Below are 52,574 nucleotides of genomic sequence, written 5' to 3'. Positions count from 1 at the left end.
GTGCAGATACGATGGCTCAAGGCCGTGCGGGCCCCTCTTGACGTCACAATCATGATCGTCTCGCACGGCCGTTTGCATGCTCAGACCGGGGTCTCAGCTACCGCGCACGACGTCGTTAGGGGGGAGCGCCGCGCGAGACCGCCGGTGCGGACGCGATACGTGAAGGAACCGATATGCGAAAGTGGCAATACGTCCCACTTGCCGGAGCGGCCGCGGTGATGCTTCTGGCCACAGCGTGCGGGGCGCAGAACACCCAGGCGAACGGCACCAACCTGGTCCAGCCGGCGGCCGGTACCGCTGCGGCGACCGCGCCGAGTGTGGTCGCGAGCACGGCAGGCACCACCACGCAGGCCGAGACCGCGGGCGAGCTGGCCGTCAAGGCGGACGCCAAGCTGGGGTCGATCGTCACTGACAGCGCGGGGCGGACCCTCTACCGTTTCGACAAGGACACCCCGAGCCCGTCGGCGTCCAACTGCAACGGTGACTGCGCTGTCACCTGGCCGCCCGTCCCGGCCAACGACGCCACGGCGTCCGCCAGCCTCAACCCGGACCTGGTGGGCTCGGTCACCCGCGCCGACGGCACCAAGCAGCTGACGTTGGACGGCTGGCCGATGTACCGCTTCGCCAAGGACACCGCGCCCGGTGACACCAACGGCCAGGGCGTGGGCGGCACCTGGTTCGCTTCGGCACCCGACGGCAAGAAGGCGGGTGTCTCGCGTCCCGAGCTCGGTGTCCTCAACAGCCCGACGCTGGGCAAGGTCCTGCAGGACAAGAACGGCAAGACGATCTACCTCTTCACCAAGGACACCCCTTGGCCCATGAAGACCGCCTGTGATGCCACCTGCCTGCAGAAGTGGACGCCCGTCGCACCGGTCGACGTGGCGGCGGCGGTCAAGTCGGCCGGCATTTCGCCGACGGCCCTCTTCACCTTCAACAACCCGAACGGCGTCAAGCAGGAGGCCTTCAACTGCTGGCCCGGGTACACCTTCAAGGGTGACACCGAAGCCGGCCAGACCAACGGCCAGGGCGTCGGCGGTGTCTGGTTCGCCATCACGCAGAAGATCACGGTCGACAAGGGCAAGACCAAGCCTGCCGCCACGGGGACGGCCGGCAGCTCGACGTCTACCACGACCACCGCTACCTCTTCCGCCTCGACCAGCAGCTCCGGCACCGGCGGGTACTGAACAGACCGCAGGGCTCCGCGCCCCCGGTACCGGTCGGCGGACCGGTACCGGGGGCGCGGTTTGTACTCTTCGTCCGTGGCACCGATTCCCCCCGCTGACAGCGTGCCAGACTACTCACGGCAGAGGCGGTAGGAGGAGGCGGGCAGGTGGTGGATGCCAGGCGCGGCGGCTCTCCGACCGTTCTGCGCATCGTGGTCGGCAAACAACTCGAAGAGCTGCGTAAGAAAGCCGGATTCTCGTACGAGCAGGCCGCCGAGGCGATCGGTATGAGCCACGCGACCGTCCGCAGAATGGAAGCGGCGAAGGTCGCCAGGCTGAGGCCGCCGGATGTCGAAATGCTGCTGCGGACCTACGGGATCACCGACCAGGGCGAGATAGACGCGTTCGTGGGCGTGGTGCGCGAGGCCAACCGGCCCGGTTGGTGGCACACCTACCGCGATGTCATGCCCAGCTGGTTCAGCGCCTTCCTCAGCCTGGAAGAGACAGCTCACTACATTCGTGCCTACGAGGCTCAGTTCGTCCACGAACTGCTCCAGACCGAGGACTACGCCCGCGCCCAGCTGACCGCCGAGGCGCCGCACGCCCCCGCGGATGTCACCGAGCGCAGGGTCGCCCTCCGTATGCAGCGTCAGGAACTCCTCACCCGCGGGCATGGGCCACGCCTGTGGGTGGTGATGGATGAAACGGTACTGCGGTGGGCGGTCGGCGGCCCGGACGTCATGCGCGACCAGATCGACCATCTCATCCAGGTCTCGGCACTCCCGAACGTCATCCTCCAGCTCATGCCGTTCTCCGAAGGCCCGCACCCGGCGACCCGGGCAGGGTCGTTCCACTTCTTCCGCTTCAAGGTCCCGGAGCTTCCGGACGTCGTCTACAGCGACAACCTGGCACGTGCCGTCTACCTCGACAAGCGGGAGGACGTCACCGCTTACCAGGAAGCCCTGGACCGGCTGTGCGCACAGGCCGCGCCGCAGGACAGGACCCAGGTCCTGCTCGGTGGCATCCGCAACAAGCTCTGACCCGGAATCGCACTGATGAAATGGAGGGTCGCATGTCCGAGAACGGATGGTCGGCCAGCGAGATCCACACCAACGTGGCCCACTCCGCACGCATATATGACTATGTTCTGGGCGGCAAGGACAACTATCCACCCGACCAAGAAGCGGCCGAAGCGATGTCCCGGGAATGGCCCGCCCTGCCCATCCACATGCGCGCCAACCGGGACTTCATGCACCGGGTCGCGGCCTACCTCGCGCAGGAGAAGGGCATCCGGCAGTTCCTGGACATCGGCACCGGCCTGCCGACCACGCCCAACCTCCATGAGGTCGCCCAGTCGGCCGCCCCGGAGTCCCGGGTCGTCTACGTCGACAATGATCCCATCGTCCTCACCCATGCCCGGGCCCTGCTGGCCAGTGCCTCCGAGGGCAGGACGGCCTATATCGATGCCGACATGCTCGACCCCGAGACGATCCTCAACTCCCCGCAGTTCCGCGACACCCTCGACCTCGACCGCCCCATCGCGCTGACGGTGATCGCCATCGTCCACTTCGTCCTGGACAAGGACGATGCCTACGGGATCGTCAAGCGCCTGCTGGAACCACTGCCTTCGGGCAGCTACCTGGCGATGTCCATCGGGACGGCGGACTTCGCCCCCGACGAGGTCAACCGGGTCGGCCGCGAGTACGCCGCCCGCGGCATGCCCATGCGGCTGCGCACCCTGGCTGAGGCCGAGCGGTTCTTCGACGGCCTGGAGCTGGTCGAACCCGGCATCGCCCAGGTCCACCGCTGGCACAACGACCCCAAGGAGATCGCCAAGATCAACGACGCTGACATCGCCATGTACGGAGGCGTCGCCCTCAAGCCCTGACCCGCGCCGGACGGGAGGCCGGTGCCGCGCGCGTCGGGCACCGGCACCCGCCAAACGTGTGTGCGACTGCTCTCATTCTCCCGGCTGTTTACACCGCCGGAACAGACGGACCCATGGGTTCGGTCAGTCTGAGCAACAGAAGCGGACCATGGGGTGCCGGCGATCGGCCAGCTGGCGAAAGACCTCAACACGAGCGCGCAGAAAGTGACCTGGACGCTGACGGCGTACCTCGTCTCGGCGGCCGTGCTGACGCCGGTGCTGGGCCGGCTGGGCGACATGTTCGGCAAGCGCCGGATGCTGGTGATATCGCTTCCGGTGTTCGCGGCCGGTGGCGCGCTGGCCGCGTTGGGCGGGAATCTGGGCCAGGTGGTCACCGGCCGGGTGCTGCAGGGCGCCGGGGGCGGAATCTTCCCGCTCTGCTTCGGCATTGTCCGGGACGAGTTCCCGGCGAAGCGGCGGCCCGGCGCGGTGGGACTGGTGCCGGCGATCGCGGGCATCGGCGGCGGCCTCGGAGTGCTGATGGGCGGGCTGCTTGTCGACCACGCCTCGTACCACTGGATCTTCTGGTCGGGTGCGTTCGACGACCGCGTCCTGGTCGACGCGCTCGCGCAGGGACGGTGCTGCGCGGCGGCTGCGCCAGGCAGCTGGCCCGGCTGGGCGAGCACGATCCGGCCGCGTGGCGCCGGTACGGCGGCATCGTCATGAATGCCCTGCGCCCCTGAGGCCGCGCAGCCGTACGGCGGTCAAAAGCGCCCGGTAACCGGAGTTCATGCTTCGGATGGCGCTGTCCGGGGCTGCGAGCCGCTCCCGGCACCGGGAGGAGCCGTCATCCTGCGGGACCGGGACCGGGACCTCAGGCCGCGACGCTGTGCAGGTGGCCGGCGAGCCAGCGGTCGGCGCTCTCGCGGCCGAGCCGGATGTACTCCGCGGCGCGCCGGAAGTCGAGCGGATTGGGTCCGGGCAAGCTGGGTGACGGGAGCATGTGCACCTTGCCATGGGCGGCCGCGAGGTCGCGCACCGTCGAGCGCTCCAGCATTCGCCCCAGGGTGCGGATCAGGACCGGGACGGCGCCCGTGGCCGGGGCGGCCGGGGCGGGGGTGAACGTCGCGGGCAGTACATAGCTCGTGGTGGCCCCCAGCGCCTCGGCCTGGAGAACCGGAACGTCCGCCGACACCCCGCCGTCGACCAGCAGCCTGCCGTCCCGCCGGACCGGGGGCAGGATGCCCGGTAGTGACGAACTGGCGAGCAGGGCCTGGAGGGCGGAACCCTCGGAGAGCACGACGGGGGCGCTGGTCGTGGCGTCGGTGGCGACCACATAGACGGGGATCACGGCTTCCCCCAGGTCGTGGATGTGAAGGCCGCGCTCGATCAGCGCCCGCAGGCGGTCGGGGACCGCCAGACTGTTCGAACGGCCTGTCAGGCCGGTGATCAGTGACCGGGCGCTCAGGTGGAACACATCGCCGCGCCGGATGCTCGTCCACAGCCGCTCCAGCTCGTCCAGGCCTTCCGGGGTGGGGTTCTGGGCGAAGGCGACGGCATTGAGCGCGCCCGCGGATGTGCCTACGACGAGGTCCGGGCGGATGCCTGCGGCGGTCAGCGCCCGCAGCATTCCCACCTGTGCTGCGGCGAGGCTGGCGCCTCCCTGGAGTACAAAGGCGACCGTCACAGGGTGCCCCCTTCGTCTTCCGGGCCGAGTACCCGGGATTAATCGGAGGGTAACCTCCGTTCACTGCGGAAGGCAACCCGGTTTTGATGAGGTATGTGTCTCACCTACCCCGGAAATAAACGGAGGATGCCATCCGATGATGATGTGGAACGGCAACTTTGCTCGAAGGCGCGGGTCCTTCGGGGTGAATCAGGAGGCGGGTATGGGACCGCAATCCCCAAGCGAGGACAGCGGCACCGCAACGGTCACGGCCGACGGCCCGACCACCGGAACGGCCCCTGACCGCCCCCCGCGCGCCTCGCGGCCGCGTCCGGCGGGACGGACACAGTGATTCCCGCTCATCTCGTCGAGACCGCCGGCGTGTGGTCCTACGTCCTGGTCTTCGCCCTCACCGCGGGGGAGACCAGCGCTTTCATCGGGATCGTCCTTCCCGGTGAGACCCTCATCCTGCTGGCGGCCGCCCTCGCCGGGCGGGGACTCCTCGACCCCGTGGCGCTGACCGCCGCCGTAGTCGTCGGAGGCATCGCGGGGGACAGCCTCGGCTACGCCCTCGGGCACTGGTACGAGCACCGGCCGGGTGCCCAGTGGCTGCGCCGCCGGGCCCGCCCCGGCAGCCGGACGGGGCGGGCCCGGGACTTCCTGGTCCGCCGTGGGGGAGCGGCCGTGTTCACGGGACGGTTCGTGGGCTTCGTCCGCTCCTTTCTGCCTTTCGCCGCGGGCGCCCTCGGTATGCCGTACCGGCAATTCCTGCCCTACAGCGCGTCGGCCTCGCTCGTATGGGGCACTGGGAGCGTCCTGGCCGGTTACTTCCTCGGCTCCTCCGCCGAGCGCCTGCTGAGCACCGTCGGCGTCGCGGGTGCGACGGGCGTCGCCGCGGCCGCTGCCATTGCGGCCGGGCTCCTGATCGTCCGCCGGATACGCCGCCGGACGCGCCGCCGGAGCCAGGCGGCGACGCGTCCGGCGGTGGCGCGGCCCTTCGACCGGGCCGCCTGACCCCGCCAGTAAACCCCGAGCGGTGCGCTTCAGGCGGCCAGGGTGTCGAGGATCTGCTGGCCGTACTTGGCCAGCTTGTTCTCGCCGACGCCGGTCACGGTGCCGAGTTCGTCGAGGGTCGACGGAGGGGCGGCCGCGATCTCGCGCAGGGTCGCGTCGTGGAAGATCACATACGCGGGCACGCCCTGCTCCTTCGCGGTGGCCGCGCGCCAGGCGCGGAGCGACTCGAAGACCGGCATGGCCGCCTCGGGCAGATCCACGACCGCGGCGCGCCCGGGCTTCCCGGTCTTGGAGGCCTTCGCGGCCTTCGCGGGCTTCGCTGCCGCCGCTGCGTCTCGCCGCAGCGGTACCTCTCGCCGCCCGCCCAGCACCTCCGCACTGGCGTCGGTGAGCACCAGCGTGCCGTAGTCGCCCTCGACGGCCAGCAGGCCCTGGGCGAGCAGCTGGCGGGCGACGCCGCGCCATTCCGCCTCGCGCAGATCGGCACCGATCCCGAAGACGCTGAGGCCGTCGTGGTCGAACTGGATGACCTTCGCGGTCTTCTTGCCGAGCAGGATGTCGATGATCTGGCCCGCCCCGAACTTCTGGTTCCGCTCGCGCTTGAGCCGGACCACGGTGGACAGGAACTTCTGGGCGGCGATCGTGCCGTCCCACGACTCGGGGGGCGTCAGGCAGGTGTCGCAGTTGCCGCACGCGTTGCTCTCCTGGCCGAAGTACTCCAGCAGCCGCACCCGGCGGCATTCCACCGTCTCGCAGAGGGCCAGCATGGCTTCGAGGTGAGCGGCGAGGCGGCGGCGGTGGGCGTCGTCGCCCTCGGAGGTGTCGATCATCTTGCGCTGCTGCACGACGTCCTGGAGACCGTAGGCCAGCCAGGCGGTGGAAGGGAGGCCGTCGCGGCCGGCCCGGCCGGTCTCCTGGTAGTAGCCCTCGACGGACTTGGGCAGGTCGAGGTGGGCGACAAAGCGCACATCGGGCTTGTCGATGCCCATGCCGAAGGCGATGGTGGCGACGACCACCACGCCGTCCTCGCGAAGGAAGCGGGACTGGTTCGCGGCCCGGACGCGGGCGTCGAGCCCCGCGTGGTACGGAACGGCGTCGATACCTTCTCGCACCAGGAACTCGGTGGTCTTCTCGACCGAGGCGCGGGACAGGCAGTAGACGACGCCCGCGTCACCGGGGTGCTCGGCACGCAGCAGCTCCAGCAGTTGCCGCTTGGGTTCGTTCTTCGGCGCGATGCGGTATTGGATGTTCGGGCGGTCGAAGCTCGCCACGAAGTGCCGGGCGTCCTGGAGCTTCAGCCGGGAGGCGATCTCGGTATGCGTAGCCTCGGTGGCCGTCGCGGTCAGGGCGATCCGGGGCACGCCGGGCCAGCGTTCGTGCAGTGTGGACAGCTGGAGGTAGTCGGGCCGGAAGTCGTGACCCCACTGGGCCACGCAGTGCGCCTCGTCGATGGCGAACAGTGAGACCGTGCCCCGCTCCAGCAGCCGCAGTGTCGCCTCGACCCGCAGCCGTTCCGGCGCGAGGTAGAGCAGGTCCAGCTCACCGGCGAGGAATTCGGCCTCGACCAGCCGCCGCTCGTCCATGTCCTGCGTGGAGTTGAGGAACCCGGCCCGGACCCCCAGCGCCCGCATCGCGTCGACCTGGTCCTGCATGAGCGCGATCAGTGGCGAGACGACGACACCGACGCCCTTCCGTACGAGCGCGGGGATCTGGTAGCACAGCGACTTGCCGCCACCGGTCGGCATCAGGACGAGCGCGTCGCCGCCGTCGACCACATGATCGATGATCTCCTGTTGGTCCCCCCGGAAGGAGTCGTAGCCGAAGACGCGGTGCAGCACTCGCAGCGCGTCGCTTACCTCGGGGGCGCTTCCGGGTGCGGTCACCCGGCGATTCTACGAGAAGCCGGGGCCCGGCCGTACGGGTTGTCCACAGGGCCCCGGCGACCCGGCTCAGGCCTGGGTGACCTTCAGGATGATCTTGCCGCTGACGTGGCCGCCCTCGCTCCGCTCATGCGCCTTCGCCGCCTCGGCGAGAGGGAACACCGAGTCGACGGCGATGCGGAGCTCCCCCTGCTCGAAGAGCCGGGCCGCCTTGGGGAGGGCATGCCACGCCCTGGGCTCACCGCCCATACCGGCGGTCACCCGGACGCCGTACTTCGCGGCCTCGAAGTCGGCGATGGTGACCACCTTCCCGGGGGACCCGGTGATCTCGACGAGGTCCGGGAGGGAGCCCTTGCCCGCCGTGTCGAGTGCGGCATCGACACCTTCCGGGGCCAGCTCCGCCACCCGCTCCTTCAGCCCCGGTCCGTAGGTGGTGGGGATGACGCCCAGGGAGCGCAGGTAGTCGTGGTTCGACTCGCTCGCCGTGCCGATGACCCTCACGCCGTCCGCGATGGCGAACTGGGCGGCGACGCTGCCGACGCCTCCCGCCGCACCCTCGATCAGCAAGGTCTGTCCGGCGGACGGCTTCAGGATGTCCAGGGCCCGCTGTGCGGTCTCGGCCGCCACCGGCAGCCCCGCCGCCTCCTCCCAGCTCATCGCCGCGGGCTTCGCGGTGAAGTGGTCGAGGACCGCGAACTCGGCGGACACCCCCTGGCCGGAACCGAACACCTCGTCCCCGACGCCGACACCCTCGACGCCTTCCCCGACCTCGTCCACCACCCCGGCGGCATCGCTGCCGGGAATGGCGGGGAACTCAACCGGCATCATGTCCTTCAAATACCCGGACCGGATTTTCCAGTCGACCGGATTCACCCCGGCCGCGCGGACCGCGATCCGCACCTCCCCGGGACCGGCATCCGGCTCGGGCACCGTGGTCACCCTGAGAACGGACGGGTCACCGTATTCGTCATACGTCAACGCAAACATTTCTGCCCCTTCCACGCGGCCGGCCAGCGCTGGTGCACGCCGCCCGCGGGATTGCTGAGAACGCGTCCTGTGCCTGGGCAACCGGGTCGGATGGTGTCTGATTCCCCGTACGACACGGTCCCGGGTGGGGCCGACCGGGTGAGTCAGCCGTCAGCGCGGGGTCGGCGGCTCACCGTCCCGCGCCGGGGTCGAAGAGCTGCGGCAGGTCGTCCAGGGTGGCCGAGGGGCCGGTCAGCACCGATCGGGACGGGGCCAGCAGGCCGTCGAGGAACAGATCCAGGTGGCGGTGGACGAAGCGGTCGAGATCGGTGCCGCGCATCCCCGGCAGCGGTCGGCCGAGTTGGGCCAGCGCCAGCATCAGGTCGCCGATGCCGGCATCTGGACGCAGCCGGCCGCACTGCTGTGCGGCGTCCAGCAATTCCTGCGCGGCCCGCAGGAGCGTGTCGCGAGCCGTCCGGACCGTGGGATCGTCGTCCAGACATCCGGACAGTACGGAGAAGAAGGCGCCGCCACGCCGGTCGGCTGCCCGGTGGACCACGCGTCGCAGTGCGGCGAAGGCGTCCGGCTCCTCGGCGAGTGCTCCCCTGGTCTCCGCCGTCAGTTCGGCGGCGGCGGCGATCATGACCTCGCGGATCAGCTGACGGCGGTCGCTGAAATGCCGGTAGAGGGTCGCGTTGCCCACCCCGGCCCGCCGGGCGATCTCGTCCAACGGCGCATCAGCACCGTAGGCGATGAAGGCGTCGCGGGCGGCCGCGACAATCCGCTCCCTATTGCGCAGGGCGTCGGCCCTGAGGCGGTGCTCCCCGTCCGGAGCTGCGGTGCTGAGGACTTCCGCGTCTTTCACAGTGCTCGATGTAACCGGAACGGAACACTTAGCACAAGGGCCGGTCACCCGTCGGCTCATCCCGCGTGTGCGCGCTGCGCGAAGATCTTGTGCGGGTCACGCGCCGCCTGTGGGACGGGGCCGGACCGGCGGCGCCGGATCACCAGGAGGACCGTCTCTGCCGCGCCGCCAGAGGGCTGTCGGCCGTATACGGACCACGGCCTGTCCGCGCAGGAGCCCGGTGGTCCGCAAACCGGGTGGAAGCCATCGCCGGTGACACCGTTTCAGTCACGCTCCGCGCGATGCGGCCCGTGCCCCGGCTACAAGTTGCGGGGATCGACCGGCACTCCCGCCGAGGCGCCGTCCACGCCCGTCCTGCTCTGGGCGACGATCTCCTGGACGTGCCGCTCGATCGCCTCCGGATCCAGGCCGAGGACCTTGCCTATGTGCACCGACCACACCTCCGAGCGCAGGTTCGTCTCGAAGTCGAGGTCCGCCCGAACGTTCTCCCGGGCGGCCTGCCGGTTCTGGCTCACCATGACGAACGTGGACAGGAAGATCGCCTCCAGGCTCACGATCATGGTGAGCAGCCCGAACGGATACGGATCGAAGATCCCCGAGTTGCCCAACAGGCCCTCGTTCAGCGCGATCCAGACGACGAACCACACGGCATGCAGATAGACGAACCGCATGGTCCCCGCGAAAGCGGTGATCGCGTCCGCGACCCGGTCCTGAGAAGTACGCATCCGGGCGAAGACATACCGCTCGTGCGCGGGACGGACGAGCGGGTGTGCGGGGACGTTGCGACTGTCGGAGTCCGAATTCATGCGCTCATATTGCCGGATCGCCTACGGCGGCCCCGCCCGCAGCCGCCGGACCACTGTTCTTCCGGCGTCCGTGTGCGCTCGGTGACCGGGGATCTGGGATCGGATGTATGCTCACTCGGCGTCGTGCGGACATTTTCCCGTACCCGGGAGCCTGTGACAGACGAACCTCCAACGCTGAGCCGGACACAGGCCGGGGCACTTCGCGCATTCAGAGGTAGTGCTCTTCGGCCGATCCGGGCGAGGGGCTCACACACCGATTTTCTCCGCGGCGTCCGCTCGTCTTCCGAGGGCGCCGCCGCAGCTGTCCCGGCGCCCGGAACGAGCCGCCGCAGCCGGCACGACAGCGAGATCCCCGACAGCCGGGTACCGGACGGACCAGGTACCCGGCGAGTCAGTCATGGTCACCACCGTGGTGCCCGGCGGTACACGGCCGGAGCCGCATTCGAGGGGATAGCTGTGCAACTGAGCGAACTGCTGGACGGACACGATCACCAGGTACTCCAGGGCGATCCGGCAACGAGGATCACCGGGGGAATGAGTTTCGACGCCCACCGGATGGCACCCGGCTCGCTGTATATCGCGGTACCGGGCCACCGCGAGGGCGGCCCGGAGCGCATCGGGCAGGCCGTGCGGCGCGGCGCTGCCGCGGTACTGCTCGAAGGCGGGCTTCCCGGGCCCGCCGGCCTGCAGGAGGTGCCGGAGGACGTGTGCGTGGTGCGGGTGGCGGACACCCGTGTGGCGTCCCCCGTCGTCACCTCCCGCTACTACGGCGAACCGGGCCGGGGGATGGACATGGTGGCGGTCACCGGCACCAACGGGAAGACGTCGGTGTCGTCCATGGTCGAGTCGGTGCTGAGAATCGTCGAGGGCGCCAGGGTGGGAGTCATCGGGACGTCCGGCAGCCGGGTCGGCAGTGAGCCGGTCCCGATGCCGTGGTCGGTGCTGTCCACCCCGGAGTCACCGGACCTTCAGTACCTGCTCGGGTACATGCGCGACCGCGGTGCCGGCAGCGTGGTGCTGGAGGCCACCTCGATGGCGCTGCTGACCCACCGGGTGGACCGGACGTTCCTCGACGTCGGGGTCTTCACCAACCTGACCCAGGATCATCTTGACGACCACGGAACGATGGAGAACTACAAGAACGCCAAGCTGCGTCTGTTCCAGGGGCTTTGCCGCCATGCGGTGGTCAACGCCGACGATCCGGTGGGTGCCGAGATCCAGGCGCTGATGCCGGGGGCCGTGACCACGTACGGGCTTGACGCCGAAGCGGACTACCGGGCCACCGATCTCGTCGTGGACGCCTTCGGCACCCGCTTCACGCTGCACCACGGCGGCAGCAAGTACCCCGCGGCGATCCCCGTCCCGGGCCGGTTCTGGGTGGCGAACGCGCTGGCCACCGTGGCGGCCTGCCACACCCTGGGCCATGACCTGGAAGCACTCGTGGGCGCGCTGGAGCGGGTGGCGGCCGTCCCGGGCCGGTTCGAACGCTACGAGACCCCCGGCGGCACTGCCGTGATCGTGGACTACGCCCATTCACCGGACTCACTGGAGAAGGTCCTGTCCGTGATCCGTGAGTTCGCCCCCGCGCGGATCATCACCGTCTTCGGCTGTGGCGGCGACCGGGACATCACCAAGCGCGCCATCATGGGGAAGATCGCCGGGGACCTCTCGGACCTGTGCGTCCTCACCTCGGACAACCCGCGCACCGAATACCCGGAGACGATCCTGGACCAGGTCGCCACCGGGCTCACCGCGACGGGCACTCCCTTCGAGCGGCAGGCCGACCGCCGTCTGGCGATCAGCTTCGCACTGGCCGCCGCCGAGGCGGGCGACATCGTCCTCATCGCCGGAAAGGGCAGCGAGCCGCACCAGATCGTCGGCGAGGAACTGATCCCCTTCAACGACCTCCAGGTCGTCCGCGAACTCGCCCAGGCATAGCCGGGACGGGCGCGCCCAGCGCGCGCCCGGAACGGGTCAGGAGCGGTCGGTGCCGTGCCTGCGCATGCGCTCGGCCAGCGGAAGTGGCGTCTCGTCGAGACCGGCGGCGGATCCGCTGGCCATCCGTGCGCACACTCCCCGGCAGGCGAGCATCTGATGGTCGTTGTGGTGCGCGACAACGATCGCGTCCGAGTCCGGCGCATTGCGGTAGTCGGCGCGGCAGACGATGCAGACCAGCCCGGAAATCATCTCTTCGGTCGGTTCAGCACGGCCGCGACTGCGGCTTGAGATTGCGTTCTGCGAGTACATACGCCCGAATCCCTCTGCTCATGACTTGGAGGAGGATGGGCCGGACCGATCCGGGTGAGCGCCCTGGAGCGTTCCGGGTGGTTCTGCCTGGATTTTGGAGGGAGCGGTGCCGATCACCGAGGGGCCGGGGCGCGAGGCGCGCCCGTATCGCCACGTTACTCCTGTCCGTGTCGGACGGTGCGCCACCAGATGCCCGGGGCAGGCCGTATGCGCGATGGGATCCGGCCAAGTTCAGCGCGTCGCGGCCGGCGGCGGTACGGACAGGGAGCAGGAAACACAGACCGCGTCCGAGTTCTCCGGCGCTCCGACGCCCGCGCGAATGCCGAACCAGGCGAGCAGCCCCGCAGCCGCCAACAGTCCGGCACAGGTCCACATGGCGCCGTAGAACGCGGCGTCGACCGCGGTCCGCGACTGGTATTCGGACCCGGAGAGGCCCACCAGCGACGGCAGGGCGGCGATGGCGAGCAGACTTCCGGTGCGGGCCGCGGCGTTGTTGACGCCGCTCGCGGTTCCGGCTCTGCGGTTGTCCACGGAGTCCAGGACCGTGGCGGTGAGGGGCGCCACCAGGAGGGTCATCCCGGCTCCCAGGACGGTCGCGGCCGGGAGCACCTCCGTCAAGTACGAGGCTCCGGGCCCGACGCGCAGCATCAGGAGGACGCCGATCCCGGCGACCACCGGCCCGGCGGTGAGCGGAATGTGGGGGCCGATGCGTTTCCCGAGGTCGGCGGCGCGGGCCGAGAAGGCCAGCATGAGCAGGGTCAGCGGCAGCAGGGCCAGGCCTGCCAGCAGCGGGGAGAAGCCCGCTGTCACCTGCAGTTGCAGGACGAGGAAGAAGATGACCCCGCCCAGCGCCCCGTAGATCAGCACCGTCACGGTGTTCACCACCGAGAACAGCCGGGAGGAGAACAACCCGAGCGGAACCATGGGAGCGGGCGAGCGGCGCTCCACCATGATGAATACCGTCCCGAGGACAATCGCGATCCCCGCCGCCCACGCCGCCGACGCCGGCTGCGTCGAGGCCACGGTGAGCGCGAAGGTGAGCGACCCGAGGGCCAGCGCGGCCAGCGCGGCGCCGGGCACGTCGAAACGGCCCGTGGCGGTGTCGTCCCTGCTCTCCGGGATGTGCCGGAGAGCAGGGACGACGACCACCGCGGCCAGCGGCAGGTTGATGAAGAACACCCAGCGCCAGCCGGGTCCGCCGACCAGCCAGCCGCCGAGCACGGGTCCCACCGCCCCGGCGACCCCGCCCAGACCCGCCCAGGCCCCGACGGCAGACGCCCGGTCGTCGGGGCGGAAGGCTGACTGGATGATCGCGAGCGACCCCGGGGCGAGGAGAGCCCCGCCCACGCCCTGCAGTGCGCGGGCCGCGATCAGCAACTCGGCGTTGGGCGCGATCCCGCACAGCGCCGACGAGAGCGCGAACCACACGACACCCGTGAGGAAGACCTTGCGTCTGCCATAGCGGTCGCCGAGCGACCCTCCCAGGAGGATGAGTCCGGCGAGCGTGAGCATGTACGCGTTGACCGCCCATTGCAGGGCGGAGAGCTTGGCATCGAGGTCGATCCCGATCCGCGGCAGCGCGACATTCACCGCGGTGCCGTCGATCATGGCCATGCCCGAGCCCAGCACTGTGCTCAACAGCACCCACCGCCCGGTGGCGCTGCCGAGCCTTACCCGACCGGTGCGTGGATCGGCCATGCCCCATCTTCCCCAATCCGTCCGCCGGACGCCACCGGTCAGAACACCGACCAGCCCGTCGCCGTGACGAAGGCGTCGAGCGCCCCCACCGCGGCGAGGGAGTTGCCCGCCTGGTCCAGGGCAGGGCTCCACGCGCACAGAGCCCCCCGGCCCGGCAGAGCGCCGGTATGTAATCGGCCACCTTGCCGGTGCCGAGCACCGGCCGGGCGGCCTCCATCGCCTCGCACAGCATCTTCTGGTGGTCCACGGGCGCCATTGTGCGGGACTTCCGCGAGGTCTGCCGCACCTGCCCGCCTGCCGCACACTGGGAACCGTGACGGGAAAGCGCAGCGCGGGCATCCTGCTGTTCCGCGGCGACGGCGCGGGCACCGAGGTGCTCCTCGGCCATATGGGCGGTCCGTTCTGGGCCGGGCGGGACGCGGGCGCGTGGTCCGTGCCCAAGGGCGAGTACGAGCCGGACGAGGATCCGTGCGCCGCCGCGCGCAGGGAGTTCGAGGAGGAGCTCGGCATGCCGCCGCCGACCGGCGAATTCCTGGCGCTCGGTTCCGTCCGGCAGTCCGGGGGCAAAGTGGTGACGGTCTGGGCCGTCGAGAGCGACCTCGACCCGGGACTCGTCGTCCCCGGCACGTTCGAGATGGAGTGGCCGAAGGGCTCCGGCCGGATCCATGCCTTCCCGGAGATCGACCGGGTCGAGTGGTTCGTGCTCGGACGGGCCCGCTCGAAGATAGTGGTCAAGCAGCGCGACTTCCTGGACCGCCTCGGCGGACTGCGTTCCTGACTCAGCGTGCCGCGCCATCCGCCGCGAGGCCGCCCGGGAGACCGCTGAGCTGTGCCAGCAGGAGTGCTACGTCGTCCCGCTCGGTCCCGGGCTCAAGGATGCCGAGGACGCCGTCGCAGGTGGCCTGCAGGGAGTCGTACGGCTGGGCCAGCCGCGCGCGGAGCCGGTCCAGACCCTCACTGATGTCCTCGCCGCGGGTCTCGATGAGACCGTCGGTGTAGAGCACGAGCACCGACTCGTCCGGCACGTCGAACTCCACCGCCTCGAACTTCACACCGCCGACGCCGAGCGGAACCCCGGGGGGCAACTCCAGCAGCCGCACTCTGCGTCCGCCCTCCGAGGCGGGGTCGGGCTCGACGATCAGCGGTGGTACATGCCCTGCTCTCGCGATGGTGCAGCGACTGAGGGAGGCGTCGTACACCGCGTACACGCAGGTCGCCATCAGGGCCTCGTCCGGGTCATGGGCCAGTTCGACGGCGATGTCGTCGATGCGCTGGAGCAGCTCGGCCGGTGGCAGGTCGAGTCCGGAGAGGGTTCGAACCGCGGTACGGAGCAGGCCCATGGTGGCGGCGGCGCGCAGCCCGTGGCCGGTGACGTCGCCGATGACCAGGGCGACGCGGCCCCCGGTGAGCTGGGTGACGTCGAACCAGTCGCCGCCGGCCTCGGTGCCGGTGCTGCCCGGGACGTAGCGGAAGGCGATGCGGACTCCGGGCGGCTCGGGGATGTGGTGCGGCAGCAGGGCACGCTGCAGCATCAGCGCTCCCGCGCGCTCGCGGGCGTACAGGCGGGCGTTGTCCAGCGATGTGCTGGCCCGGCCGGCCAGCTTCATGGCGAAGGCCATATCGTCGTCGTTGAAGGGCGCGCTGCTCTCCGCCCGGTAGACCACCAGCAGCCCCAGCACGATGCCGCCGACGCGCAACGGCAGCGCCATCATCGAGTGGACGCCCAGCTCCAGGGCGGCCTTGGTCCTGGGATCGCCGGGGTACGTGGCGGCCAGCAGCCGCTCCGCCGTATTGGCCAGCTGTGGGAGTCCGGTGTGCAGCGCGGTGCCGGTGACCGAGCGCTCCGAGACCGTGAACGACTGGCCGGCCCGCAGCAAGCGCTCCACCGGCGGACTGTGCTGCTTGTAGGCGGCGCCCAGCTGGACCAGCGGTGTGCGGTGGGTGGGCGGCTGTCTGGGCAGTTCGCCGGCGGCGGCGATCTCCTCCAGCACGATGACTCCCGCGTAGTCGCTGAATCTGGGCACGACGGTGTCGGCCAGCCGCTCGGCGATCCTCGGGATGTCGAGCAGGTCGGCGACGCGTGTGCCGACGTCATTGAGGAGGGAGAGGCGCTCGCGGACGATCTCCTTCTGGGCGGCGACCTCGTAGCGTTCCGAGACATCCATCACGGTGCAGCCGACACCGAGCACCCGGTGGTCCTCGTCCTCCAGCCGGCTGCACGAGACGGAGCGGAAGCCCTCCCCGTCCGGCCCCGGCATGATCACGTCCACCACGGGCCGGCCGGTCCTGAGCACATTCCGCTGCAGTTCGGCCAGTGCTTCGCCCACCCGGCCGCCGACCACCTCGTCCACGGTGCGGCCCAGATGCTTCTCGACCGGATGATGGTCGAGAAGGGCCAGGGTCTTGTTGACCTTGATGTGCCTGAGGTCGCTGCCGAGGATCGCGACGCCCAGCGGGGAGGAGTCGAAGAGCGACTCCAGGGTGGCCAGGTCGCGCCACTCGGTGTGCTGGCGGCTGACGTCGCTGAGGGACGCGTGGACGTACGGTCTGCCGTCGCCGTCGGCGAGCAGCGACACCTCTGCCCGGACCTGGACGGGGTAGCCGTCCCGGTGGTGCAGTGACAGGTGTCCGGTCCAGGACTCGGTGTCCAGCAGTTCGGCGAGGAGGTCCGCGTCGCCGCGGACATGCATGAGCCGGTCGAAGCCGAGGCCCACCGCGTGATCGCCCGTCCATCCCAGCATGTCCTCGGCCTGATGGCTCCACAGCCTCACCTGGCCGGTGGTGTCCAGAATGATGACGGCGGCGTTCACCCGTTCACCTCCGTCCGCGCGGGCCCCCGATTCGTATGTCGATTATCCACCCACATATCCGGCGATAAGGAAGATCCCGGTCCGGGACAGGGGAGCCCTGCCCCGGCTGTCCGGTGCCCCGGACCGCGTCGTCAACGGCAAGTCCCGCCGGGCGCCGGTGTGTCCGGTAAGCCTGGCCGGGGCGCCTCGCGACGACGCCTGTGCGGTCGTCAGGTGCGGCCGGAGTGCTCCGGGTGGGTGAGGCTGATTCCGGTGGCGGGGTCGAAGACGTGGGCCTTGGAGACGTCGATCCACAGTTCGGCGGCCTGGCCTCGCAGGCCCCGGTGGCCGCGTCCAGTGCGCTGTCATGCCCGGTCAGCCTCCGCACCAGCTGCTGCCGCCGGCTGTCCGCCGCCCTGGGTAGCTTGTTGTCATGGATGACATAGCGGCCGCCCGGGGCTTATCGTCGCCCGGAAGCCTCCGGGCCGAGGAGGCCCGGGGTCAGCCGCCGTTACCGGCTGCGAAGGCGCCCAGCGAGGGGACCGAAGCCTTTCCGGTGTTGGACACCGGGCCGCCGGTCCAGGGCACCTTCAGCGCGGCGGTCTCGTCGGGAGGCGTGATGAGCAATGCGGCGGGCGTCGTGGTGGTGGCACCCGTAATCGCCGGGTTGCCGAAGGACAGCCCCGCCCAGGCGCTCTTGCCCGGGGCCAGTGAGATGACCTTCCGCTCCGATCCGCTCGCCCGCTCCGGGTCCGGCGCCACGGCCTGGCCCTTGCTGTTGACGAACTCCGCGCCCGGGAAGCCGTACACGGTGCAGGTACGGCCGGACCGGTTGGTCAGCACGATCGGGAAGTTCTCCTGCCCGGCACCGGGGTTGTTGGCACCGACGGACGCCTTCAGCTCCGAGGTGTGGCAGCGCGTGCTCGAGGCCGCGCCGCTGTTCTGGGGGGTCGACGAGCCCTGCGCTACCGTTGGCGCCGATCCCGCGGGGGCGGTGGCGGTCGCCGACGCGGACGTCATGGTGGTGGCGGCGATGGTGGCAGGGCTGGTCGTGTCGCCGCCCACCGGATTCGCTGTTCCGGCCAGGCTGGACGGGGCCGCGCTGCCCGACCCGCTGGTGCTTCCGCAGCCGGCCAGCACGGTCAGCAGTACGGCGCCGCCCGCCATCGCCCGGCCATTGCGGAGGGCAGCGGCCGTACGGTGACGGAAAGCCCTGCCGTGCTCGTCCTGTCCCGCGCGGTCACTGCGATTGCTCGACATGTCTTCATCACTCTCTGGTCGCCCGTCCGTGCCGTCATATACGTCGATGACGCGCCGGTGGGAAAAGTTCACGTCGATTTCGGGCGTCACTTCGTGACCTTCAGGCTGTCGAGGACCCGGTCGGTCGCATCGCCGCCGCCCGTCTGGCGGACCTCCACGTAAAGCTGGGAGGCACCACCGCCGGTCGAGGCGAGAGCGATCTCCTCGATCGACGTCCCGCCACTCCCGCACGCGACCCAGCGACGCACCTGACCGTGCCATGACGGGTCTGAGAAATCCCGGGTCTTCCCATACTCGCAGTCGCTGTGGCCGATGGCCCGGACCTTGGCCGCCACGTCCCCGTGTTCGCTGAGCCCGACGAAAACTCCGCTGACCTTGGCGTCCAGGTCCTCCCAGCGTGCCAGGTCACTGGCGACGACGAGACCGGGCTCATGGGTGCCGGAAAGCCCCAGCGCGCCAGGCGCCCACCCGGCGCCACGCAGCTGGCCGCTCCACTGGGCGGGCACCTCGACGGCGATACGTCCTGTGGTGTCGCCGACCCCCACCATGGAGGCAGAGGCGTGCCGATCGCCCAGCGTGACGGTAATGCCCGCGCCTGCGCCCGCCGCCACTGTCAGCGCGATCCCGGCGGCGACCGCCACCCGCCGGGTCCGGCGGCGTCCGGGCCGTACGCCCGGACGCGGCCCGGCCTGCTCGGCCTGCTGCGCCAGACCCTCCAGTACGGCGGCGAACTGCGATGCCGACGGCCAGCGCCGCTCACGGTCCGGCTCCAGGGCGCGCATGACGGCCCGCTGGACACCGTCGGGAAGCTCCGGGCACAGCCGGTCGGGCCGGACGACCTTCCCCGGGGACCCGGGTACGGTTCCGGTGATCAGGTGATAGCTCAGGGCGCCCAGGCCGTAGATGTCGGCCCGCTCGTCGATTCCGTCGACGCCGGGCTCGGCCTGCTCGGGGGACATGTATCCGGCCGAGCCCGCGACGAGGGTGAGCCCCGACGCGTGGGCAAGGCTCTTGGCCAGCCCCAGGTCCGCCACCAGCAGCCGGTCGCCGCCGCCCGGAGCGGCTCGGACCAGCACGTTGGAGGGTTTGATATCCCGGTGCACGATGCCCGCCTCGTGGAGCGCGGCCACCCCGAGAGCGGCCTCGGCCGCCAGCCGCAGGGCCTCCGGCAGGGGCAGCGGGCCGTCCGCCAGCCGGTCGGCCAGGGTCCCGCCGTCCGCGTACTCCATCACGAAGTACGGCCGGTCGTCCGGCAGCTCGCCGATATCGAAGACCTGTACCACGCGGTTCGATGACGCACGCCGCAGCAGGCGCGCCTCGGCCAGGAAGCGTTCCCGGAGATCCAGCCGGTACGCCCAGTTCTCGGCCATCACCTTGACCGCGACCGGCGCTTCGAGAGTGTCGTCGTGAGCCAGCCAGACCACACCGAACGCGCCGGATCCCAGGGGTCGCTCCAAGCGGTAGCGGCCTATCCGATCAGGGGAAGACATTGATGCGCCCCGAGTTCTGTGAAAATGAATCTTGCACTCGCAGGCTACCGACGCGCGGGTCACTGTCCGAGTTCCACCAGCGTCGCACCAGCTAAGGAGACATTGTGGGGCTGCCCCCCGAGATCGAGGACCTGGCCGTCAGCGCGGCAGCCGGTGACGAGACCGCGCTCGACTCTCTTCTGCGGCAGATCCGGCCGGAGGTCCTGCGGCGCAGCGGCCGGTTCCTGCCGCACCGGGAGGACGCCGAGGAAGCCGCCCAGGACGCGCTGCTCCAGGTGGCCCGCAAGATCACTACATTCGAGGGCCGCAGCCTGTTCAGCACCTGGCTCCACACCGTGGTCGCCAACTGCGCGCGCCAGAAGTACCGGGAGCTGAAGAGACGGGCCCAGGAGCAGCCCATCACGGTGGACGAGGCCCAGCGGGCGGACCCGCGCACCACGAGCGTGATCGCCGGCTCGCGCCTCGATCTGCTCGAAGCGCTGGAACGGCTTGAGCAGACCCAGCCGCACCTGGTGGCTCCACTGGTGTTCCGGGACATCTGCCAGCTGGAGTACGCCGAGATCGAGGAGCGCCTCGGCATACCGCTGGGCACGGTGAAGTCCCGTCTGCACCAGGCACGGAAGCAGGTCCGTCAGTGGCTGATCGTCGTGCCCTGACGATCCGGCGGAGCGGCAGATGGGCGTGCCGGGCGCCGGGAGCCCGGCACAGATCTTCAGCGCGCTCCTACCTGCCGCTCCACCTCGCCGCTGTCCCAGTAGTCGGTGCGGTGCGTGATCAGCCCGTCCGCACCGACCCGGAATCTGAACACTCCGCGGATGCTCACCGCTCTGCCCCCGGCGGAGAGCAGGGTGAACGACATCCGGTAGGCCAGCATCGCCCGGCCGGCCTCGGCCACGAGATCCTCGACCTCGTAGCGGAGACCGGCGAAATCGGACAGGAAACCGGTGAGGGCCGCCCGGTAGGCGGCCCGGCCGGCCAGGCTCCGCCCGAGGGCGGAGGTGTGCTCGTTCACGAAGTCCTCGCTGACGCAGGCCGCTATCGCGTCCGCGCTGTGACCGTTGAGCGCGGATATGTACCGCAGCACCGCGTTCCGGGTGGCCTCGTCATTCACCGGGTACGGCCCAGAGGCGGCGCACCGTGTCGAACACCTTCTGGTTGTGCGAGATCTCGACGACATTGCCGTCGGGGTCCTTGAGCGCGCAGATGTAGCCGACGGGGTCGGGCATGTCCCGCGGCTCCCAGTGCAGGCTGTCCAGCTCCCGCGCGCGGTCGGCGAGCGCGTCGACGTCCTCGCGGCGCGGTACCTCGATGCCGATGTGCGCGAACGGGGTGAGCAGTCCGAGCGGGGCGCCCTTGTCCTTGTTGAACGAGACGAGGACAAGCACCATCGGCGTCTCCGCCTGCTTGTCGTTGGAGAGCCAGGCGCTCTCGCCGTCGGCGTCCCGGAACCGCTCGACGACCACAAGCGGTGTGAGGGAGGTGTAGAACGCGATGGCTTTGTCCAGGTCGCCGGTGGGCAGCGCGACATGGGTCCAGCGGGCCTGGGGCAGAGAGGTGGTCATGGATTCCTCCGGAGTGCTTTGCTGTACGGGGTGCGAGGTGCGGGGGTGCGGCGGGTCAGGTCGAGCCTCTTTCGAAGGGCTGGCCGAGCGCTTTCGGCTCGCGGTGCTTGGCCGAGAAGAGCAGCATCGCCAGGAGCGCCAGCAGGTAGGGCGCCACGATGAGGAGCTGGGAGTTCGCCGTCATTCCGAGGGCGGGCAGCGCCAGCCGCATCGCGTCGGCGAGCCCGAAGAGCAGGCAGCCGACGAGCGTGCGGCCCAGCCGCCAGGCACCGAAGATCACTGCCGCGATGACGATATAGCCGCGTCCTGCCGTCATGTTCTGATTGAACGACCCGACCTCGCCCACCGCCAGATACGCGCCGCCGAGGCCGGCCAGCGCGCCGCACCACAGCAGCGCCTGGCGGCGGCGGACATTGACCCGGATGCCGGTGACATCGGCGGCCTGCGGGGCCTCGCCGACCGCGCGCAGTTCCAGGCCCCAGCGGCTCCGCTCGACCAGCCACCAAGTCAGCGGGACGATGAGGAGCAGCAGATAGACGGGCCATCGTTCGACGAACAACGGCCGGCCGATCGCCGGGATGTCACGCAGCACCGGCACGCTGAGCTGGGTCACCTGGTGGCTGTCGAAGGTGCTGGTCGTGATCAGGTAACTGGTCAGGCCCAGCACCAGAGCGTTGAGCACCAGGCCGACCACAAAGGTGTTGATCTCGGCGCGATGCGAGAGGGCGGCGTGGACGACGCCGATCAGCAGTCCGGTGACCACGCCGGCCAGCAGGCCCGCGGTGGCACTGCCGGTGCCGCTCGCCACGGCGACGGAGCTGAAGGCGGCGCCCAGCATCATCGCCTCGACCGAGATGTTCAGGGTGCCGGCCCGCTCGGCGAGGTACTCCCCGCAGGCGGCGAACGCCAGCGGCGCGGTGAGCCGTACCCCGCTGGACAGGACGGTGGCGATGTCGTCCAGAGCGCTCATACCGTGGCCTCCTGGGGAACGCGTAGGGGGTCGCTCGCGGCCGGAGCCGTCAGTGCGCCCGCGCGGCGGCGGCGTACCATGCCGACGATCACCGGGGGCGCGACAAAGGCCAGGACCAGCAGCGACTTCACGACGTCCACCAGGAACGACGGGACACCGGTCGCGGCCAGGAAGCTGCCGCCGGACCGCAGCACGCCGAAGAGCAAGGCCACCGGGATGGCGAGCAGCGGCTGGTTGCGGGCGACCAGTGCGACCAGCAGACCGTCCCAGCCGATGTTGTCGGAGATACCGGGCTCCAGCCGGTTGGTGCCGACCGGGCTGGTCAGCAGGACCGCCCCGGCCAGTCCGGCGAAGGCCCCGGACACGGCGAGCGCCGCTCCGCCGAGCGCGCCGGTGCGGACGCCCGCGTGTTGCGCGGTGCGCGGGTTGAGCCCCAGCATCTTCAGCCGGAATCCCCACCGGCTCCGGGCCAGCGCCAGCGCGAGCACCACCGCCGCGATCACTGCGACGAACACACCGCCGTTGACCTGCAGCCCGGGATAGCTTCCGGCCGAGCCCAGCAGCGCGCCGGCCGGAATCTGGTTGGACGCCGAGGAGACGGTGGCGTTTCCCACCCTGGACTCCTGGAGCAGCCACGGGGTGTTCACCGCGTACGCGACCAGCTGCGCGGCGATGAAGGTCATCAGCAGGGTGCTGACGACGACGTTGACGTCGCGCCACCGGTGCATCAGCGAGCTCAGCGCCGCCCAGGCACCACCGGCCAGCCCGGCCGTCACCAAGGTGAGCACCAGCAGCACCGGACCGGGGACCGCCAGTCGCAGCGCGACCCAGGCCCCGGCGAGCGCGCCGACCAGGACCTGGCCCTCCTGGCCGATATTGAACACTCCGGCGCGGGAACTCACGCACGACCCGACGGCCACCAGCAGCAGCGGGGCAGCGTAGAGCAAAGTGGTGGTCCAGGCCGTCTGGCCGGCCATGCTGCCCTGGTACAGGGCCCGCACCGATGCGGTGGGGGAGCCACCGGTAACCGCGATCAGCAGCGAGGACAGGCCCAGCGCGGCGACGACGGCGGCCGTGGTGGCCGCGACGGCCGGCCAGCCGGACCGTACGGATCCGGACCATACGGATACGGAGGAGAGCGCGGCTCGTACGTTCATGCGACCCTGCTTTCCTTCGCCATCGCGCTTTCCTTCGCCATCCCGCCCACCAGCATGCCCAGGCGCTCCGCCGTGGCCTCCGCGACGGAGAGCACCCCGTTGACCCGGCCGGAGGAGATCACCGCGATCCGTGACGCCAATGCCATGACCTCTTCCAGCTCGGTGGATATCAGCAGCACCGCCACCCCGTTCGCCGCCACATCGCGCAGCCGTTGGTACATGTCCTCGATGGCTCCCACGTCGAGCCCGTGCGTCGGCTGTGCGGCGACGAGGACGGCGGGACCGGCCGAGAGCTCCCGGGCGAGGACGACCCGCTGCTGGTTGCCGCCGGAGAGGCTGCGCAGCGGTGCGTCCAGGGACGGTGTGACGATGTTGAACTCCTCCGCCAGCCGCCGTGCGGCGGCGTGCATCTTCCGCCGGCTCACGAAGACCCGGCGCAGGCCCCGGCCGCTGACGGCGTTGAGCGATTTCAGGACCAGGTTCTCGGCGACGCTCATGTCCAGCACGACTCCGGAGCTGTGCCGGTCCTCCGGCACGATGCCGAGTCCGGCCCGGTGCAGCGCCCCGGGCCGCGCCGGATCGACGGTCCTGCCACCGATCTCGACGGTCCCCGAGGCCGGGACGACGAGCCCGGACAGCAGGTCGCCCAGGGCGGCCTGGCCGTTGCCCTCGACTCCGTACAGGCCGGTGATCTCGCCCGCGGCGACCTCCAGGTCGAGCCCGTCGAGCACCGGCACCCCGTCGGCCCTGACCACCAGGCCCTTCAGCCGCAGCGCCGGGCCGCCGGGCCCGGGGCGTGGCCCGGGGGAGGAGGAGGGCGAGCCCGCGGTCGGCAGCAGGCCCAGCGCTGCGGCCTCGGCCTGGAGCGAGACATCGCGCCCGACCATCCTGCGCGCCAGCTCCTGCGGGGTGGTCTCCGCCGTCGCGCTCCGGAAGGCGACCCTGCCCTTGCGAAGCACAGTCAGCCGGTCGGTGGCGGTGGTGATCTCCGCCAGCTTGTGGCTGATCAGGACCACCGCGCGGTTCTCGGTCCGCACCACCCGCCGCAGCACTTTGAAGAGCTCCGCCGACTCGTCCTGGGTGAGTACGGAGGTGGGCTCGTCGAGTACGAGTACCGAGGGGTCGCGGCGCAGGCACTTGATCAGTTCGACGCGCTGCCGCTCCCCGGCCGACAACCGGTCGACCCGGGCCATCGGGTCGACCGGCAGGCCGTAGCGGCCCGCGACCTCCTCGACCTCGCGGCATGCCGCCGTGCGGTCGACCTTCCCGGTGTCGCCGAGGACGACGTTCTCCCACACCGTCAGCGGTTCGATGAGACTGAAGTGCTGGTGCACCATCCCCAGCCCCAGTGCCACCGCCTGCTGGGGGCTGCGGATGTCGACCGCCCGGCCGGCGTGCAGGATGGTCCCGGCGTCGCGCTGTACCAGCCCCAGCAGGATCTTCATCAGGGTCGACTTGCCCGCCCCGTTCTCGCCGAGGAGACCGTGGATCTCGCCCCGGTGCACGGCGAGGTCCACGGCGTCGCAGGCTGCGACCAGGCCGTAGCTCTTGCTGATCCCGCGCAGTTCCAGAGCCGGTACCGGGGGGTGGCCTGGGTCCGCGGTCCGCTCTTCAACGTCCATACCGGTTCACGTCCGTCCCAGTCACCGGCTCAGTTGCCGAGCCGCTTCACTTCCGCGGCGGGGTCGATCTTCTTGGTGCCGATGGAGGACATGAAGGCAGCGAGCTTCTTGTTCTCCGTGGCCGTTCCCTTGCACAGCTTCACGGTGGGGTACGGGTCGACGCCCAGCTGCCAGACCTTCTCCGCGCCCATGGCCAGCTTTCCGGCCGCGAACTGCTTCAGCGCCGCCGCGAAGTAGTCGCCGGGGCTGAAGAGCACCGATACGTCGAAGGTGGGGCTGGTGGAGGAACAGCGGTCGGTGCCCGGGGTGAGGGTGATGAGCTTGCCGGTGTTGGCGAGCGCGGTCGCGGCGTCGGTGGAGCCGCCGAGGTAGGGGTACATCGCCTTGACGCCCTGGCTCATCTGCGCCTGGACGGCCTCCTTGGCCTTGGCGGAGTCGTTGAGGTCACCGGCGTAGGTGGTGACCACCTGGGCCTTCGGCAGCACTTCGCGGATCCCGGCCTTCCACGCCTTCGCCGCCGCGATGGTGAAGTCGGCCTGCTGGCCGGTCACGAATCCGGCCTTGGTCTGGCCCTTGGCCTGCATGAGCAGTCCCGTGGCGTAACCGGCGGCGAGCATGCTCTGGTTGGGGTTGTCGCTCGAGAGCATGATCTGCGGGGTCTGGGCGACGTTGGCCGAGGACGGCACGTACCAGGCCGTCTTGGCGCACAACTGCTCCGTGGACGCCGGGATCGCGTCGCTGAGCTCCGAGGCGCCGAGAGCGATCATGTCGACCTTCTGCTGGCACAGGGCGCGGGCGGCGCTGAGCGCGCTGGTGGCGGGGACGCTGCCGCGCTTGATCACCGTCCAGCCCTTGGACTTGGCGAACGCGTCCGCCTCGTCGACGAAGCTCTCGTAGTAGCCCTTGTCGTTGATGTCGCCCGGGCTCAGTACGCCGATGACGACCTTGCCGTCGCCGTTCACGTCCGGCTCGCCCGACAGGATCGTGCCGCCGCCGGCGGCCGCCGACGCCGAAGTACCGGTGGTGGCGCTTGCCTTGGGGGCGGTCGCGCTGTTGCTGGCGCAGCCGGCCAGCGTGGCCACCGCCGCGAGGCCGGCGACCAGTGAAGTCCGGACGCGTCCAACTGTGTGATGTCTGACCACGACGATCCTCTCGGAGCGGAGAGCGAGGGAGGGAGGGTGTGTGGGGGGTGCGACGGCGCTGGCGCGGGGTGGGATTACCTGGGGTGGCGGGGTGGGATTACCTGGGGTGGCGGGGTGGGATTACGTGGGGTGGCGGGGTGGGATCAAAGGGGTGTGGGCTCACAGGGGTACTGCCGCGGCTGGGCGTTCGGCGTATTCGGCCGCAGATACCGACGGCCAGCGGTACGGGACATCGAGTTGGGCCCGGCGCAGCAGCGCGGCGGACCGGCTTTCGGCCTCTTCGCGCAGCGCGTCGACGTCGACGGTGGTGACCCGGCGGTCGCGTACGACGATCCGGCCGTCGACGATCACATCCCGTACGGTGTCGGCGGCGGCGCCCCAGACCAGGTGCGTCGCCAGGTCGCCGCGCGGGGCCCAGGAGAGCCGGCGGGTGTCGAGAAGGACGAGGTCGGCGGCCTTGCCGACCTCGATCGAGCCTATGAGGTCGCCGAGGCCGACCGCCCGCGCGCCGTCGATGGTGGCCAGGGCGAAGGCGTCGTCGGCGCGCAGCGGCCGGAACGTGCCTTCAGGACCCCGGCGGTCCGTGCCCCGGTCGCGGTCCAGCGCGGCGAGCAGCCAGGCGGCGCGCAGCACGTCCGGTACGTCGCCCGCGTTGTGCGAGTCGCAGCCCAGAGCGAGCCGTCCGCCGCGCCGGACCAGTTCGGCGTGGCGGCCGGCCCGGGTGAAGCCCTGTCCCAGGCGCAGATACGCGGCCGGGCAGGAGGCCACGGCGGTCCGGGTCTCGACGATGGCGTCGAGCTCGGCGTCGTCGAGCCATACCGCGTGACCGAGCAGCAGTCGCGGCCCCAGCACCCCGAGCCGCCTGAAGTGCAGCACGGGCCGGGTGCCGGTGCGCCGCTCGTACGATTCGGTGTCGCGCGCGTCCGGCGAGATGTGCCAGGTGAGGCCGGTGTCGAGGCGTTCGGCCAGTTCGGCGGCGCCGGTGAGCAGTTCGTCGCCGGCGAGGTCGTGTCCCACCAGGGTGACCCAGCCGGTGACCGGTCCTGCGGCCGGGAGCGAGCGTACGGTCTCCTCCTGGCGGGCGAGGGTCTCGGCGGCGGGAAGGGCGTGCACCGCGCCCGGCACGTCCCAGCCCCAGCAGCCCACCCGGCCGCGGATCCCGGCGGCTGAGAGGCCGCGTGCCACCCGCCGCGGATGGGCGACGGTGCCGGGCTCCAGCACGGTGGTGACGCCCCGGGTGAGGCACTCGGCGGCGGTCAGCGTGGCGGACAGCTCGTCGTCGTCCCCGGTGACCTCGCCGTGCAGCGGCACCGCCCACCCGAAAATGGACTCCTGAGCGTCGATGTCGTCGGGGATCATGCTGCGGACCAGCGGGTCGACCGTCGTGTGCTGATGGGCGTTGACCAGTCCGGGGATGACCACGCAGCCGCCGGCGTGGAGCTCCTCGGCACCGGGGAAGCGGGCGCGCATCGTCTCGGCCGTACCGATGGCGGCGATGCGGCCGTCCGCGACAGCGATGGTGGCGCCGGTGATGACCTCGCGGCCCGGTGCCATCGTCACCACGTCGCCGCCAACGACGAGCAGTGCGGTGTCTCGCATGCCACCCTCCCTCCCGGCTGATTCGCGATCAGATCCATCTCGCATTACGAGTCGATGACCCGAATAGCGAGGTACTGTGCTCTGGTCGTTAAGTGGTGTCAATACTTCCCGGGGGGCTCTGCCCATACGTGATGGGCTATTAACCCCGGTGTCGCCAATGTGAAACAGGCTCAAACCGACAGCCGTGTTTCTGACTTGTTTTGACGGTGTTTCCTCACCGGATTCCGAACGTAGAAGGTGCCTTCCGGTACGAAAGGCACCCGCTGCCCGGTCCGTTGGCATCCGGTCCGTTGGGATCCGCAAGCGTCAGTCCGGATCCCGGGAGTCGAGGAGGCGTACGGCCACGGCCTTCTCCTGCCGCGCGCCCGCGCGCGGCGCCTCCGTCAGAAAGCCCAGCACCCGGCGGTACTGGGCCTCGCTCACCAGCGGACCCATGTCCAGGTCCTGGTGCCACGCCCCGAGCCGGACGCCGCGCATCGCCTCCGCGACCCGGGCGACCACCTCGTCCTGGACCGATGCCTCGACGAGCAGCCGCGATCCCGCATAGCAGTTCTGCCCGGCGTTCTCGGTGACGGAAGCGACGATCGCCGGGACGGCGGCGTCCAGATCGGCGCCAGCGGCGCCACCTCGGACGGCTTGAGTACAACTGTGTTGCCGGCCGCGAGCGCCGGGGCGGCATTGGCCGCCGTGAGCACCATGGGGACGTTCCACGGGATGATGACCGCGCAGACGCCGTACGGCTCCTGGAGTGTGTAGCCGAAGTGGCCGGGGCTGCGGGTGGGCAGCGTCACGCCGGTGAGCTTGTCGGCGGCCCCGGCGAAGTACTCGATGATGTCGTGCGCGATGAAGGCGTTCAGCCGGCCGCCCGACAGCGGTTTTCCGACGTCGCGCGCTTCCAGGCCCGCGAGTTCCTCGGTGTGCAGCGTGACGAGGTCGGCCCACCTGCGCAGTACGGCTCCGCGCTCGGACGGCGAGGTGGCGGCCCACCCCGGGAAGGCACGGCGGGCGGCCGCGACGGCATCGTCGATGTCCTGCCGTCCGGCACGGGCCACCGAGTGGAAGGGGTAGCCCAGGGCCGGGTCGATGACGGGCAGTTCGCCCTTCTCGCGGGCGGGCACCCACTCCCCGTCGATCAAATGCCGGGCGGGCGGGATTACGAGGTCTGCCATGCCGCGATCCTTGACCGATCGCATACCACATGTCAAGATGCCGTCTCTCTTTACGCTTCTGTTTTGGCCGCTACTTTGACTGCTCCTCGGGGAGGACGCATGCGCGCGACCGCCGCTGTTCTGGAAAGCGCAGGAGCACAATTCGCCCTGCGAGACGTGGAGTTGGAGGAGCCCCGCCCGGACGAGGTGCTGGTCCGGGTCAGCAGTGTCGGAATCTGCGGCACCGACCTGGAGTTCGCGACGTTCTTCCCCACCCCGGCCGTGCTCGGCCACGAGGGCGCCGGAGTCGTCGAACGGGTCGGCGCCCGGGTGACCTCGGTGGCCCCCGGCGACCACGTGGCGATGAGCTTCACCTCGTGCGGCGACTGCCCGCTCTGCCTGACCGGCGCTCCCGCCTACTGCCACGGCTTCGACGCCCTCAACTTCACCGGCCGCCGCCCCGACGGCTCTTCGGCGCTGTCGCTGGACGGCGACCCGGTCAACGCCCACTTCCTCGGCCAGTCCTCGTTCGCCACCCATGCCGTGGCCCCCGCCCGTGCCGTCGTACCCATCGGCAAGGACATCGACCTGGACCTCGTCGGACCCTTCGGGTGCGGCTTCCAGACCGGCGCCGGAGCCGTGTTCAACGTCCTGCGCCCGCAGCCCGGCACCTCGCTCGCCGTCTTCGGCGCCGGCGCGGTCGGCGCGGCGGCGATCCTCGCCGCACAGGTCGCCGGGTGCGCCGTCATCGCCGCCGTAGACGTCAACGCAGGCAAGCTCGACGCCGCCCGCTCCTTCGGCGCGACCCACACCGTCGGCCCGGACGGCGGCGGCACGGCAGAAGCGCTGCGCGACATCGCACCGCACGGCTTCGACTTCGCGATCGACACCACGGGCCGCGCCGACGTACTGCGCACCGCCGTCGAGGCGCTCGGTCCGCTCGGCCGCTGCGGCGTCATCGGCGTCGGCCCGAGTACGGACATGAGTTTCGACTGGCGCAGCATCCTCAACGGGCGCACCGTCACCGGCATCATCGCCGGCAGCAGCCTCCCCCGGCTCTTCCTGCCCAAGCTGCTGGAACTGCACGCCGCCGGACGCTTCCCGGTGGAGCGGATGATGACCCGCTTCCCGTTCGACCGGATCAACGAAGCGGTAGCCGCGGTACGCGCCGGTACGGTCGGCAAGGCCGTCCTGACCATGTAATACGCGGCAACGCATCCGCAACGACAGCGACATTGTTACGCCACGTACCGGAGGTTGGGTAGCCGGTACACCAGACACCCAGTGGCGCGGCTGGGCAACACCGCGCGGAGCCGATGCGTACGGAGAACCTGCGCACCATGACCGACCAGCCGGAATTCGACCACCACTCCGCCGACTGCACAGCGGACCCGATCGCCTACTACGAGTCCTACCGGGAACGCTGCCCGGTCGGCCGGACCCCGGCCCACGGCGGCTACGTATACACGACCCGCTACGCCGATGTGGCCCGTATCGCCCGTGACGACAGCACTTTCTCCTCCTCCCGCGCCGCCGCCGGCGGCGACGGAACCGCGATCGTCATCCCGCGCGGACCGGGCCTGGAACAGTTCCCCATCGAACTGGATCCGCCCGAGGCCACCGGCTACCGCGAGCTGATCAACCCGCTGCTGAGCCCCGCCGCCGTCGACCGGCTGCGGCCGATGATCGCCCGCCACACGGCCCGTATCGTCGACGACTTCATCGAACAGGGCTCCGCCGACTTCGTACGCGACCTCACCAACCCGCTGCCCGCCGCCGTCACGCTCGACTGGCTGGGCTTCCCCGAGGAGGACTGGGCCAGGCTCGCCGGTCCCATCCACGACATCTTCGCCGCGCCGGCCAACAGCGAACGCGCCCGCCGGGGCGCCCAGGGCCTTGCGTACATGGACCAGCGGATCCGCGAGATCATCCGGCTGTGGCGCACCGAACCGGCCGAGGACGCGGTCAGCGCGCTGGCCGCCGCGCGGCGGGCCGACGGCACCCCGTTCGACGAGGACGAACTGGTCTCGGTCATCGGGCTGCTCATCGCCGGCGGCGTCGACACCACCACCTCGCTGACCGGCTCCGTCCTGGTACACCTCAGCCGGCACCCCGAGCAGCGCCGTCAACTGATCGAGTCGCCGGACCTGCTCGACACCGCGACCGAGGAGTTCCTCCGCGCTTTCGCGCCCTCGCAGTCCATGGCACGCACCGTCACGAAGGACACCGAGGTCGGCGGCTGCCCGGTGCGGAGCGGGGAGCGCGTACTGATCCCCTGGGTGGCCGCCAACCACGACCCGGCCGTCTTCCCGCAGCCGGCCGAGGTCCGGCTGGAGCGGGACGCCACCCGCCACCTCAGCTTCGGCATCGGCACCCACCGCTGCGTCGGGGCGCACCTGGCGCGCGCCATGTTCCGGGAGATGATCACCCAGGTCCTGACCCGGCTGCCCGACTTCCGGGTGGCGGAGGAGGGGCTGGTCGCGTACCCGACCCGCGGCAACCAGTCCGGCTGGGACGCCATCCCGGCCGTCTTCCCGCCCGGAACGCGGCTGTCCCAGGCACCGTTCGCGGTGCCCACCGCCCCGCTGGACGCGCTCGTCCTCGCCTCCGACACCGTCGCCGACGGCATCCTGGCCGTCACCCTGGCCCGCCCCGACGGCGCCGAACTCCCCGCCTGGGCACCCGGCGCGCATGTGGAACTCCGCCTGCCTTCCGGCCGGATCCGCCACTACTCGCTCTGCGGCGACCCGCAGGACCGGCGCCGCTACCGGGTCGCGCTGCTGCGGGAGGACGAGGGCCGGGGCGGATCCCTGGAACTCCACGCCCTCGCGGGGCATCCGGACGTCACCATCCGCGTCAAGGGCCCACGCAACCACTTCCCGCTGGTGGAAGCCGGAGACTATCTGTTCGTGGCCGGCGGCATCGGAGTCACCCCGATCCTCCCCATGGTCCGCACCGCCGCCCGGAGCGGCGCCGGACTGCGCGTCATCTACACCGGCCGCTCGCGAACATCCATGGCCTTCCGCGACGAGGTTGCCGCACTCGCGGGCGACCGGGCCGAGATCGTGCCCACGGACGAACTCGGCCGCCCAGACCTCCGCGCCGCGCTCGCATCCGCCGGTCCGGACACCGCCGTCTACTGCTGCGGCCCCGCCGCGATGACCGAGGCCGTCGAACAGGCCTGCGCCGACCTCGGCATGGCCGACCGGCTGCACCTGGAGCGCTTCAGCGCGGAAGGAGGCGACGAGGGGGTCTTCGACCCGGCTCTCAACACGGAGTTCGAGGTCCATCTCGCCCGCACCGGCGCCACACTGCGCGTGCCCGTCGGCGAGCGCCTGATCGAGGTCGTCCGCGAGGCCGTCCCCGGTCTCTCCTACGACTGCGAGAAGGGCTACTGCGGCGCCTGCGAGACCCGCGTCCTCGCCGGAACTCCGGAGCACCGGGACTCCGTCCTGACCCCCGCCGAGCGCGCGGCGGGGCGGAGCATGATGATCTGCGTCGGCCGCAGCGCCTCCCCCCGGCTGGTGCTGGACCTGTGAGTTGTCCGCCCAGCGCTGCTGGGTCGGGCTCCCTGGCCACCACCAGCCGCGGAAGGGCGCCACCTCTTTACAAGAGCGGTGGGGTCACGTGCCGGATGACCTGCGGCTTCCTTGCCTCGGCCTGATCCGGCACCTGGAGCCGTGACTGACCGCTGTTGACCGTAGCCGACCCTGGGATCCGGCACGACTGTGGCACGGCTGGCTGTCCAGCTGCAGGCTGCCGGCAGGACTGCCGCCAACGTCTGCTGGCTGGTCAGCCCAAAAACTCGGATGAGCTGCGCTCCTACCCAGCAGCCGTCAGTCGGCAGTGCCGACAGGGACCACCCACTGGTGGGGCTGGCCCGTGATGGCGGCGATCTGCTCGTAGTCCTCGTCATAGTGAAGGACAGTGACACCGTGTCGCTCAGCGGTGGCCGCGATCAGCAGATCCGCCATGGACAGCGCCCGGTGGCTTCCCTTACGAGTTGCCAGCGCCTGGATTTCCTTGGCCCGGTCCCACACCTCGTCGGGGCAGGGAAGGTAGTCGAAGCCCGAAAGCCAGTAACGCAGTTGCTCGGCCTCGCGGTGGTTGCGGGCGGAGTAGAGAATCTCCATCTCCACCGCTCCAGTGACGGCGAGCAGACCCCGCTGAACGAAAGGATCAAGGACGGACCGCACAGCCGGCTTGGTGCGGCGCGCCAGAGCGGACTTGTCGATGAGGTAGCGCACCGATCAGGCCGCGTCCGGGGTGCCCGCAGTGCGCGCGTCGTAGGTGAGATCCACCGCACCACCGTCGATGGCGTCCATGAACTCCAACCGGCGGTGCAACTTGACCGTCTCCTCCATGGCCCTGCGCACTGCGGCAGCCTTGGTCTTGACGTTGTAGAGCCTCATCAGCTCTTCAGTGGTGTCGTCATCGAGGTCGATCACCGTACGGGACAACCTAGCCTCACTCTCCAGAGTCACATGATATCTCAACGATATCGCACCAACGGATGCAAGGATATCGAACGAACTATCGCCAGATCAGCCGGCGGTCAGTGGCCGCTGCGACCCCACTGGCGAGCGAGATCACATCCGGGTGATCAAGACGAGCGCGTGCAGCAGATCGGGCAACGCCCCGCGCCGGCGGACGCCCCGTGCGCCAAGTTTGCAAAATCCGCGCCGGACGCCGGAGACCCTCAGGGAGACGGAACAGCGGCAACGCTTTCACCGCGCCCTGAGCCGACCGCACATGGTCACACGCGCGCCGTCCACACAACTGTGGGCAGCCCTCGGCTCCACCTACCGCACCGCCCACGATGTGACCGTCAAGCTCGGCTTCTACGACCTGTCCACCATCGCCCTGGACCGCATGGACTGGGCCGCCCAACGCGCCTGCGACCCGCTGCTCGCCGCCGTCCGGCAATACATGCGCGCCCTGGTCTACTTCCGCGAAGGCGAGCACACCATCGGCCTTCGCCTCATCGGCGCAGGCCACGGCCTGGTCGGACAGGCCGACGAGAGCATCGAGTCGATGGCGGTCGCCGGACAGCTCCACCTCGGCGCCACGGTTATCGCTGCCCGCGCCCGTGACAAAGACGCCGTGCGGACGCACCTCGCCGAGGCAGAGTCCTATGCCAAGCGCACCGGGGACGCGGAGCATGTCCACTGGCTCAGCTTCGGCCCCGCGAACGTCGCCGCCCACGCGGTATCCGCGGACGTGGAGATGCGCCACTACGGGGCCGCCCTGGAGAAGGCCGCGAAAGTGAAGCTGCCGAATGGCTGGCCCATGTCCCGGCGTGCCCACTTCTACGTCGAGCGGGCCCGCTCGCAGATGGAGACCGGCCGCACTGACGAAGCTCTCGGCTCCCTGCTGACCGCACGCAAGCTCGCCCCACAACAGACCCGCTACCACCCCGGCGCCCGGGAAACCATCAAGGCACTGGTGCACCAAGCTCGCACCACCCCCGACACCCTCAATCACATGGCGGCATGGATCGGCCTGTAGGCGTTTCACCGAAGTGTGAAAGTTCGGGGCTACCGGCGCCGTCACTCTGATCTCGTACCTGACTCAAGTCCGCCACCCGGCATGTCCGCGATCTTGCCTGCGCCTGCCGCAAACTCCTCGGCTGGCTGGGAGACGCCTCCGAGCCGGCCCTACGCGCGGGCGGATGAACCGAAGCCGGCTGAGCCCCGTCGCTCGCCCGAAACCTGAGGCCCCCGCATTGCCGGCTGGGGGCAGTGCGGGTCGCGGTTCCGGCGGCCTCTACGAGGCTGGCTGCCGGGATCTCAGGACCAGCCGGTCGGTGCGCGTACCGCACCCCGGCAGGTCCGGCACCCTCCAGCCGCATTCCCCAACGGCCGGAGGCACCAGCTCCATCACGGGAGGAGACGTGCCAGAGCAGCCCAAGACCCAGGTCCCGTTCCGGGTCGAGTTGGCGCCCACCTCGTTCACCTGTTCCGCGCCGGTGTAAGTCCGCTTCAACCGCGGCCCGCTACGCCGGCATCCGGGCCCGCAAAGCCTGGATGAACCAGTTGAGCACCGGCGCCAGGTTCTCCGGGGCCGGCCAGCCGTTGATCACTGCGAGCAGCTGAAGGTAGAGCTCCCTGCGAGGGTCGTTCGCGGTCTCCAGCCGGGTCAACAGCCGACGCCGAAGGTCGGCATCGTCGGGGCGGCCGAAGGCGTGCGCATATTGAGCCGTGACCGCCGCGACGACCGGATCGGCCTGGGGCGAGGCCGGGTCGATGCCGGCTGCCAGGGCTGGGCCGGCCTGGTCACGGACCATGGTGGCAGGGTCGCGGCGCGGGCCGGTGGTGTTGCCCTGGGCACGTTCGGCCGCATGGTGCTCGGCCATGGTCCGCAGGCTGGCGCGAAAATCCGGGTCCTGGGACAGTTCGGCCAACTCCACCCACGCCTCGACCTGCTCGGTCTCGGGACTGTCGGGCAGTTCGGGGGTCATCGAGCGTATGAGCCCGACGAATTCGGGGTTGGCGTTCAGGTCACCGAAGGCCGTGTCGAGGAAATCGCCGATCAGACGTCGGCGTTCGTCCTCGGAGAGCTTGGCCAGCTTGTGCATGAGATCCATCTCCTCAGGGCTGGACCCGCGCTTGGCCACCGCCGTCAGCACCGCCCGCCGCAGGCGCAGCGTTTGGATCTGCACCGCCAGTGCTTCGGCGTGCGCCGCGGCGACCTCGGGGAGCGAGATCTCCCGGTCCACGACTTTCCGGATCGTGGGAAGGTCCACTCCCAGGCCGCGCAGCGTCCGCACGAGGTCCAAGCGTGCGACGGCGTCGATGCCGTAGAGGCGGTAGCCAGCTGGGCTACGGTCAGTCGGCGGCACGATCCCGCGGTCGGAGTAGAACCGAATGGCCCTGACGGTCAGTCCGGTCCGCCGGGCCAGATCACCGATCGAGTAGAGCATGTCGCCGTCCATGCCCTCACCCTCGCGCCTCTCCCTACCGAAGACTCAAGCCCGTTCGCCTGTCAGCAGGGAACCACTCCTCACCCACCAGTCTTGACAATTCTCATCGGCTCCTGCGGCCGCCCTACGGAACAGCCTGTTCGTGATGGCGAGGTCGCGTGCCCGACGGGGATCCGTCGCGGTGCACGCAACGCGGCCAGGAATGTCATTGGGTTTCAGTAAGGTTGGCCCATGGCTTATGACTTGCAGGTGACCTTTGACTCGGCCGACCCGCACGTTCTTGCCGACTGGTGGGCTGAAGCTCTCGGCTGGGAGACGGAGCCGAGCGACGAGGCCTTCATCCGCCGGATGATCGCAGATGGCCAGGCGAGCGAGGACGACACGACGGTCCATCACGGCACGCTGGTGTGGAAAGATGGCGCGGCGATCCGGCATCCGGATGGTACGGACCGCGCGCCGCGCATCCTCTTCCAGCTCGTGCCGGAGCCCAAGGCGGTCAAGAACCGCGTCCATCTGGACGTTCGCATTGGTGCCGACGACATCGAAGCCGTGGTCGAGCGGCTGACCGCCAAGGGGGCGACTTTCTTGCACCGTGGAAGGCAAGGTCCCCAAACGTGGGTCACGCTCGCGGATCCGGAGAGCAATGAACTCTGGTTGTCTCAGTGAGGTTTTCTCAACGCTGATCACTTCCAGATGCCGTTGAGCTGACGATCTCCCGGCGATCGATCATCCCCCCCCGGATATCGACCAGCGGGATCCACTCAGTCCTGTCCAACTCATTCTTCTCCGTCGGCGGTGGGCTTCACTCTCGGCACATCGGCCCTGCGGCATGCTCGCCCCGTGGCAGCCAGCACGGCACTCGCGGCCGGTCGCTCGACATGCGCCTGTCCTGAACTGTGCTTAGACTCGGACGATACAGGTGCCGCTCTTTTGTGCTGAGAAATGCTCCGCGCACCAGCCGGGACCCCGGCTGGCTCTCTGGGGTAACGGAGACGGCGCGAGGATGAAAGGCTGCTCACGGGAAACGGTCGCTATGTCGCCGATATCAAAGTGTCAGGTTGTCTCGTCGACGCTGTGTTCGCGAGAAGCAAGGTCGGCAACGGCACCTTGCGCGCCGCGGATTGCAGTGCGGCCCGTGCCACCGCGGCGATGACCGACATCGACGCGATCACCCAGCTGTGCTTCGACACGGTCACCCATGACCCCGAGGCTTCTGACAGCACATGCCGCACGGGACCGAATCCTCTGCGGAAGCGACTACCCGTTCGACACGGCGCAGCCGGATCCTGTGCGCTTTCTCGTCGATCAACGGCCTCGACGCCGCGACGCTCGAAGGGAATGGCCGCGTGTTCCTGGGGATTCAGTCCGCCGGATAGGGTTCGGGCTCGCTGCGGAGGTCTGCGATGTGTGAAGGGAACGCCTTCAAAGCGCTGGTCATCGGTGGATCGGTCGGGGGGTTGGCGGCGGCGCACGAACTGCGATCGGTCGGGGCGGAGGTCGCGGTGTACGAGCGGTCTGTGGGTACCACGCGGCCACGTGGTGCAGGAATCGTCATGCAACCGGAGGTCGAGGCACTGCTGACCCGGCTGGGCGTCGGCGCACATTCCGTGAGCGTCGAACTTCGCGAACGTCAGCAATTGCACCTCCACGGCGAAGCCGCACGCTACGATGCTCCGCAACTGATGACCGCATGGGACACCCTCTACCGCACGCTCCGGGAACCGCTCGCGGGAGTGTGCTACCGCTTGGACAGTTCGCTCAGCAGCGTACGCGTGGAAGGCCACGAGGTCACCGCGGGCTTCACCGACGGGTACGCGGCACAGGGCAACTTCCTGGTCGGTGCCGACGGAATCGGCTCGGCCACGCGCAGACTGCTCGACGCTGCTTCCCGCCCGGCGTACGCCGGATACGTGGCCTGGCGGGGTCTGGAACCCGAATCCGCGATACCGGGCCGCTTGCTGGACCTCTTGTCCGGTCGGTTCACGTTCTTCGGAGCCAGTGGAATGCAGATGCTGTGCTATCTCGTCCCGGGCGCCAACGGCGAGCGAGAGGAGGGCTCGCGGCGCGTCAACTGGGTCTGGTACGTGAACGTCGCCGAGTCGGACCTGCCGGACATCCTGACAGGCCGTTCCGGAAAGCGCTTCGCGCATTTCCTGCCGCCGGAGGAGCTGTTGCCCGAGATCGCCGAGAAGGTGACGGCGCAGGCAGATGCCTCGCTTCCACCGCAGTTCGCCGAACTCGTACGCCTGTCAGACGTCTTCATGCAGCCGGTGTTCGACCTCTCCGCTCGCCGCATGGTGGCTGACCATGCGGCGCTGATCGGTGACGCCGCGGGCACGGTCCGGCCGCACACCGCCTCAGGAACGTCCAAGGCCTTCGGCGATGCCGCCGGCCTGGCCGCAGCCATGCGAGGTTGGACCCCCTCCCAGGCACTTCCGGCCCAGGCCCTGGAAGACTGGGAGGTACGACGACTCGACCGCCTCGTCACCTTGTCCGAGGCCGGTGTCGAGCTGGCGGAGAGATCGACGCTGGGTGTGCCTGCGGGCCGCCGCTTCTTCGCTCCCTGCTGACTTGCCGGTACAAGCCCGCTCGGGTGCAAAGCCGGGACGTCGACGGTGTCGCCTCCGGCGTTGAGGAAGGCCTAGATCGCTCCTATGTCAGCGCTGCTCGCGCGCACCGCCTTGTGGCCGCACAGGCGCGACCGGAGCGCCCGGCGCACGTCGGTCCCGACGACTCAGTTGCCCCAGTCGAAGTTGGGCACCACGGCGTCCGCGATCCGGAAGCGGCCGCCCTCCTTGACGGCCTCCTCGCGCTCCTCGCCGCGGGCCTTGACGACGTTCTTGCCGAAGCCGGGGACGAGGGGGCGGCCGACGTCGCGCTTGAGCCAGAGGCGGAGGAGGTGGCGGCGGCGCTCGGGTTCGGGGAAGTCGACGTAGCCGGTGCGGGAGTGGAGGGCGGCGTAGTTGAGCAGCCACTGGACGTCGCCGGGCTGGAAGTCCATGTCGAGGGCGAGTCCGGGCTGCTGGGAGATCTCGTCGAAGAGGTGGAGGAGGGTGATCTGGTCCTCCGTCAGGCGGGGTATCTCGGGGTAGTCCTGCGCGGAGAAGATCATTGACATTCCGGCGTAGGTGCTGAAGATGCCGTCGACGTAGGAGCAGATGGGGGAGGCGTAGGTCTTGGCAGGGGCGTCGTGGTCCTGCCGGTACCAGTCCCAGTGCCAGGGCTCGAAGAGGAGGGGGGCGAGGTCCGGGCGGCGGCGCAGGACCTCGTTGTAGATGGTGGTGCCGCTCACGAGACTGCTGGAGCCGCCGTCCTTCGCGGCGCGCAGGCACATGAGGGCGACGACGTCGGAGCTGTCGGAGTGGAAGGGCAGCCGGTCGCGGACCCGGGAGGGCAGGGCGGTCGGGTCGTCGAGTGTTTTGTTGGAGGTGGCGATGACATGGTCGAGGACGTCGCCGACCTCGTTCTGCTTCATCGGGGTGCCGAGGTGCAGGCCCATGATGAAGAAGACCGCGCCGGCCAGCGCGTCTCCGTACTCCTCGGTGCGCAGGCCGCGTACGAGGATGAAGCCGCGGCCGGAGTCCATCTGGCGGGCGCACTCCTCGGTGAGGCCGGCGCAGGCGGGGAGGGGGTAGTCGTCGGCGGTGACGGTACGCAGGTCCGGGTCGTCGGCGAGGAACCGGCGGCCGACTGCCTCCAGTTCGGCGAGTTCGGCGTCGCCGAGGCGGTAGATCCACTCGGTGGAACCGGCGAGCTGGTCGCCGCGCCAGGCGGAGGGGCCGGAGACGGGGGAGAGGTCAAGGGCTGTGGTCATGGTGAGGCGCTCCGATGTGCCGGTGGCGGTCCGGGGGGAAGGGCGGGGCGGGTATGCGGCGTCGCGAGCGGTATGCCGTCGGGCAGAGCGCTGCCCCTGCGCTTTTACGTGTTCGTACCCAGGCGGGTCCGTCGCTACAGCGTGACGCGGGCCGGGATCAGAACGGGGTCTGGGGGTTGCCGACGGCGGTGCCGGGGCGCAGACCCGTGCGCGGCGGGCGGATCCGCAGCGGTTCCTGGTAGCCGGGCGAGGCGGCTGGCTTCATGGTGTGCTCCTACGGCCGACGGGCCTCGGCGTCACGCTAAAGGAGCCGGGGATTCGCGTCAAGAGAGACGGCGTCTCGTCTGACGTTACATCGGTGTGACATCTTCGGCCGCATCTTCAGCTGCGCGAACAGAATCAGGCGCATCACCGTAGCGATTGACATGATGCCATCACGCATTTCAAGATGAGCCGATGAGTCGGTCAGTGAGATTCCAAGGGGCCGGCTACCGCTGGGTGGTGCTTGCCGCAGGCGTGATCGCCCAGGCGGCCGCGGCCACGGTGCTCCAGGGGCTGCCGAGTCTGGCGCCGGTACTGCGTTCCACCTACGGGCTCTCCCTCCCCGAACTGGGGGTGGTGCTCGGCTCGGGAACCGCCGGACTGCTGCTCGCCCTGGTCGGGTGGGGGATTCTCGCCGACCGGGTGGGGGAGCGGTGGGTCATGAGCGCCGGACTGGTGCTGTCGGCGTTGGCGCTCTTCCTGGCATCGCGGGCCGGGCGCCCGGTGACCCTGATCGCCTGTCTGGTCGCCGCCGGTGCCGCCGGGGCGAGTGTCAACGCCGCCAGTGGTAGGGCGGTGCTGGCCTGGTTCCCGCGCGCCAAGCGGGGGTTGGCGATGGGACTGCGCCAGACGGCCATCCCGGTGGGGGCGGCGGCCGCGGCTGTCGGTCTGCCGGCGGCGGCTCTGCGGTGGGGGTTGTCGTCGGCGTTCGTCTGCATGGCCGGGGTGTGCCTGCTGGGGGCGCTGGTGGTGGTCGTGCTGGTCCGTGAGGCGCCGGCTGAGCCGCTGCGGCTGGTGAAGCCCGTTGCCCCTGGGCCGTCGCCGTCGCGGTCGCCGTCGCGGGAGCGCGGCCCGGTCCTCGTGCTCTGTGCGGTCTCGCTGCTGCTGGTGGTGCCGCAGACCGCGGTGGTGAGTTTCCTCGTGGTGTATCTGGTCGAGGGCTTCCATGTGTCCGCCGGTGCGGCGGCCGGACTGCTGGCGGTCGTTCAGATGGGCGGCGGGGCGGCGCGCATCGGGCTGGGCTGGTGGTCGGACCGGGCGGGGCTGCGGCTGCGGTCACTCGGCACGGTGGCGTTGGCGGCGGCCGGGCTCTTCGCGGTGCTGTCGTTGCTGGGCGCGCTGCACTGGATAGCGGCGGTGCCGGTGATGGCGCTCGCGGGGGTGGTGGCCATTTCCTGGAACGGGCTCGCCTTCACCGCGGTGGGGGAGCTGGCCGACCCGCGCCGGGTGGGGCTGGTGCTCGGGGTGCAGAACACCGCCGTGGCGGCGGGGATGGCGGTGACGCCGCCCGCGCTGGGTGCTCTTGTGGAACGCTTCTCCTGGGGCCCGGCGTTCGCGGTCGTCATGTGCTCGGCGGTCCTTGCCCGGCTGCTGCTGCGGGGGCCGATCCGGGCCGAACGCGGTGCGGCGGCGGCGCCGCCGGATTCGGTGGTGCCCCTGCCGCGCGGTAACGCCCGTGGGTCGGCCCGGTAAATCCTGCCAGGGCCCCCTTGACGGGCTCACTTCGTGCTGTTCGACTGTCTCGCACTACGAGATGTCATCTTGAATATGTGAGTCCCAGGGGAGTAGATCCATGACGACCACGCTGCCTGACCGCGGCACCCCCATGGCACTGGGCAACTCCCTGATCGCCCAGGACTGGGAGGCCCTGACCTTCAAGGTGCACCGCTCCGCCTACCGGGAGCCCGCGGTCTTCGCACGTGAACGGGACAGGATCTGGAACCACTCCTGGCTTTACCTGGGCCACGAGACGGAGATCCCCGAGCCCGGCGACTTCAAGACCCGCACCCTGGGCGGCCGACCGCTGATCTTCGTCCGCGACTCGGCCGGCACCGTGCAGGTCTACCTCAACGCCTGCCCGCACCGCGGCACCATCCTGTGCCGGGAGACCGAAGGCCGTACCAAGCTCTTCCAGTGTTTCTACCACGCCTGGACCTTCCGCAACTCCGGTGAACTGGCCTCGCTTCCGGACGGTTCCGCCTACCCGCCGGGCAGCGACTTCGTCGACTCCCTGGCCCTGCGCCGGGTGCCCCGGCTCGGCATCCACGAGGGCTTTGTCTTCATCTCCTTCGACCCCGGTGTGCCCGAGCTGCTCGACCACCTCGGCGCCGCCGCCGACTACATCTCGATGACCGCCTCCATCGGCCCGCAGGGCATGACCACTCTCCCCGGCGTCCAGAAGTACAGTGTCCGCGGCAACTGGAAGCTCGCCGTGGAGAACGCCATGGACGGCTACCACTTCGCCCCGACCCACAACACCTTCGTCGGCTATCTCCGTGAGACCGGCTTCGCCGTCACCGACGAGGACCAGTACGCCTACGACCTCGGCGACGGCCATGGACTCCTCATCCTCACCGGGCACAACGGCCGGATCGGCATGATCTGGGAGCCGCGCTTCGGGGAGCCCGAGCGAGAGCGGACCGAGGCCAAGCGCGCGGAGATGTCGGCACGCCTCGGCGCCGCGCGGGCCGCGCGGGTCGCCGACGCCTCGCGGATCCTCTACGTCTTTCCCAACCTGCTGCTCTTCGACCTGGAGGCGCTGACCATCCGCCAGCTGGAGCCGGTCGACGCCGGGGTCACCGACGTCCGGGCCTGGCAGTTCGTCGAGTCCGGCGAGCCCGACAGCGTACGTGCCCTGCGGCTGAAGACCATGGCCAGCTTCGTCGGCCCTGGCGGCCTCGCCACCCCCGACGACATCGAGGCGTACGAGGCCGTGCAGCGCGGCGTGCAGGCCACGGCGGGGCTGGACGGCGGCCTGGACTGGAGCGACATGTCGCGTGGCATGGCGGACGAGGCCGCCGGCCGCCAGGGCCGCTCGATCGACGAGGGTGCGATGCGCAGCTTCTGGCGGCACTGGAGCCGGGTGGTCGGGGAAGTGCCAGGGGTGCCTGGCGGTGGCGGCACTGAGGGAGGACAGGTATGAGTACGGCTGAACAGCTCACGGCGGCCGGGGCACCGGCCCGGGTGGTGGGCCGTCCCGAGGTGGAGGACTTCCTCTTCCACGAGGCGCATCTGCTGGACGAGTGGCGCCTCGACGACTGGCTGGCGCTCTTCGTGCCGGGTGCCTCCATGCAGGTGCCGACCACCGACTGGCTCGGCTGGAGCCCGGCCGAGGCCGGGTACTTCGTCTGCGACGACTGGGAGCTCGTACGGGCCCGGGTCAAGCGGCTGAAGAGCCGTAAGGCACACGCCGAGAACCCGCGCTCCCGCACGAATCGCCTGATCGGCAATGTGCGGCTGGTGGAACGCGATGGAGCACTGCTGCGCGTCGCGGCGAACTTTGTCATCCACCGCTACCGCGACCAGCAGTCCTATCGGTATGTCGGGCGCTACGACCATCTGCTGCGGGTTGAGGAGGACGGGCTGCGCTTTGACCTGCGGCGCGCGGTGCTGAGCAATGAGGCGATGGAGCCGGGCGCGCGGCTGAGCTTCATCCTCTGACGAGCGGCGGCTGGGGGCTCCGCCCCCAGACCCGCCCCCTACGCCCTGCGGGCGTGGGGGGACCCCAGGTCCTCAAACGCCGGACGGGCTGGATTTGGCCGATGTGGTGGGCAGGCGTTCCGCAGGGCGAGCGAAGCGAGATGGGGGCACCTCCTGGGAGCACCTCCCGGCCGAAGGCTGGGGAGGTAGCTGGGGGAGGGCCGGCACAACAGCGGCCATCGGCCCGCGCGTGACTCGCCGGTCTAAGCCCAGGCGGGGAAGTCCGCCTTGCGGATCAGGCAGTGCACGCCCTTGACCTCGTCCACGACCTGGCTGACCACGAAGTCCCCGGCCGCGCTGAGATAGAGGTAGGCGATGTGCCCGGGGACGTCCGCCACCTGCTCCAGGATGCGGACGGCCTCGCGCACGCACTTGCGCATGGCCTCGTCCAGGTCGGTGTCCAGCCCGATGGCGATCCAGTGTGCCGGGGTCTCCCCGAACGGGCCGTCCAGGGCGCCCGCGACCGGACGGGCGTCGGCCGAGGAGAGCACGGTGAGGCGCACGGTCGTACGCAGCGACGCCTCCAGCGCGGTGAGCGACACCTCGCCGTTGCCCTGGGCGAAGTGCGGGTCGCCCATGTAGAACCCGGCACCGTCGACCTGCACCGGCAGGTACATCGTGCTGCCGAGGCCGAGGTCCCGGACGTCGAGATTGCCGCCGTGCCGGCCCGGCGGGATGGTGTTGAGGGCGGTCTCGGTGCCGGGGGTCACCCCCGACAGTCCCATGAACGGGTTGAGCGGGAAGGTGATCCGCCGTCCCGTTCCCCAGGCCATGGTGGCGGTGGGGACGGGGGCGTCGAGGTCCGCCGTGCAGAACTGGCTGATGATCCGGGCCGGTTCGCCGGTCTCCGGGGAGACCGGGCGCTCGCCGGCCAGGGAGCCGAGGCCGTGCCGGCTGGAGACGACCCCGTAGGGCACCCGGGGCAGCAGCTCCAGGTACTCCACCTTGAGTACGTCGCCGGGGCGGGCCCCCTCGATGTGGATGGGACCGGTCACCACGTGCGGTCCGTCGGGTCCTCGGGTGTGCACGATGTCCGAGGCGGCGATGTCCGCCAGATCGGAGAGCACATCGTCGGTGCGGACGCCGTGGCCGCCGAAGTAGCCGACCGGGTCGCGCCCCTGATCCTCCATCAGTCCCTCGTGGGACACCGTGTCGACGGTCACGGTCTGCCCGGACGCGATGGTGAGCACGGGCTTGCTGCCCGGGGTCGGGAGCCGGCCCCAGGTGACCGTCTCCGGAGAAGCGGCGAGGTAGTGCTGTCCGGTCCGGAGGCCGTCGTGGGGTTGCAGCACGGGCATGGGCTGGCCTTTCCGAGTTGGGAGCCGGGGGTCCGCACACCGGCGGCACGGCCGAGCGTAAGTGCCGGACGGCGCCAACAGGTTACATGCGTGTTGCATTGCGCGATGTCATCCCACATTGCTTGACGAGCTGTTCGGGCCGTCCCTAGTCTTCGAGTACGCCGGAAAGGCGCGCACCCACCGAACAGGCAGAGGAAGGGGACCGGAGTGTCCGTCGAACCCGTCGCATCACCGCCCCGCCGACGCGGACCGTACAGCGTGGAATACGTCCGCCTCGGTGTCCCGGACCTCCCCGCCACCATCGCGTTCCTCGACTACCACGTCGGCCTGGCGCTGGAGGAGCACGACGGGGAGCACGCCTACCTGCGGGTGGGCACCGAGCACCACAGCATCGAGCTGCTGCACGAGCCGGAGCTCACCGCCTTCCGCTACGAAGCGGTCGGCTACAGCGTGGAGTCCGAAGAGGTCCTGGACGACCTGCGGCTGCGCGCCGAGGCCGCGGGCCTGGAGATCCTTCCGCTGCAGAAGCGCATGCAGGGCCTGTGCCAGCAGGGCTTCGCGGTCACCGACCCCAACGGCACCACCGTGGAGCTGTTCACCGACTTCATCGAGTACGCCGAGGAACCCTGGCCCGACCTGCGCCCGCAGACGCTCGTCCACCCCTTCATCATCACCGACAGGTACGAGGACACGGTCCGCTTCTACACCGAGGTGCTGGGCTTCCAGGCCTCGGACTACGTCGAGGACTTCACCGCCTTCCTGCGCTGCGAGGACCGCTACCACCACAGCATCGCCATCCGGCGGGCCGACCGCTTCTCCCTGGAGCACCTCTGCTTCATCATGGGCTCCTTCGACGCGGTCATGCGCCGCCGCGCCCGTGCCCAGTACAAGCAGGTCAGGATCCTCGGCGACGTGGTCAACCACTCCGCCTCGCACTCGCTGGCGTTCTATCTCTACGACGAACGCCACGGCCCGCGCTACGAACTCTGCGACGGCCACCGCGTCCTCACCCCCGAAGAGCACGAGACCCACCGGCCCCGGCGCCTGAAGCGCGACCCCCGCAACATCGACGTATGGCGCGCCGCGGCCGACGACCGGACCTGGGCGCATTGAGCACCGCGTCCGCACTACGCGACGACGCACTGGCCTCGGTGACTCCCGACGACATCCTGGCCGCCCTGGAAGTGCTGGCAGCGCTGCCCACCCCCCGGGGCGGCGAACGGCCTTGTGCGGAGCGGCTCCACACCTGGGCCGCGGCGCGCTGGCCCGCTCTCGACTGGTCGGTACGCCCGGTCGGCGAGCGTGGCGCCAATCTCCTCGCCCGCAGTGAACACGGCTCCGGGGAACCGGAGTTGCTGCTCTGCTCCCACCTGGACACCTCGCTCGGCGGCTCCGCCTCGCTCGACTGGCCCGTGAACGGACCCGGGCCCGACCCCGCCACCGGTGTCGCCGTACAGGCCGGGCAAGTGCGTGGCTTCGGCCTCGGCGTCGCGCGGGCCCCCGCGGCAGCCGCGCTGGTCGGCTACGCCACGGCGGCAACCGCCCTGCGCTCGGCCGGCCGCCCGCACCGGCTCGCGCTGTTGCTGTCCGGCTCCGGCACCCACCGCTCCTCCCTGACGAGCTGCGGTACCGCCGGCCCCGACGAGCCGGGCGGCGTGTCGGCGCACCTCGCCGCCGAACCGGCCCCGGCGGCCGTCATCGTCGCGAAGTGCGGTCCGCCGGGCCTGCTGTACGAGGAGCCGGGCGCGGCCTATCTGCGCGTACGGCTGCGGACCCGGCACACCGCCGTACTGGCCAGGGAATCGGCCGTCCCGCCCGGCGGGCTGCTCGCCCACACCGGCACAGTCTGCACCGCGATCGAGGACTGGCGGGCCGAACTCGTCGGCGAGCCGGGCGCGCGGGCCGGACAGACCGGCCGTGAGGCGGGCATCGGCGCCATCATGAGCGGCTCCCCGGCCAAACCCGATCTGCTGCCCGCCGTGCTCGACGTCCACATCTATCTGATGACGGTGCCCGGCGACGATGCCACCCACCTGGCCGAACGGCTGCGCCGCCACCTGGTCGCCGCACTGTCCGGCACCCCGCTGCGCGACTGCCGGCTCACCGTCGACCTGGCGGGGGTCCAGGCCGCCGGAGTGACGCCGCCCACCGCGCCCGTCGCGGCTCTGGCACGCGAGGTGTGGGAGCGCGCTCACGGGCGTACGGCTCCGACGCTGAGAGGCTGGACGGGTTCCACCGACGGCGTGCTCTTCCGCGCCGCCGGCATCGACACCGTACGTACGGGACCGTCGAGTGCTCCGGATCCGGCCGACCCGCGGCTGGACGTGCTCGATGTCCGGGAACTGCTAAAGTCCGCCCGCATCTATGCGGAAGCGGCTCTGCGTTGGCCGCTGCTCACCAGCGGCTGACCAGCGGTGACCGCTCACAACGAGGGAGAGTGACCAGGGCAATGGCGGAAGCTTCGGCTCCTAGAGCACCCGGCGCGGCCGACGAGAAGGCGATGCCTGCCATCCAGGCCGTCGAGCGCGCCGCGAACATTCTGGGCGCCTTCAGCCCGCACCGCCCCCGGCTCACACTGAACGAGATCACCGCGGTTCTCGGCACCAGCAAGGCCACCGCACACCGCTACACCAAGGCACTGCGCGCGGTGGACCTGCTGCGCTACGACCCGAGGGAGTCCGTGTACTCCCTCGGCCCGCAGGTCCTGACCCTCGCTGCCGCGGCCCGGGCCGGGCTGCCGCTGGTCAAGGTGGCCGAGCCGTTCATGGACCGGCTCGTCCGCGAGGCCCAGGAGACCGTTGTGCTCAGCGTCTGGGACGGGGAGTGCCCCATCGTGGTCGCCTCCAACGACAGTACGGACAGCGTCGCCCGCGTCACCGTCCGCCTCGGCGCGCGCCTGTCCCCGACCGCCTCCGCCCAGGGGAGGGTGTTCTGCGCCTACCTGCAGCCCGACGAGGTACCGATCCTCGGCCGCGAGCTGCACGCCAGCCCGGAGCTGGCCGAGGAACTCGATGTCATCCGCAGCACCGGCGTCTCCGTCAAGTCGCCGGTGGTCAACGGCCTCCGCACGATCGCGGCGCCCGTCTTCCAGGCCGGCCGGGCAGTGGCCGCCCTGGCGGTGATCGCTCCCTCGGCGGCCGTGGAGCAGGACGACAAGAACCAGATCCAGGCACTCATCCGGACCGCCGACAATCTCTCCTCCGTACTCGGCCGGTCCTGACGATCGCCCTGGGCGTTCTGCCCCACTGAGGTCGGGCCGGCGCCGTACCGTGCTCGTCATGCAATTGAAGAATTCTTCAATTTAGTACATGCTGTCTCGCATGACGGTTCGGGCGGTCTGCCTGCCCCCCCAGCCGGGGCGGGCCGGGGGAGATCGAGCAGGAGAGGGGTTGAGGACGGTGCCGGTTCCGCTCTACCAGGCGAAGGCGGAGTTCTTCCGGATGCTCGGGCACCCGGTGCGGATCCGGGTGCTGGAGCTGCTTCAGGACGGGCCGATGCCGGTGCGTGACCTGCTCGCGCAGATCGAGGTCGAGCGCTCCAACCTGTCCCAGCAGCTGGCGATCCTGCGCCGATCGGGGATCGTCACCGCCACCCGCGACGGCGACACCGTCGTGTACGCCCTGGCCGGAGGCGATGTCGCCGACCTGATGCGGGCCGCGCGCCGGATCCTGACGGAACTCCTGGCCGGGCAACAGGACCTGCTCACCGAACTGCGCGAGGCGGAGGACGAAGCGGTGGCGAAGCGCACGTGAGCACCACGAAGAGCGCCGGGCGGGCGAAGAGCACCGGCCGGGCGTTGCGGGACCGCGTGGCCGGTGTTCTGCCCAACCGGGCGATCTGGGCGACGATGGGCCGCTCCCCGCGCAAAGACCTGCTGGCCGGGCTGACCGTCGCCGTCATCGCGCTGCCGCTCGCGCTCGGCTTCGGCATCTCCTCCGGCGCGGGCGCGCAGGCCGGTCTGGTTACCGCCGTCATCGCCGGCGCGCTCGCGGCCGTCTTCGGCGGCTCCAACCTCCAGGTCTCCGGCCCCACCGGGGCGATGACCGTGGTGCTGGTGCCGATCATGCACCAGTACGGCACCTCCGGACTGCTCACGGTCGGCCTGCTCGCCGGAGCCGCGCTCGTTGCGCTGGCGCTGCTGCGGGCCGGGCGCTACATGGCGTATGTGCCGGTGCCGGTGGTGGAGGGCTTCACCGTCGGCATCGCCGCCGTCATCGCCCTGCAGCAGATTCCCGGCGCGCTCGGGGTGAAGCCCCCTGCCGGAGACAACCCGGTGGTTGTCGCTCTCAAGGCGGTCGGCCGCTTTGCCGCGCACCCGAACTGGCCCGCGCTCGCCGTGGCTGCCGCCGTGGTTGTCATCATGCTCGTGGGTGCCCGGCTGCGGCCCGCCATTCCCTTCTCGCTGGTCGCGGTCGCCGCCGCCACTGTCGTGGCCCAGCTGGCGCACCTGCGGGTGGCCACGATCGGGCACCTGCCCGCCGGACTGCCCGCCCCCTCCCTGGCCTTCCTGGACCCCGCCCACGTCCCGGCGCTGATGCCCTCCGCACTCGCGGTCGCCGCACTGGCCGCGCTGGAGTCGCTGATGTCGGCGACCGCCGCCGACGCGATGAGCGTCTCCGAGCGGCACGACAGCGATCGGGAGCTTTTCGGACAGGGCCTGGCCAACCTGGCCGTTCCGCTGTTCGGTGGCGTCGCCGCCACCGGCGCTATAGCGCGCACCGCCGTCAACGTCCGTACTGGTGCGGCCTCCCGGCTCGCCGCCCTGGTCCACGCCGCGGTACTCGCGGTGATCGTGTTCGCCGCAGCCCCGCTGGTGGCCGGGATTCCGCTGGCGGCGCTGGCCGGGGTTCTGATCGCGACCGCGATCCGGATGGTCGAGGTCGGTTCGCTTCGGGCACTGGCCCGCAGCGGTCGCGGGGAGGCGCTGATCATGGCGCTGACCGCCGCCGCCACCCTGGCGTTCAACCTGGTCACAGCCGTCATAGCGGGCCTGGTCGTCTCCGGCGTGCTGGCGCTGCGGACGGTGGCGAGCACGGCGCGGGCCGAACAGGTGCCGCTGCACGCCGACCTGCCGTCCGAGGACCACCATGAGGAGGAACAGGCGCTGCTGGCCGAGCACATCGTCGCCTACCGCCTCGATGGGCCACTGCTGTTCGCCGCCGCCCACCGCTTCCTGCTGGAACTGAGCGAGGTGGCGGACGTACGGGTGGTGATCCTCCGGATGTCCCGGGTCAGCGCGATGGACGCCTCCGGCGCCAAGGTGCTCGGGGACGCCATCGACAAGCTCACCCACCACGGCGCCCTCGTGCTGGTCTCCGGGGTGCGCGCGGACCACCAGAACCGGCTGGATGCCCTCGGCGTCCTGGACCGGCTGAACGAGGCCGGGAGGATCTTCGCCACGACCCCCGACGCGATCGCCTACGGCCGCACCCACCTGCAGGGCGCCGGCCTGCTCCCCGCCCCGCCCGCCCCGCCCGCCCAGCCGGTGGGAGCGAGCTGACCGCTGGCCCCCGCCGCGCGCATATTGGCCTCCAGCAGCATCGGCTCGGGCACATTGCCCCGGAAGACGAGCAACCGGACGGCGGCGCCCTCCAGCAACTCCTTCATCTGGAACAGCTCGGTCAGCTCGCGGCGGGAGAGAACGGCGACGAAGGTGCCGACGCGCGGGCGGACGCCGCCGGGGCCTCGCGCCGGCCGACGGCGCGTGTCCGGCGCTCTGAACCAGGGCACATGCGATCGCCGCCCGCCGGCAGGGGACCGGCGGTGGGGGAGGTGCTTCGCGACCTGTATCTGGGCAGGGAACCGTTTGTCGATGTCTCGCCGCTCGGCGCCGAGCGCTTCGCGGACGACGCCATCAGGCTGGAGACCAACCGCGTGTGAGACCAAGGAGCGAACCGTGAACCAAGCCGTGAACCAAGCCGTGAACCGAGTCGTGAACCGAGTCGTGAACACGGAGTGGACACTCCACGAGGCAGCGGAAAGCCTGGTCGCGACCCTCGTGGAAGAGGCATGCGAACGGAACGCGGACCTGGCCCGGCTGGCCGCGCGGCTGGAGTCGGGGACCTCCACCCGCCTGCACGACTGGCTGGACCATCTCGGCGGCCCCGTCGATCCCGGGCGGTTGTCGGAGTGCGGCTACATCGAGGGCCACGGCACCCGCCCCGGCGTATGGCGGCACCCCGGGGCGCAGCTGCCGGCGATCGTCCCGCAGCGCGGCCGGGCCGTCGCACTGCGGGTCGACGACAGCGCCGCCTTCGCCGCGGCGCACGCCTCCGACCGGGGTGTCGAGGGGGCCCCGCTGTCCGGCCTGCGCCGAGCCGTGGTGTCGGACGGGAGCGGCGTCGCCCTGTCCGGCGTCGAACGACGCTCCTGGGCGTGCGGAGTCCAGCCGGAATCGTTCGACGGAGAGCGGAGCGCCCGCGCGTACGCCGCCTGGCGGTTGTGGGCCGAGCGTCCCCGCACCTGGGACGGCGCCGACGCTGTCGAGCGGCTCGTCGGCACTGCCGAGCGGATGACGGAGCTGATCGGTGCCGACCTCGCGGGCAGCTACGCCCTGGAGATCGAGCGGCGCTACTGGCAGCGCCGTAACACCGCCGCCGTACTGCAACACGCCCGGCAGGACCGGCTGGGGCTGGGCTGGGGCAACAACGACCACCACACCTTCCGCAGCGGCCGGGCGGCGTTCTACCCGCTCATGCGGGTGTTCGGCGCCCTCGGCTTCCGGCTGCGCGAGCGGTTCTACGCGGGCGCCGAGGCGGGCTGGGGCGCGCAGGTGCTCGAACACCCGGGCAACGGGGGTGTGATCTTCGCCGACGTGGACCTCGCCCCCGCCGAGGTCGAGATCGACTTCGCCGGGGGCGCGCTGGCCCCGAGGGAGGAGCTGGGCACCGTGGGCCTGTGGTGCGCCCTGCACGGCGAGTCCATCCTTGTGGCGGGCATGCATCATCTGGAGGGCCAGTTCGACTTCGACCGGCTCCGTGACGACCTGGCCCTGCTGGGCGTCGGCCACATGCGGCCCTTCTCCGACTTCGCCCACCTCCGGCAGGCGTTCACCGAGGCCGAACACTGGCCGGTGCCGCGTGAACGCCTGGCCCGGCTGACCGCGGCCGGGCTGCTGGACGCAGCCAAGGCGGAGGAGTTCGCCGCGAACGGCGCCCCGGGCTCCCACCTGGAGAACCTCGCCCGCCGGGGCGGCTTCAAGGGCTTCAACCAGACGAACGTCTCGGCCACCATGCGCGCCACCGACCCCCGGCGCTATCAAGGCGCTTTCAACCGGTAGCGCCGGGACCGGGCGCCCCCGGACGGTGAGACGCCGCCGAATCGGGCCCAGCACGTCGCACGCCAGAACCCACGCTCCCTCGGCGGCGAGCCTTTGCAGGCCCGGCCGCCCCGCGTGGTGACATGCCCGCCCCCTACGCCCTGCGGGCGTGGGGAGACTCCCAGGTCCTCAAACGGACGGGCTGGGATGGTCGACCGTTGTGGGCAGGCGTTCCGCAGGGCGAGCGAAGCGAGATGGGGGCACCTCCCGGCCGAAAGCTGGGGGAGGGTGGGCACAACCTGGCCACCGGCCCGCACGTAGAACCGGGGCCCGCCGCAGGCGCGCCGCAATCGGGACTCCGCTTTTACGGCCAGGCAATCTTGGCGCAACGCCGTGTGCCTACCGTTCCGCACCAAGCCAGACCATTCGCCCGGCCATTTTCACAGTGAGGCGCAATGACAGACGTGCCCCTGCCGACCGCTACCATCCCTGCGGACGCGACCACCTCCACCGCCGCGGCACCCCACCGACTGGCCTCGGGCGCACTGGGCCTGCCCGGCGTCATCTTCTGCATCGTCACGGGTGCCGCGCCCATGACGGCGATGCTGTTCAACGTGCCCGTCGCGGTCA

Annotated in this window: 46 protein-coding genes and 3 pseudogenes (1 of these 49 running past the window's edge); 24 read left to right on the top strand and 25 right to left on the bottom strand. The window is 70.4% G+C overall.

The genetic code is table 11. The features are described from left to right. The first annotated feature begins 173 nt into the window (after nucleotides 1–173). From FCI23_RS17505 to FCI23_RS17490, 4 genes are all read left to right on the top strand, one after another. Nucleotides 174–1,184 carry an SCO0930 family lipoprotein gene (locus FCI23_RS17505; protein ID WP_136724826.1) on the top strand — a complete coding sequence of 337 codons (1,011 nt, stop codon included), beginning with the start codon at nucleotides 174–176 and terminating at the stop codon, nucleotides 1,182–1,184. A 146-nt stretch (nucleotides 1,185–1,330) separates the two neighbouring features. Then, nucleotides 1,331–2,203 carry a helix-turn-helix domain-containing protein gene (locus FCI23_RS17500; protein WP_136724825.1) on the top strand — a complete coding sequence of 291 codons (873 nt, stop codon included), beginning with the start codon at nucleotides 1,331–1,333 and terminating at the stop codon, nucleotides 2,201–2,203. A 32-nt stretch (nucleotides 2,204–2,235) separates the two neighbouring features. Beyond that, entirely contained in the window at nucleotides 2,236–3,051 is an 816-nt protein-coding gene (locus tag FCI23_RS17495) for an SAM-dependent methyltransferase (protein ID WP_136724824.1), read from the top strand. A gap of 153 nt (nucleotides 3,052–3,204) precedes the next feature. Beyond that, a complete protein-coding gene (locus FCI23_RS17490) occupies nucleotides 3,205–3,756 on the top strand; it encodes an MFS transporter (protein WP_136724823.1) in 552 nt (183 codons plus the stop codon). A 148-nt stretch (nucleotides 3,757–3,904) separates the two neighbouring features. Here the strand turns inward: FCI23_RS17490 and FCI23_RS17485 are convergent, their stop codons facing one another. Beyond that, on the bottom strand, nucleotides 3,905–4,717 hold the full coding sequence (locus tag FCI23_RS17485) for a patatin-like phospholipase family protein (protein WP_136724822.1): 813 nt from the start codon (nucleotides 4,715–4,717) through the stop codon (nucleotides 3,905–3,907). Nucleotides 4,718–5,044: 327 nt separating this feature from the next. Between FCI23_RS17485 and FCI23_RS17480 the strand changes: the two genes are divergently transcribed. Beyond that, nucleotides 5,045–5,710, top strand: a complete 666-nt coding sequence (locus FCI23_RS17480; RefSeq protein WP_136724821.1) for a DedA family protein — start codon at nucleotides 5,045–5,047, stop codon at nucleotides 5,708–5,710. A gap of 29 nt (nucleotides 5,711–5,739) precedes the next feature. Here FCI23_RS17480 and recQ read toward each other — a convergent pair whose 3' ends face one another. From recQ to FCI23_RS17460, 4 genes are all read right to left on the bottom strand, one after another. Further along, entirely contained in the window at nucleotides 5,740–7,593 is a 1,854-nt protein-coding gene (gene recQ / locus FCI23_RS17475) for a DNA helicase RecQ (RefSeq protein ID WP_136724820.1), read from the bottom strand. A gap of 66 nt (nucleotides 7,594–7,659) precedes the next feature. Beyond that, nucleotides 7,660–8,577 (bottom strand): NADP-dependent oxidoreductase, encoded by a 918-nt coding sequence (locus tag FCI23_RS17470; protein ID WP_136724819.1) that lies wholly within the window; start codon nucleotides 8,575–8,577, stop codon nucleotides 7,660–7,662. Between the two features lie 169 nt (nucleotides 8,578–8,746). After that, nucleotides 8,747–9,421 carry a TetR/AcrR family transcriptional regulator gene (locus FCI23_RS17465; protein ID WP_246143775.1) on the bottom strand — a complete coding sequence of 225 codons (675 nt, stop codon included), beginning with the start codon at nucleotides 9,419–9,421 and terminating at the stop codon, nucleotides 8,747–8,749. 299 nt (nucleotides 9,422–9,720) lie between these two features. Then, on the bottom strand, nucleotides 9,721–10,227 hold the full coding sequence (locus FCI23_RS17460) for a DUF1003 domain-containing protein (RefSeq protein ID WP_136724817.1): 507 nt from the start codon (nucleotides 10,225–10,227) through the stop codon (nucleotides 9,721–9,723). A 456-nt stretch (nucleotides 10,228–10,683) separates the two neighbouring features. On the opposite strand from FCI23_RS17460, the gene FCI23_RS17455 reads away from it, so the two are divergent. Then, nucleotides 10,684–12,165: a UDP-N-acetylmuramoyl-L-alanyl-D-glutamate--2,6-diaminopimelate ligase gene (locus FCI23_RS17455; protein WP_136724816.1), complete on the top strand. Its 1,482-nt coding sequence runs from the start codon at nucleotides 10,684–10,686 to the stop codon at nucleotides 12,163–12,165. Nucleotides 12,166–12,201: 36 nt separating this feature from the next. Here FCI23_RS17455 and FCI23_RS17450 read toward each other — a convergent pair whose 3' ends face one another. From FCI23_RS17450 to FCI23_RS63770, 3 genes are all read right to left on the bottom strand, one after another. After that, nucleotides 12,202–12,414 (bottom strand): hypothetical protein, encoded by a 213-nt coding sequence (locus tag FCI23_RS17450; protein WP_136724815.1) that lies wholly within the window; start codon nucleotides 12,412–12,414, stop codon nucleotides 12,202–12,204. Between the two features lie 291 nt (nucleotides 12,415–12,705). Next, entirely contained in the window at nucleotides 12,706–14,172 is a 1,467-nt protein-coding gene (locus FCI23_RS17445; protein WP_136724814.1) for an MFS transporter, read from the bottom strand. Nucleotides 14,173–14,210: 38 nt separating this feature from the next. Beyond that, a complete protein-coding gene (locus FCI23_RS63770) occupies nucleotides 14,211–14,399 on the bottom strand; it encodes a glutaminase (protein WP_407645979.1) in 189 nt (62 codons plus the stop codon). Between the two features lie 86 nt (nucleotides 14,400–14,485). Between FCI23_RS63770 and FCI23_RS17435 the strand changes: the two genes are divergently transcribed. Beyond that, nucleotides 14,486–14,950 carry an NUDIX domain-containing protein gene (locus tag FCI23_RS17435; RefSeq protein WP_136724812.1) on the top strand — a complete coding sequence of 155 codons (465 nt, stop codon included), beginning with the start codon at nucleotides 14,486–14,488 and terminating at the stop codon, nucleotides 14,948–14,950. Nucleotide 14,951: 1 nt separating this feature from the next. Here the strand turns inward: FCI23_RS17435 and FCI23_RS17430 are convergent, their stop codons facing one another. The 3 genes from FCI23_RS17430 to FCI23_RS17420 all read right to left on the bottom strand — a co-directional run bounded on the left by FCI23_RS17430 (nucleotide 14,952) and on the right by FCI23_RS17420 (nucleotide 19,711). Continuing rightward, nucleotides 14,952–16,982: a SpoIIE family protein phosphatase gene (locus tag FCI23_RS17430; RefSeq protein WP_136724811.1), complete on the bottom strand. Its 2,031-nt coding sequence runs from the start codon at nucleotides 16,980–16,982 to the stop codon at nucleotides 14,952–14,954. 480 nt (nucleotides 16,983–17,462) lie between these two features. Then, on the bottom strand, nucleotides 17,463–18,221 hold the full coding sequence (locus FCI23_RS17425; RefSeq protein WP_246143774.1) for a DUF4232 domain-containing protein: 759 nt from the start codon (nucleotides 18,219–18,221) through the stop codon (nucleotides 17,463–17,465). A gap of 86 nt (nucleotides 18,222–18,307) precedes the next feature. Then, nucleotides 18,308–19,711 carry a serine/threonine-protein kinase gene (locus FCI23_RS17420; protein WP_136724810.1) on the bottom strand — a complete coding sequence of 468 codons (1,404 nt, stop codon included), beginning with the start codon at nucleotides 19,709–19,711 and terminating at the stop codon, nucleotides 18,308–18,310. A gap of 104 nt (nucleotides 19,712–19,815) precedes the next feature. Here FCI23_RS17420 and FCI23_RS17415 point away from each other — a divergent pair, with 104 nt between their 5' ends. Next, nucleotides 19,816–20,367, top strand: a complete 552-nt coding sequence (locus tag FCI23_RS17415) for an RNA polymerase sigma factor (RefSeq protein WP_136724809.1) — start codon at nucleotides 19,816–19,818, stop codon at nucleotides 20,365–20,367. A gap of 56 nt (nucleotides 20,368–20,423) precedes the next feature. Here the strand turns inward: FCI23_RS17415 and FCI23_RS17410 are convergent, their stop codons facing one another. From FCI23_RS17410 to FCI23_RS17375, 9 genes and pseudogenes are all read right to left on the bottom strand, one after another. Then, a complete protein-coding gene (locus FCI23_RS17410; protein WP_246143773.1) occupies nucleotides 20,424–20,822 on the bottom strand; it encodes an ester cyclase in 399 nt (132 codons plus the stop codon). Continuing rightward, nucleotides 20,815–21,273 carry a VOC family protein gene (locus FCI23_RS17405; protein WP_136724807.1) on the bottom strand — a complete coding sequence of 153 codons (459 nt, stop codon included), beginning with the start codon at nucleotides 21,271–21,273 and terminating at the stop codon, nucleotides 20,815–20,817. Before FCI23_RS17405 ends, FCI23_RS17410 begins: the two co-directional genes overlap by 8 nt. Before the next feature lie 55 nt (nucleotides 21,274–21,328). Then, nucleotides 21,329–22,243 carry an ABC transporter permease gene (locus tag FCI23_RS17400; RefSeq protein WP_136724806.1) on the bottom strand — a complete coding sequence of 305 codons (915 nt, stop codon included), beginning with the start codon at nucleotides 22,241–22,243 and terminating at the stop codon, nucleotides 21,329–21,331. Continuing rightward, nucleotides 22,240–23,400: an ABC transporter permease gene (locus FCI23_RS17395; RefSeq protein ID WP_136724805.1), complete on the bottom strand. Its 1,161-nt coding sequence runs from the start codon at nucleotides 23,398–23,400 to the stop codon at nucleotides 22,240–22,242. Before FCI23_RS17395 ends, FCI23_RS17400 begins: the two co-directional genes overlap by 4 nt. Continuing rightward, nucleotides 23,397–25,022 carry an ABC transporter ATP-binding protein gene (locus FCI23_RS17390; protein WP_136724804.1) on the bottom strand — a complete coding sequence of 542 codons (1,626 nt, stop codon included), beginning with the start codon at nucleotides 25,020–25,022 and terminating at the stop codon, nucleotides 23,397–23,399. The genes FCI23_RS17395 and FCI23_RS17390 overlap by 4 nt, the downstream gene beginning before the upstream one ends. 29 nt (nucleotides 25,023–25,051) lie before the next feature. Beyond that, entirely contained in the window at nucleotides 25,052–26,164 is a 1,113-nt protein-coding gene (locus tag FCI23_RS17385; protein WP_169316825.1) for a BMP family ABC transporter substrate-binding protein, read from the bottom strand. Nucleotides 26,165–26,323: 159 nt separating this feature from the next. Continuing rightward, nucleotides 26,324–27,763: an amidohydrolase family protein gene (locus FCI23_RS17380; RefSeq protein ID WP_136724803.1), complete on the bottom strand. Its 1,440-nt coding sequence runs from the start codon at nucleotides 27,761–27,763 to the stop codon at nucleotides 26,324–26,326. A 306-nt stretch (nucleotides 27,764–28,069) separates the two neighbouring features. Next, nucleotides 28,070–28,474, bottom strand: a complete 405-nt coding sequence (locus FCI23_RS59690; protein WP_246143779.1) for an aldehyde dehydrogenase family protein — start codon at nucleotides 28,472–28,474, stop codon at nucleotides 28,070–28,072. Next, nucleotides 28,439–28,932, bottom strand: a pseudogene (locus FCI23_RS17375) (aldehyde dehydrogenase family protein); the annotation flags it as partial. The pseudogene FCI23_RS17375 and the gene FCI23_RS59690, both read right to left, overlap by 36 nt. Before the next feature lie 99 nt (nucleotides 28,933–29,031). Here FCI23_RS17375 and FCI23_RS17370 point away from each other — a divergent pair. Then, nucleotides 29,032–30,114, top strand: a complete 1,083-nt coding sequence (locus tag FCI23_RS17370; protein WP_136724801.1) for an NAD(P)-dependent alcohol dehydrogenase — start codon at nucleotides 29,032–29,034, stop codon at nucleotides 30,112–30,114. A 113-nt stretch (nucleotides 30,115–30,227) separates the two neighbouring features. Next, complete coding sequence (locus tag FCI23_RS17365) at nucleotides 30,228–32,450, top strand: cytochrome P450/oxidoreductase (protein ID WP_136724800.1); 2,223 nt, start codon at nucleotides 30,228–30,230, stop codon at nucleotides 32,448–32,450. Nucleotides 32,451–32,747: 297 nt separating this feature from the next. On the opposite strand, the gene FCI23_RS17360 is transcribed toward FCI23_RS17365, so the two are convergent. Both FCI23_RS17360 and FCI23_RS17355 read right to left on the bottom strand, forming a co-directional pair. After that, entirely contained in the window at nucleotides 32,748–33,158 is a 411-nt protein-coding gene (locus FCI23_RS17360; RefSeq protein ID WP_136724799.1) for a PIN domain nuclease, read from the bottom strand. Nucleotides 33,159–33,161: 3 nt separating this feature from the next. Continuing rightward, entirely contained in the window at nucleotides 33,162–33,371 is a 210-nt protein-coding gene (locus tag FCI23_RS17355; RefSeq protein WP_136724798.1) for a type II toxin-antitoxin system VapB family antitoxin, read from the bottom strand. 301 nt (nucleotides 33,372–33,672) lie between these two features. On the opposite strand from FCI23_RS17355, the pseudogene FCI23_RS17350 reads away from it, so the two are divergent. Then, nucleotides 33,673–34,419 (top strand): annotated as a pseudogene (locus tag FCI23_RS17350) (transcriptional regulator); the annotation flags it as partial. Nucleotides 34,420–34,906: 487 nt separating this feature from the next. Here FCI23_RS17350 and FCI23_RS17345 read toward each other — a convergent pair. Then, nucleotides 34,907–35,845 carry a MerR family transcriptional regulator gene (locus FCI23_RS17345; protein ID WP_136724797.1) on the bottom strand — a complete coding sequence of 313 codons (939 nt, stop codon included), beginning with the start codon at nucleotides 35,843–35,845 and terminating at the stop codon, nucleotides 34,907–34,909. Nucleotides 35,846–36,064: 219 nt separating this feature from the next. Between FCI23_RS17345 and FCI23_RS17340 the strand changes: the two genes are divergently transcribed. Together FCI23_RS17340 and FCI23_RS17330 are read left to right on the top strand one after the other, a co-directional pair. Next, nucleotides 36,065–36,499, top strand: a complete 435-nt coding sequence (locus FCI23_RS17340) for a VOC family protein (protein WP_136724796.1) — start codon at nucleotides 36,065–36,067, stop codon at nucleotides 36,497–36,499. 737 nt (nucleotides 36,500–37,236) lie between these two features. Next, on the top strand, nucleotides 37,237–38,403 hold the full coding sequence (locus FCI23_RS17330) for an FAD binding domain-containing protein (RefSeq protein WP_136724795.1): 1,167 nt from the start codon (nucleotides 37,237–37,239) through the stop codon (nucleotides 38,401–38,403). Between the two features lie 164 nt (nucleotides 38,404–38,567). On the opposite strand, the gene FCI23_RS17325 is transcribed toward FCI23_RS17330, so the two are convergent. Next, complete coding sequence (locus FCI23_RS17325; protein WP_136724794.1) at nucleotides 38,568–39,647, bottom strand: TauD/TfdA family dioxygenase; 1,080 nt, start codon at nucleotides 39,645–39,647, stop codon at nucleotides 38,568–38,570. Between the two features lie 456 nt (nucleotides 39,648–40,103). On the opposite strand from FCI23_RS17325, the gene FCI23_RS17320 reads away from it, so the two are divergent. From FCI23_RS17320 to FCI23_RS17310, 3 genes are all read left to right on the top strand, one after another. After that, the gene (locus tag FCI23_RS17320) at nucleotides 40,104–41,381 is read left to right on the top strand and encodes an MFS transporter (RefSeq protein ID WP_136724793.1); all 1,278 of its coding nucleotides are present in this window, start codon (nucleotides 40,104–40,106) and stop codon (nucleotides 41,379–41,381) included. Nucleotides 41,382–41,481: 100 nt separating this feature from the next. After that, nucleotides 41,482–42,831, top strand: coding sequence for an aromatic ring-hydroxylating oxygenase subunit alpha (locus tag FCI23_RS17315; RefSeq protein WP_136724792.1), 1,350 nt, complete (start codon nucleotides 41,482–41,484; stop codon nucleotides 42,829–42,831). Then, complete coding sequence (locus FCI23_RS17310; RefSeq protein ID WP_136724791.1) at nucleotides 42,828–43,349, top strand: aromatic-ring-hydroxylating dioxygenase subunit beta; 522 nt, start codon at nucleotides 42,828–42,830, stop codon at nucleotides 43,347–43,349. The genes FCI23_RS17315 and FCI23_RS17310 overlap by 4 nt, the downstream gene beginning before the upstream one ends. 242 nt (nucleotides 43,350–43,591) lie before the next feature. Here the strand turns inward: FCI23_RS17310 and FCI23_RS17305 are convergent, their stop codons facing one another. Continuing rightward, nucleotides 43,592–44,686, bottom strand: a complete 1,095-nt coding sequence (locus FCI23_RS17305; protein ID WP_136724790.1) for an acetamidase/formamidase family protein — start codon at nucleotides 44,684–44,686, stop codon at nucleotides 43,592–43,594. 207 nt (nucleotides 44,687–44,893) lie between these two features. On the opposite strand from FCI23_RS17305, the gene FCI23_RS17300 reads away from it, so the two are divergent. The 8 genes and pseudogenes from FCI23_RS17300 to FCI23_RS17260 form a co-directional block, all read left to right on the top strand. Beyond that, nucleotides 44,894–45,799 (top strand): VOC family protein, encoded by a 906-nt coding sequence (locus tag FCI23_RS17300; protein ID WP_136724789.1) that lies wholly within the window; start codon nucleotides 44,894–44,896, stop codon nucleotides 45,797–45,799. Further along, complete coding sequence (locus tag FCI23_RS17295) at nucleotides 45,760–47,094, top strand: hypothetical protein (protein WP_136724788.1); 1,335 nt, start codon at nucleotides 45,760–45,762, stop codon at nucleotides 47,092–47,094. The genes FCI23_RS17300 and FCI23_RS17295 overlap by 40 nt, the downstream gene beginning before the upstream one ends. A 92-nt stretch (nucleotides 47,095–47,186) precedes the next feature. Continuing rightward, nucleotides 47,187–47,906, top strand: a complete 720-nt coding sequence (locus FCI23_RS17290) for an IclR family transcriptional regulator (RefSeq protein ID WP_211265362.1) — start codon at nucleotides 47,187–47,189, stop codon at nucleotides 47,904–47,906. A 178-nt stretch (nucleotides 47,907–48,084) separates the two neighbouring features. After that, a complete protein-coding gene (locus FCI23_RS17285) occupies nucleotides 48,085–48,438 on the top strand; it encodes an ArsR/SmtB family transcription factor (RefSeq protein ID WP_136724841.1) in 354 nt (117 codons plus the stop codon). Nucleotides 48,439–48,533: 95 nt separating this feature from the next. Next, nucleotides 48,534–50,186, top strand: a complete 1,653-nt coding sequence (locus FCI23_RS17280) for a SulP family inorganic anion transporter (RefSeq protein ID WP_136724840.1) — start codon at nucleotides 48,534–48,536, stop codon at nucleotides 50,184–50,186. Nucleotides 50,187–50,437: 251 nt separating this feature from the next. Next, nucleotides 50,438–50,566 (top strand): annotated as a pseudogene (locus FCI23_RS17270) (sarcosine oxidase subunit beta); the annotation flags it as partial. Nucleotides 50,567–50,582: 16 nt separating this feature from the next. Next, entirely contained in the window at nucleotides 50,583–51,965 is a 1,383-nt protein-coding gene (locus FCI23_RS17265) for a hypothetical protein (RefSeq protein ID WP_136724786.1), read from the top strand. A gap of 434 nt (nucleotides 51,966–52,399) precedes the next feature. Further along, nucleotides 52,400–52,574, top strand: partial view of an APC family permease gene (locus FCI23_RS17260; protein ID WP_136724785.1) — the start only. It continues 1,403 nt past the right edge of the window; 175 of the gene's 1,578 nt are visible here — the first part of the coding sequence; it begins with the start codon at nucleotides 52,400–52,402; its stop codon lies beyond the right edge, outside the window.

This window comes from Actinacidiphila oryziradicis (genome assembly GCF_005047355.1).
In the GTDB taxonomy this organism is placed as follows: domain Bacteria; phylum Actinomycetota; class Actinomycetes; order Streptomycetales; family Streptomycetaceae; genus Actinacidiphila; species Actinacidiphila oryziradicis.
This window is presented reverse-complemented; position numbering and strand designations above follow the sequence as displayed.

Coding starts and splice junctions, on each gene's coding strand:
- FCI23_RS17505 (WP_136724826.1), top strand. CDS start 174: ATGCGAAAGTGGCAATACGTCCCACTTGCCGGAGCGGCCGCGGTGATG.
- FCI23_RS17495 (WP_136724824.1), top strand. CDS start 2,236: ATGTCCGAGAACGGATGGTCGGCCAGCGAGATCCACACCAACGTGGCC.
- FCI23_RS17470 (WP_136724819.1), bottom strand. CDS start 8,577: ATGTTTGCGTTGACGTATGACGAATACGGTGACCCGTCCGTTCTCAGG.
- FCI23_RS17460 (WP_136724817.1), bottom strand. CDS start 10,227: ATGAATTCGGACTCCGACAGTCGCAACGTCCCCGCACACCCGCTCGTC.
- FCI23_RS17450 (WP_136724815.1), bottom strand. CDS start 12,414: ATGATTTCCGGGCTGGTCTGCATCGTCTGCCGCGCCGACTACCGCAAT.
- FCI23_RS17445 (WP_136724814.1), bottom strand. CDS start 14,172: ATGGCCGATCCACGCACCGGTCGGGTAAGGCTCGGCAGCGCCACCGGG.
- FCI23_RS17425 (WP_246143774.1), bottom strand. CDS start 18,221: ATGTCGAGCAATCGCAGTGACCGCGCGGGACAGGACGAGCACGGCAGG.
- FCI23_RS17420 (WP_136724810.1), bottom strand. CDS start 19,711: ATGTCTTCCCCTGATCGGATAGGCCGCTACCGCTTGGAGCGACCCCTG.
- FCI23_RS17405 (WP_136724807.1), bottom strand. CDS start 21,273: ATGACCACCTCTCTGCCCCAGGCCCGCTGGACCCATGTCGCGCTGCCC.
- FCI23_RS17400 (WP_136724806.1), bottom strand. CDS start 22,243: ATGAGCGCTCTGGACGACATCGCCACCGTCCTGTCCAGCGGGGTACGG.
- FCI23_RS17395 (WP_136724805.1), bottom strand. CDS start 23,400: ATGAACGTACGAGCCGCGCTCTCCTCCGTATCCGTATGGTCCGGATCC.
- FCI23_RS17390 (WP_136724804.1), bottom strand. CDS start 25,022: ATGGACGTTGAAGAGCGGACCGCGGACCCAGGCCACCCCCCGGTACCG.
- FCI23_RS17380 (WP_136724803.1), bottom strand. CDS start 27,763: ATGCGAGACACCGCACTGCTCGTCGTTGGCGGCGACGTGGTGACGATG.
- FCI23_RS17370 (WP_136724801.1), top strand. CDS start 29,032: ATGCGCGCGACCGCCGCTGTTCTGGAAAGCGCAGGAGCACAATTCGCC.
- FCI23_RS17365 (WP_136724800.1), top strand. CDS start 30,228: ATGCGTACGGAGAACCTGCGCACCATGACCGACCAGCCGGAATTCGAC.
- FCI23_RS17345 (WP_136724797.1), bottom strand. CDS start 35,845: ATGGACGGCGACATGCTCTACTCGATCGGTGATCTGGCCCGGCGGACC.
- FCI23_RS17340 (WP_136724796.1), top strand. CDS start 36,065: ATGGCTTATGACTTGCAGGTGACCTTTGACTCGGCCGACCCGCACGTT.
- FCI23_RS17330 (WP_136724795.1), top strand. CDS start 37,237: ATGTGTGAAGGGAACGCCTTCAAAGCGCTGGTCATCGGTGGATCGGTC.
- FCI23_RS17325 (WP_136724794.1), bottom strand. CDS start 39,647: ATGACCACAGCCCTTGACCTCTCCCCCGTCTCCGGCCCCTCCGCCTGG.
- FCI23_RS17320 (WP_136724793.1), top strand. CDS start 40,104: ATGAGTCGGTCAGTGAGATTCCAAGGGGCCGGCTACCGCTGGGTGGTG.
- FCI23_RS17315 (WP_136724792.1), top strand. CDS start 41,482: ATGACGACCACGCTGCCTGACCGCGGCACCCCCATGGCACTGGGCAAC.
- FCI23_RS17310 (WP_136724791.1), top strand. CDS start 42,828: ATGAGTACGGCTGAACAGCTCACGGCGGCCGGGGCACCGGCCCGGGTG.
- FCI23_RS17305 (WP_136724790.1), bottom strand. CDS start 44,686: ATGCCCGTGCTGCAACCCCACGACGGCCTCCGGACCGGACAGCACTAC.
- FCI23_RS17295 (WP_136724788.1), top strand. CDS start 45,760: ATGGCGCGCCGCGGCCGACGACCGGACCTGGGCGCATTGAGCACCGCG.
- FCI23_RS17290 (WP_211265362.1), top strand. CDS start 47,187: ATGCCTGCCATCCAGGCCGTCGAGCGCGCCGCGAACATTCTGGGCGCC.
- FCI23_RS17280 (WP_136724840.1), top strand. CDS start 48,534: ATGGGCCGCTCCCCGCGCAAAGACCTGCTGGCCGGGCTGACCGTCGCC.